This is a genomic window from Nitrosomonas eutropha (assembly GCF_003201195.1).
Lineage (GTDB): Bacteria > Pseudomonadota > Gammaproteobacteria > Burkholderiales > Nitrosomonadaceae > Nitrosomonas > Nitrosomonas eutropha.
In genome coordinates, this window is record NZ_QICQ01000006.1 from 57,672 (window position 1) to 101,829 (window position 44,158).

A 44,158-nucleotide genomic window follows, 5' to 3' on the forward strand; every position below is an offset into this window, starting at 1 on the left:
CTTTGTAACCACCCGAGAGATGGTGTTGAGTACAGTACTGGGTTCCTGTGTTTCTGCCTGTATCTATGACCAGCAGAGCAGGATAGGTGGCATGAATCATTTTATGCTGCCAAGCAGTGAAAATAGCAGCGGATTCCCAATTGAATGTGCACGTTTTGGCGGTTATGCAATGGGTATCCTGATTCGGGAATTGCTTAAAAATGGTGCGCGCAAACAAAATCTGGTTGCCAAGGTATTTGGTGGTGGCAATGTTCAACCGGCCATGGTTACTTCGGCGATTGGCTCACAAAACGCCAGATTTGTAAAAAAATATCTGGCCGAGTACGAGATTCCCATTCTGGCGGGAGATCTGGAGGGGTTTTATCCACGCAAACTGCATTTTTTTCCCAAAAGTGGCCGGGTATTACTAAAGAAACTGCACGTATCGCATAACGATACCATTGCCAAGCGTGAGAAACATTACAGCCGGTTACTGCTATCCACAGTAAAACCGGGAATATAGACGAATTCTCCTGAATATTGAGGGGTACCCATGAAAAAAATCAGTGTGCTTGTTATCGATGATTCTGCCTTGATTCGTAAATTACTGGCCGAGATCATCAATAGCCAATCGGATATGGAAGTAATCGGGGCAGCACCGGATCCACTGGTAGCGCGTGAAATGATCCGGACATTGAATCCGGATGTGCTGACATTGGATGTGGAAATGCCCAAAATGGACGGGCTGGAATTTCTGGAAAAACTGATGCGGTTGCGGCCCATGCCGGTAGTGATGGTTTCTACGCTGACCGAATGTGGCTCGGAAACGACTTTCCGCGCACTTGAACTAGGCGCAATCGATTTTGTTGCCAAGCCCAAAATGGATATTCGCCATGGCCTCGAAGCTTATGGTAGCGAGATTGCCAGCAAAATTCGCATTGCCAGCACAGCACGTATCCGTCGCCTGGAGCCTGGCGCTGCTGCGAGTGGTAGAGCTTTACAGATTCCGCGCCATCATAGTATCTCAACCGAAAAGCTGATTATTATCGGTGCATCTACGGGCGGTACCGAAGCCATCAAGGATGTGCTGATTCATTTTCCGCCGGATTGTCCAGGTATTCTGATTGCCCAGCACATGCCGGAAGGATTTACCCGTTCTTTCGCTGAACGGCTGGATCGGCTCTGCAGAATCCGGGTAACGGAATCCGAAGGAGGGGAGCGTGTTTTACCGGGCCATGCCTATATTGCGCCGGGCCATTCTCATCTCCTGCTGAAAAAGAGTGGAGCCAATTATATTACCGAGCTGAGTCAGGCAGATCCGGTCAACCGCCATCGCCCATCCGTGGATGTACTGTTTCAGTCTGCTGCACAGTGCGCTGGGAAGAATGCGGTTGGTGTGATTCTGACAGGCATGGGCAAGGATGGTGCAGTAGGAATGCTGGCAATGCATCATGCAGGTGCCTATAACCTGGCACAGGATGAAGCCAGTTGCGTGGTGTTCGGTATGCCCCGGGAAGCAATTGCTGTTGGTGCGACTGATGAAGTGGTGCCCTTGCAGGATATGGCCTCACACATCCTGGCAAAACTGACTGGTACAGTCAGGCAAGCTGTTCGTATCTGATGTTATTCAAGGTGTTTAGCTAAAAGAAAGTTTTTTATTTGTTTATACTAGCTCACCGAAACGTACATACAAGATAATCAATGGTAAGCCAATTATACTGCGCTCCGGCCCCTTACCAACGAGCGTTAGACCACTTCTTACAATACGCCGAAACTGGGAACCATAAATGCTTCAAACCCTGATAGCCCCTATGGCAGCACACGTCGCACTCGCAGCTACCCTCTACTTTCTTCTTACTATTGCGCGGGCTCCGGTCGTATGGGGAATCGGCCGTGGTGCTGATGGCAGCAACCCTTGGGCAGCCTTGGAGCCTCGTATCAGCGCCAATTTGTCCAGCCAGTTTGAGTGGCCTGTTTTCTTTCATGTTGCTTGCTTGATATTTTTTCAAATACAGCCGGACCTTATTGCTGTTGTACTTGCATGGATCTTTGTTGGTGGCAGAGTGTTACACAGTGCTGTCCAAATCTTCACCCGCAATATTCGGCTCAGAGGCATCGTATTTACGGTCAACTTCATTGCCGTTCTCGGCCTCTGGCTCGTTGCCGTTCTGACTATTGGCAACGGGTCGGTGATCTAACAACTCATTCCAGCCATGATGATCAGCGTAGTATTCCTTATACTTATTTTCAATAAATTCAGTGAACCCTTGCTCCAGTGACCAGTGGGGGAAAATGCATCCCCATGACTACCAGCTGAGTAGTGAGCAGAAAAGACAGAAATAATTTAACTCTGACTAACATGGAATGGTGCAGTGGCCGAAGTATCTGGCTATGCGTTTGCTGCTGCAAATTCCAGAATCTGTTTATCACGCCCGATCCCGGCAACGGCAATGGTTACTCCATTTTTCTGATAACGCACCAGACAGTCACGAGCGGCTATATCACCGTCGATTTCAATCGCATCCCATGATTGGGCATGGCCAGCGTAATTGATAGTCAGGTCGTAATGTACGCTCCAGAAAAATGGCACGTCCTGAAATTTTTTATTGGCACCCAGTAGATTTTCAGCCGCCACTTGCCCTTGTCGTTCTGCTACCACCCAATGTTCGATACGTAACGCCAGACCGCTTGCTTTATCGCGCCAGCGAGCCACATCACCTGCAGCATAAATTTCCGGCACGTTGGTTTGCAGATACTCGTCCACCAGGATACCTTTGTCAACGTTGAGGCCGGCTAATTCAGCTAGTGTGGTACGTGGTCGCACACCCACACCAAGAATAACGAGTTCGGCAGTCAGCTTGTCGCCATTACTTAATGTCACTGATTCAGGTTCAATGGTCGTCAAAGATGTTTCCGTGTGAAATGTTACACCGTGTGCTTCATGCAGGCTGCGGATGAAATTACCCAGCTCGGAACCCAGTACATTTTGCAGCGGACTCTGATCGAGTGACACGACATGCACGGCGAGCCCGCGTGCGCGCAAAGCGGCGGCCACTTCCAGACCAATGAATCCTGAGCCAAGTACTACGACTGTCCTGGCGTTTTTTGCATATTCAATGATGCGACGGCTATCGGAAAAAGAACGCAGGGTAAATACATGTGCGCCATCCTGACCGGGAATGGGTAGCCGGATGGGCTCCGCTCCGGTGGCCAGGACAAGACGATCGAATGAAATACTGCGATCATCTTTTGTAGTTATCTGATGGTTGGCGGTATCAATATGTTGCACTATGGTACCGAGTTGCAGATCAATGTGATTGTCTTTATAGAAGCCATCAGGTCGCAAAGGCATCCATTCTTCAGGCGCCGTACCGGCCAGATAATCTTTGGACAAATTAGGACGGTCACAAGGTGCGTCGGTATCCTCACTTAGTATAGTGAGGCGCCCTTGATAGCCGCGTCGTCGCAACATTTCAGCACAGGCAAATCCTGCTGCACCACCTCCCACAATGACAATGTTTTTAGGTTGATCAGCTGCTGCAATTATCGGTTCGGGTTGTGGTGCAGGAGAGATTATATTACGAACAAAAATACGCTCCCCATCGCGCTCGACTTTCCAGCAAGGCAGTGGATCAAAAGCAGGTGCACCGAGTGCCTCGCCGCTACGCAGTGAAAAACAAGCGTGATGCCAAGGGCAACGTATTGTTGCACCGACGACAACCAGACCTTCTTCCAAAGGGCCACCGTAATGCGTGCAATGGGCGCCAATTGCCATGATTTCATTACCAGTACGTACCAGTATTATGGATTCATCTCCGACCTGACCGCGCAATAGCTGTTGATCACCAAAATCAGCCAAGGTAATCCCTTGGGTCAGATCGAATCCCATGTTTTCTGTTGTATCTGAAGACATCACAAGCCTCCTTTTAAAAGTGTGGATGTAAAACAACTCAGACAAGTATGGCACATGAGATCTAACAGGTAAAAAGGCGGATCGGAAAAAATCGAAGAGTAGGGCTGAATATTGCTGGTAATTTAGGATTTCAGATCCCAGATCTTTACTGGTAAACAGTAATTTTAAAGAACGAGGATTGGTAACCATTTTTTCACACACTCGTCCATGTTGCCAAACCAGTATAATTAATGCTTTTTTAATTTCTCAAGAGGAATTCCGATGCATACCGGTACTACCCTTACCCAATTTATCATTGAAGATCAGCGCCACATTGCGGGTGCAAGCGGTGATTTCACCGCGCTACTGAACGATATCGTGACCGCCATCAAGACCATTTCCAACGCGGTAAACAAAGGTGCACTGATTGGTGTCATGGGGGCGCTGGATACGGAAAATGTCCAGGGTGAAACACAAAAGAAGCTGGATGTGATCACCAACGAAATTATGATTCGCCATAATGAATGGGCCGGTCATCTGGCAGGTATGGCTTCGGAAGAAATGGACGATGTTTATTTGATCCCGAACCGGTATCCACTTGGCAAGTATCTGCTGGTATTCGATCCGTTGGATGGCTCTAGCAACGTTGATATCAATATTTCGGTTGGGACCATTTTCTCGATTCTGCGCGCACCGGTACCCGGACAGGCTGCCAGTATGGAAGATTTTTTACAGCCTGGCACCAAGCAAGTCTGTGCCGGCTATGCCTTGTATGGTTCTTCCACCATGCTGGTGCTGACTACGGGTCATGGTGTCAACGGCTTTACACTGGATCGCGATATCGGTGAATTTGTGCTGACCCATCCAGGCATGAAGATTCCTGCTGACACCAGGGAATTTGCTATTAACGCATCTAATCAGCGCTTCTGGGAGGAACCGGTGCAGCGGTACGTATCAGAATGCCTGGCAGGCAGTACTGGCCCGCGCAATCGTGATTTTAATATGCGTTGGGTGGCTTCGATGGTGGCGGAAGTGCATCGTATTCTTACCCGTGGTGGCATTTTTATGTATCCGCGCGACACCAAGGATCCAAGCAAGCCTGGCCGATTACGCCTGATGTATGAAGCCAGCCCGATGAGTTTTATCGTTGAGCAGGCAGGTGGTTTGTCTACAACCGGCTACGAACGCATTCTGGATATCTCGCCAGAGAATTTGCACCAGCGCGTGCCCGTGATTCTGGGATCAAAGAACGAAGTTGAGGTGGTGCTGGGATATCACAAAGCCTGACAACACCTGATCGCCCGGGGGAAGCCTATATCTCGTCTTATCCCCGGTTGTGCGGCCGGGTATAATCGATCTCCGGCCCTTTCGGGACGATCCGGGTTGGATTGATCATCGAGTGACTGTAATAGTAGTGAGTTTTGATATGCCCGAAATTTGTGGTACTGGCGATACCTGGCATTTGGTATAACGCACGCAGGTAGTTGGATAAATTCGGATAATCCTCGATTCGCTGTTTGTTGAGTTTAAAATGGCTGTAATACACGCTGTCAAAGCGGATAAGGGTAGTAAATAGCCGCCAGTCGGCTTCGGTCAGCTGATCACCCGCGAGGTAGCGACATTTACTTAGTATGTTATCAATTTTATCCAGTCTGGCGAAAACCTGGTTGTAAGCCTTTTCATAAGCTGACTGCTCGGTGGCAAAACCGGCTCTGTAAACACCATTGTTGAAATCCCGGTACACCACTTCATTAATTGCATCAATTTCATTGCGTAACACCTCAGGATAAAAATCCAGATCATTGCCAGTTATTGCATCAAATGCGCTATTGAACATGCGGATGATTTCAGACGATTCATTGCTGACGATCATGTTGCGTTGCTTGTCCCATAATACCGGTACAGTAACCCGGCCGGTGTAATCCGGTTTGACGTGAATATAGAGCTGGTACAGATATTGAATATTTGCTATGGGATTGTCCTGGGAGACTTCACTGAATGTCCACCCATGTTTCAGCATCTTGGGGTCAACAACGGTAACGCCGATATGTTTTTCCAGATCTTTCAGGAGACGAAAAATCAGGGTGCGGTGCGCCCACGGGCAGGCCAACGATACGAATAAATGATAGCGTCCTGATTCAGCAGCAAAACCACCGTCTCCGGATAGGCCGGGTTGTCCATCTGCCGTGACCCAGTTGCGATATTGAGCATGCTCGCGCACAAATTCTCCATTTTCAGAGGTGTACCACTGGTCATGCCATGTGCCATCAATTAAAAGTCCCACTAATTATTTCTCCGGTTTGTTAGGAAACATTGCTTGCAGAGTGTGATCAAGTGAATACTTGCCTGCACCGTGCAGCAGGATACAAATGCTTATTACCATTAAGATAAGGGAGTATTCGTAGCCACTGTTTGTGATGAAGAAACCGTTTGTCCAATGTACAACAACCATCGCAACCAGCATGATCAGTGCGGTTCCCAACGCTGCCGGGCGAGTCAGCATACCCAGCAACAGTGCCAAGCCTCCAAAAAACTCGCCCGAACCTGCCAGCAATGCCATCAAATAACCCGGGCTGAGGCCGATTGAATCCATCCATTGGCCCGTGGCTTCCAGACCGTAACCACCAAACCAGCCAAACAATTTCTGCACACCGTGTGCCATAAACGTTCCGCCTGTTGTTACACGCAGCAGCAGTATTGCCAAATCAGTTTTATCATGTGTTTTCAAGATGGCTGAAATCTTCATTTGCGATCTCCTGTTAGTCGTCTTGCTGTTAACTACTTCGATGCATTGCGATGGGCCTTTTGCCATGTGCTGGGAGTATTGCTATCGGGGTTGAGATTTAGCGCAGTGATTTGTAATGATAACAAGATAAGTCTTTTCAAGCGAATTGGTTATTAAGTGGCTGGTATGACTGCAATATAGCCGGTTTATTCATGCGTCTTCTGGAAAATGCTGGAACGGTATTCGTTGTAGCATGGGTTTATGGTCATTCTCAGTAGCAGGCTTGATTGGATGTTGGGAATTCAAGATCTAACACAATTTCGCTGTTACCGAACGATTTTGCAGATTCAGCGACATATACAGTAATTTTGTACGCGGATTTTTCTTAACCGTAAACTCTAATGGCCAATCTCATCCGGCCGCCCTTCGAGCCTGTACGGAGTTTCCGTACAGGCCTTTTTCATGCTGTACCCTACCGGACACAGCCACTGATTGCGCTGCTATTCACAGTGAGGGACATTTACCATGGTATTCCTGCGGGTCTAGCTTTGCGTCACACAACCTGAATTTCCTGCTTCATGTTGCGAGTCATGCGTAGTACATAGAACAATTCACTTTTATCCCAGGGGGTGAAGCGTGGCAGCTGAAAGAGGTCGCTATTCTGCCGGGCAGCTCCCCATGCTGTTGAAACGGCAGCTTCAAACCCGGCTTCTTTAATCATTTTTATGTGTGCAGGCAGATAGTCTTTTCCCGGCTTGCCATTTGGGTAGGCAAACAGGCGTACTGGCGCGCCAATGATTGCTTCAAGCCTTACCTTGCCTTCCGTTATTTCCATACGAGCAGTCGTATCATCAATGCTCGCAAGTATCGGATGGGTGACGGTGTGGCCGCCTATTTCCATTCCTGCATCGTGTAACCGTTTGACTTGTGCCGAAGTCATCATGAGATTATCTGGTAATTCGGCTGAAATAATGGTGCTAAGTTTTTCTACCTGAGAAGCCCTTGTTTCATGAGACAGATATTTCAGCTTGCCTATCAGAAAAGTTAAAGCTTTCCTCTTTTGTTCAAGCGTGGTAATTACATGAATACCCAGATTGATTGAACTTAGGTCAAGTTTATCCCCTTTGGCAAGGCGTACTGATTCGATGACAGTATCGTTCCACATTCTTCCGCCATCAAGAAAACCAGAAGCAACGAAAAAAGTGGCGGATACTCCATATTGCTGGAGAAGAGGGAGTGCTATTTCAGCATTATCTGCGTAGCCGTCGTCAAATGTGATACAGGCGGCACAACTGGGCAGGGTGCCGCTGCGCAACCTGTTTACTGCCTCGGATAAGGGCAGAACATTGAAGTTATTAACCAGGTAGTTCAAGCCTGTTTCAAACGTCTTTATCCCGCCGCTGCCAAGCAGAAGATCAGGTTCGGGTAAAACACGATGATGAATAACAATAGATAACTTTGCGTTTTTGCCGGCAGGTGAAAACAGTGAGGGCAGTATTTTCATGGGAAACGTATTTGTATTTTGGTCCAACCTCTTTGATAAGGGATCTCGGAATAAGCAAGGATACAGGCAATTCTGCTGTATGAGGTCAGTGTCAGCAGTCATTTTCCATGCTATTTAAGGGATTTACAGTATCTCGGGGGTCATTACGGCTCGCAGGATAATACTTTCTCGCTCATCTTTTTGCTTGCAACTGAACCACCAGACAGAGCCCTTTCGTACACTAAAACCCGTTTCATCCCCTTTTAACAGGAGAGAGGCTATTTCTCCCAGCGTTGGTTGATGCCCCACTACCAGTACAGTGCCTTCTGCCTCAGGCCAGGCAATTGCATTAAGCACTTTGTACGGAGTGGCACCAGTTCCTACTTGATCGCTAGTTTCAAAACGGGTAGTCAGTGCCGAGGCGGTTTGCTGGGTGCGTTTGGCCGGGCTGACTATGATGTGTGTATCTGGTGGCAATTTAGATTTCAGCCATCCAGCCATTTTTTGTGCCTGTTTCAAACCTTTTTCAGTTAATTCACGTGCTGCATCAGGAATACGATCTTCTGCTTCAGCATGGCGCCATAAAATCAGATCCAAGGTTACACTCCTTTTGAATAAACCAGCTCGGGTATTGTGTTGATTGAAATGATGTAAAGCCGACGGTATTGCCGTTATTTAATCGCATTCAGGTGATTTTTTCAAAAAGTGTGCCAGTGAGTGCGGTAAATCCCATGGCAAGTGCCCCCCAGAAAACCACGCGTGTAGCACCTTTCAATATACTTGCTCTTCCAAGATAAGCAGCCAGTGTGCCCAGGGCAGTCAAGGAAAGAAGGGAGGTGGCTGTCACAACAGGGATAATCTGTGATGCAGGAGCAATGATGGTTGCCAGGAGCGGCATGGATGCCCCGAGAGTAAACATGCCTGCCGAGGTGAGAGCGGCGAGAACAGGATTTGCATTGATGTGCTCATGCAGGCCCAATTCATCTCTGAGGTGAGCGCCCAGCGCATCATGTGCCATCAGCTGTCTGGCCACCTCCTTGGCCAGCTCGGGCTTAACACCTCTCCCGATGTAAATATCTGTCAGCTCCTGGATCTCATAATTGATATCCCGGATAAGATGATACTGTTCAAGTGCGATATCTGCTTTTTCTGTGTCTGCCTGGGAGCTTACAGAAACGTATTCTCCTGCAGCCATGGACATGGCGCCGGCAACGAGACCTGCTACGCCTGCCAGCAGAATATCCTCAGTACCCGCATGCGCAGATGCTACACCAATAATCAGGCTAGCTGTGGAAACGATACCATCGTTGGCGCCCAGTACCGCCGCCCGTAGCCAGCCGGTTCGATGCGAGTAGTGAGTGTTATCGTACGTCATAGCTATCTGTTTTGGTGATCTGAAATTAAAGCTTCCTTCAGAATGTTTTTTAGCCAGCGGGAGATATCAATCAGTTCCTGGTCACATACAGCGTGCGCCATCGGATATTCATGCCAGTCAACAGAGTAATGGTAATCGCGCAGCAACTGTAGCGAAGATCGAGCTAATTTAACAGGGACAACAGGATCATAACTACCATGAGCCATGAATATGGGAGTCAATTGATTGGCTACATGTGCCTCCTGTCTGATCTCGTGAACAAGAGGAAGATATCCTGACAGAACCATAATGCCAGCCAGCTTGTCGGGGTGGCGCAAACCTACGTGCAGCGCCATAGCAGCGCCCTGCGAGAACCCGGCAAGGATAATGTGACTGGACGGAATACCTCTCTGGTTTTCATGTTCGATCAATGCTACGATTGCGCGTTGTGATCTGTACAACCCGGCTTTATCTTCCTGCTTAATAAAATCAGTGTGCTGGATGTCATACCACGCTCTCATTGTATGGCCACCATTGATGGTGACGGGTTGTAGAGGAGCATGCGGGAATAAAAAACGAATTGGGGTCGCTGGTAAATCAAGTGTTTGTACAACAGGTACAAAGTCATTGCCATCGGCCCCCAATCCGTGCATCCACAAGACGGTATATAAAGGATTCGATCCGGTTGCAATATCGATTGCGGAAAGCTGAAGCAGGCTGTCAGACATAGGGGTACGTGAAATTGACGTGGTTGGCTGGTAGCGATAAATTTATCGGGTTCAATATTATCATTGATGAGGAGGCGTATGAAACGCAGAGATTTTTTCAAGTTGGTTGGTACAGGCGCTGCAGCAGCTGTTTTGGCTCCGTCTGTTTCGCGAGCTTCCGCGTTACCGTTGAATCAGGCGAAATGGCGCGGCTATCAATTAACGTACCAGATTACTCTGCCCGCCGCAGGCAAGGTTGCAAAGCTATGGCTGCCGTTGCCGGATACAAATGATACGATTTATCAGTTTACACAAGGAAGTAATTGGAGCGGAAAAGCGACTGCTTCTGCATTTTATATGTTACCCGGTACCTCTTCCCCGGTATTTTTTGCAACCTGGCAAAAGGGTGAAGAACGGGCGGTCAAGGTGAGCAGTATTGTCAAAACAGCCTATCGCACTGCTGATCTGAGCTTTTACCAGGCTCCTGCCAAAGTTTCAATTCCCCAGAATATCAAACGCTATCTGCAGCCTACCAGCCAGATTCCATTGGATAATGCTGTAAAAAAAATGGCACATTCCGTGACTAGCCAGGCTAATGCCCATACTCCTTTGCAACAGGCGCGCGCCATTTATGACTGGATAATTAATAATGTTACCTATGACAACAGTGTGCGCGGGCAGGGCAGAGGGGATATACGGAGCATGCTATCCAGAGCAAGTCTTAGTGGAAAATGCGCGGACATCCATTCACTTTTTGTCGGGCTTGCACGCGCTTCCGGCATTCCAGCGAGAATCCAGTACGGGATCCGCATCGGTGAATCCTCTCTTAACAAAAATCTTGGGAAATCTGGTGATATCAGTACTTCCCAGCATTGTCAGGCAGAGTTTTATCTTTCCGGGTTTGGTTGGGTTCCAGTGGATCCGTCTGATGTGGCGAAAGTCATGGCACTGGAATCTCTACCGAACAACCATGACTCGATCAGTCAGCTAAGAGAAAAATTGTTTGGATCCTGGGAAATGAACTGGGTGGCGTTCAACGATGGTGAAAATGTGGATCTGGGCAAGGCATGTGCAGCCGGCAAGCTGCCATTCTTCCTCTATCCACATGCTGAAATTGACGGGCGACAACAAGATAGCCTGGAGCCGGAATCCTTTTCCTACAAAATTACTTCGGCAACGCTGGTGGGTACCGGCGCCAAACTGTAACTCGGTTATAGCCTGATAATTACCCTGCAAGGAGGGCGTTTATCAGGCATCGGTAAGCAATGGCTGTGCTACTGAACCTGGAAAAAGAACATGGCTGGCAGCTGTTTATACAGCAAGAGTAGCTTCTTCTGAGTCACTGCTGTACGCATAACCTCACTTTTGTGAGATTTTTACGCAATATGTAGAGTATCGCCGCATAGCATCAGTTAGTCATTTGAAAAACGTCCTTCTGTTACTTCACGAATAATTCCTGCGCGAATCGTAAAATCACCAAAATGCTCGTCAGGCAATCGTTCTGTCGCATAGTGACGAAGTACTTCATCAAGCGCTTCAAGAATTGCGGCCTCGCCGATATTTTCACGATAAAGGCGATTGAGGCGCTGGCCGTGAAAACCGCCACCCAGATAAAGATTGTATTTACCCGGTGCGCGGCCGGTAAGTCCAATTTCCGCAATGAAAGGGCGGCTGCACCCGTTAGGACATCCTGTCATTCTGAGCGTAATTGGCTCATCTTGCAGATTGTACCGAGTGAGAATTCCTTCAATCTTCGTAATCAAAGTAGGCAGATAACGTTCACTGTCTGCCATTGCCAAGCCACAGGTTGGAAAAGCGACACACGCCATCGAATTCAGACGCAGCACGCTGTGTTCATTAAAAGCAATCAGTCCCGATCCCACCAGTAATGCATCTATCTTCGGTTTGTCGGCAGTGGCAACGTTGGCAATCATGAGATTTTGATTGGGAGTCAGGCGAAAGTGCCCTTTGTGAACATGTGCAATCCGTGCAATTTTGTCGAGCGTATCGCGGTTGAGCCGGCCGTTCTCAACAAACAACGTGAAATGATGATAGCCATCATCCGATTCTACCCAACCATAGATATCTGCATTGGATGTGAAGTGGTAAGGGCGGGCGGGTTCGAGCAATCCGGCACGATCTTCAATTGCCAGTTTGATCCAGTCCAGTCCTTTATCATCGATTGTGTATTTAAAGCGTGCACGTGACCGGTCAGCGCGATTGCCATAGTCGCGCTGAACTCCCATGACAGCTTCGGTAACAGAAATAAGTCTGTCTGGCGTAATGAAGCCAATAACTGATGCGGTGCGCGGATAGGTATGCGGTACCTTGTCGGTACGCCCCATTCCACCGCCGATTGCTATATTGAATCCCGCTATTTTTCCATCTTTACCCGCGATTGCGATATAACCCAGATCCTGAGCATAAATATCAATATCATTATTGGGCGGGATCACAAATCCAATCTTGAACTTACGGGGCATATAGGTTCGCCCGTAGAATGGTTCTTCCGGTTCAGATGAAGCAATACGTTCTTCACCATACCAGATTTCATGATAGCCCCTGGTTTTGGGAATGACATGATCACTTACTGTTTTTGCCAGTGCTGCCAGTTCTGCCTGCAGAGCCGGAAATTGAGGATTAACCGTAGCCATTACACCGCGTGAATCATCTCCGCATGCAGCAACTGTATCGAGCAATACTTCATGAAGACCACGAATAACCGGAACAATATTGTGCTTGAGCACCCAATGAAACTGGAAAGTCTGTCTGGTGGTCATGCGTAACGTTTCATTACCGTGCGCACAGGCAAGCTCTGAAATCTTCAGCCAGCGTTCGGTTGTGCAGATACCCCCCGGCAAACGCACACGGATCATGAACTGAAAAGCGGGTTCCAGTTTTTGGCGACGGCGTTCATCACGAACATCCCGGTCATCTTGTTGATAAATACCGTGAAACTTCATCAGCTTGATATCGTCGCCTGGTACAGCAGATGTAATACGGTCAAGCAGTCCAAGTGCGATTGTGCCACGCAGGTATTCACTTCCAGCCTTCAGTGCCTCATCCGGGCTTAGGCGCTCAAGTGGTTGGGAAATATCGCAGCTGCGATCAGTGGGAGGGAGTGTGTCTGCCATTTCTATTCTCAATAAACGTCGCGCTGATAGCGCCCATCGCGTTGCAGGTTGCGAAGATACTCTTCTGCTTCTTCGCGCTGAACGCTTGCTTGTTCTTCGATTACGGTGACCAATGTATTGTGGACATCAGGCGCCAGGCGTAACGCATCTCCACATATATAAATATGTGCACCTTCTTCCAACCAAGCATAGACATCGTGTGCATGTTCATGAATACGGTGCTGAACATAAGTTTTCTCTGCGTTATCTCGTGAGAAAGCGACATCCATTTTTGTCAGAATGCTATTTTTTAACCAGTCCTGCCACTCGGTCTGATAAAGAAAATCCACACGGAAATTGCGTTCTCCAAAAAATAACCATGAACGGCCACCGCCATTTGCTTCGCGTTCTTGCATAAAGGCACGGTAAGGTGCCACACCGGTACCAGCGCCGATCATGATGATGGGTTCGCCATTGGGTGGCAGGCGAAAGTATGGATTACTCTGAATGTAGACCGGTAATATGGAATCAGCGTTTGCACGATCAGCAAGGTGGCTGGATGCAACACCTGAACGAATTTCTCCATGCAGCTTATAACGTACTGGTGCGACAGTGATATGTGCCTCATCAGGGCAAATCGCCAGGCTGGAGGAAATAGAGTAGAGGCGCGGTTGCAGAGGGCGCAACCCGTCGATAAAACGCTGTGGATCAAGACCTTTGAGCGGAAAAGCGCGAATAATATCAATAATATGATGCTCATGAAGGAATGCCGCACGTTCGACATTATCCATTGCAGTAAAAATATCGGTTGTGCCAGTCAATTCACCCCAGTGATCAAGAAAACGCAGTGTTGCTGTGGTAATTTCGAATAATTTGCTAAGCGCTTCAAAGAGTGTTGTTACCTGACCCTTTACGGTCAGCGATGTGCCTGGATTCATGTCGAGCGTGGTCAGTAGTGCCTCAACCATCACAGGATCGTTGTTCGCCACGATGCCCAACGCATCGCCCGGCTCATAGGTTAAAGCGGAATCAGCAAGTGATATTTCGATGTGGTGTGTTTCCCGGGTAGAGCCGCGACCCGAGAGAACAATGTTGTCAATGACAGTTGCAGGGAAGGGGTTTCGTTTACCGTAAGCTGAATTATCAGCTTGCTGAGTACTTCCTGTTGTCTCTAGTTGTGATGCGGCGGATGATGTCGCCGCTCTTTTCTCGGCGGTGAGTAGCGCCAGTATATTGCTACTCCATGCAGCAGCCAGTTCTTCATAATCCACATCACAGTCAATGCGTGGCTGCAGCCGTTTTGCGCCCAGTTCCTCGAAACGCTCATCAAGACGTTTGCCGGCGCCACAAAAATGTTCATAGCTCATGTCGCCCAGCGCAAGTATGGCGTAACGTAGTTCAGGTAGTGCTGGCGCCTTGCGGCTTTCGATTAATTCAAAAAACTCCATTCCAGACTGAGGTGGGTCTCCTTCTCCATGGGTGGAGGTGATGATCAGAAGATCCTGCTCTTCTTTGAGTTTGCGAACTTTGTAATCAGCTATGTCAACCAATGTCGGGTTGAGTCCTTGTTCAATAGCCAGTGCTGCCAAACGGATTGCCAGTTCGGTGCTGTTACCGGTTTCACTGATATGAAGGATTGTAAGTGAACGAGCTGCAACTGGTTCTGCTTGTACTACTGCTGTGGAAATGCGTGTATCTGGAGATTGAGCCGCAGTAGTACCCTTGTGTAACAAGGCTGACCCAATGCCAGCAAAGTAACCGCTGATCCAATACGCATGTTCAGGTGTAAGAGAAGAGCTTAGTGCTTCGACAAGACGCCACTGTTCTGCAGTCAGAGCGGCTCCTGAGAATTGTGATACCGTCATTTTATTTTATATTTTGGAAGTTTTTCACACGTAGAAATACGTAGAAATGAGATATCCAGCTGGTGGTTGAAATTTTGTAGATATGGCAAATCAATTAAAAACCCGTTTACGCCTGTTTCAGCTTTGCTGTTACAGCACTCTTTAAATAAAGAGTGCAAGCATAGCAACTATTTTTATAATTCAAAAGAATATTAAATTAATTATATATCGTATTTTGTTATATGAAGTATATCTGGATGGCCAAAGAAATTAATAATACTAATTAATTATAAAATAATAGGGAGCGTGAGCTATCCTGGCTCCCGGTCGGAAATTTATTCTTTTATGGTGCTAGTGCTCGCTTATTCAGCTTTATTGTTGCGGGTGTTGCAGGCTGTCAGGCGGAACGTGTATTTCAGCAATATTTATGTTGTGGTGCCGCCTCTAATTTCCGAAGAATATACTGAAATTTTAAGGGGCGGAGTCTACCAGAAAGCGTTCTAGTCATCAATCCGGACAGGGTGGGAGCCTTTTTGTCTATGCCAATTGTTACTACCAATAGCAGTTAGTTTTCAGGATTTCTGAGCAGCCTATTGATCGTTTCTGTATCAAGATGTGTCGCAAACATCTCAATAAAATCGTAAATGTAGTGGCGGATGTAGCTGTTGCGACAGATACCGATGCGAGTAGTACTGGGTTCAAACAGATGTGCGGCATCAATGGCCCGCAACTTTTTATCGCGAGCCGGATCAAAGGCCATCTTTGCCAGAATGCCTACGCCCAAACCGATTTCTACATAGGTTTTGATTACATCCGCGTCAAGTGCTGTCAGTACCACGTTGGGCTTTAATCCTCTGGATTCAAATGCCTGATTGATTTTGGATCGACCGGTAAAAGCAAAATCGTAGGTAATGATTGTGTATTGAGCGATGGATTCAAGCGTTAACTCCTTAAGTTGGAGTAGTGGATGCCGAGGCGGAACGACGACACAACGATTCCATTCATAACAAGGCAACATAACGAGTTCGTCGAATAATTCGATGGCTTCGGTTGCGATAGCCAAATCGGCTTCACCAGATGAAACCCAGGTGGATATTTCTATAGGGCTTCCCTGTCGCAAGGATAATCTGATTTTTGGGTGGCGTTCGATAAAGCGCTTGATTACAGGAGGGAGCACATACCGTGCTTGTGTGTGAGTAGTTGCAATAACAAATGTACCGCTCTCCTTATCATTAAATTCATTTCCAATTTTTTTCAGGTTATCTGCGTCCTGCAGCATTCGTTGGGCAGTTTCCAGGATCGCAAGCCCTGGCTGAGTGATACTGGTAAGACGTTTACCGTGGCGTGTAAAAATCTCGACCCCCAACTCTTGTTCCAATAGCTGGATTTGTCGACTGACCCCAGGTTGTGAAGTATGCAGAGCATTCGCAGCCTTGGATAAATTCAGCTTTTGTTTTGCAATTTCACGAAGGTATCTCAATTGCTGGAGTTTCATTTATATAACAAACTATAATATATAATTAATTTAATATTCTTTTATATTATAAATATTATTGTTATGCTTGCATATATGTTTAAAGTGCAATGTAAAAATGAGGTCATTTGTGTTGTGTATCATTCGAAGCTATGACAAGTAGCGTAGCGTAAGGATTCACATCGGGTTGGCGTGCTTATATAGATTTTTTATGGATATGTATTTGTCAGGTAAAATAACGCTTTATTAATATGGATGAGCAAACATTGCAACAGAAGGTTGAGCAGTTACACAGTTTGTTAGGTAATATCCAGCGGGATTATTCTCCCGCTGTATTTGCCAACAGTTTTGGTGCTGAAGATATGGTATTGACTGATGTAATCGCTCGCCATCATCCGGAAATTGGCATATTTACGCTTGATACCGGACGTCTTCCACAGGAAACTTATGATCTGATACAAAAGACGAAGGAGCGTTATGGTGTTTCCGTCCATGCTTATTTTCCTGATTCATCGTCTGTTGAGAACTATGTGACGCAATATGGCCCAAATGGGTTTTATGAAAGTATTGATCTGCGAAAACGTTGTTGCTATATACGAAAAGTTGAACCGCTAAAGCGTGCTTTGGCTGGAAAGCGTGCCTGGATTACAGGAATGCGTCGCGAGCAATCAACCACCCGGGAGGAGCTGAAGTTATCAGTATTTGATAACATTCACGGTATACATAAATTTAATCCCTTGTGCGACTGGACTGAGAAGGATGTATGGAACTATATAAAGCAGCACAATATTCCCTACAATGCGTTGCATGACCAATTTTATCCCAGCATCGGCTGTGCTCCATGTACTCGGGCAATAACTCCCGGGGAAGATATTCGATCCGGGCGTTGGTGGTGGGAAAACCCAGACTCTAAAGAATGTGGTTTACATACTACAAAAGCAGAAACATAAGTTAATGTTCTTAAATCAAAATAAAATGAATCAACAGTCATATTTTACACATTTGGATGCCTTGGAAAACGAGGCTATCCATATCATGCGAGAAGTTGCGGCAGAGTGTGCCAATCCGGTACTGTTGTTTTCAGGGGGCAAGGATTCGGTTGTTTTGCTGAGACTGGCTGAAAAAGCCTTTCGCCCGAGCCATTTTCCTTTTCCGTTGATGCATATCGATACGGGCCATAATTTTCCGGAAGTAATTGAATTTCGGGATTATCGGGCCAAACAATTGGGAGAACGCCTGATTGTACGCAGCATGGAGGATTCTATTCAGCGTGGCAGGGTCATATTGCGATCCAAGAACCAAAGCCGCAATCCTTTTCAGGCAGTTACTTTACTGGACGCCATTTCAGAATTCGGGTTTGATGCCTGCATTGGCGGTGCTCGCAGAGACGAGGAAAAAGCACGTGCGAAAGAACGTATTTTTTCGTTTCGGGATGAGTTCGGTCAATGGGATCCAAAGAATCAGCGCCCAGAATTATGGAGTCTCTATAATGCGCGAACTCACCCTGGAGAAAACATCAGGGTTTTTCCTATCAGTAACTGGACAGAATTGGATATATGGCAATATATCGGCCGGGAACAGCTGGAAATTCCATCTATCTATTATGCTCATGAGAGAGATGTAATTGTGCGAAATAGTAGTCTGCTGCCGGTGTCGTACCTGGTTCAGCCCGAGGCGGGGGAAAGTGTACAACATATGATGGTGCGATTCCGTACGGTTGGTGATATGAGCTGTACCTGTCCGGTCGCTTCTCAGGCCAGGGGTGTCGAGGAAATCATCGTGGAAACAGCATTAACACGAATTACTGAGCGCGGGGCAACACGTATGGATGATCGTACTTCTGAGGCATCAATGGAGTTGCGTAAACGGGAAGGTTATTTCTAGGACAGTGTTCTGAAATAACACCCGGTTTTAATTTCTTATCTTCATAGGTTTTTCTAGGACATGGCTGCTGTTGAAAATATTGAACCCGATCATGCCGAGCTGCTGCGATTTATTAGTGCAGGCAGTGTAGATGATGGTAAAAGCACGCTGATAGGTCGTTTGCTGCATGATTCAAAATCCATCTTCGAAGATCAGTTGAGTGCTGTTACCAGAACCTCTAACAAACGCGGGATGGAAAAAATTGATCTCTCGCTTTTTACTGACGGATTGCAAGCAGAGCGGGAGCAGGGAATCACTATTGATGTGGCGTATCGTTATTTCAATACACCCAAGCGCAAGTTTATTATTGCGGACACACCAGGCCATGAGCAATATACGCGTAATATGGTAACGGGTGCTTCTACTGCCAATCTTGCAATTGTTCTTATCGATGCGCGCAAGGGAGTTTTGACACAATCCCGGCGGCACGCCTACCTTGCCAGTCTGGTTGGCATTCCTCATCTGGTTGTGGCAATTAATAAAATGGATCTGGTTGGCTATTCCCAGGAAATCTTCAAGCAGATTTGTGCTGAATTTGCTGTGTTTTTACAAGGGCTGGGGTTTCGTTCCATTGAATATATACCAATATCTGCGCTACTTGGAGATATGGTCGTGGAACGTGGTGACAACCTTGACTGGTATTCGGGCAAGCCATTATTGGATTATCTGGAATCCATTAATATAGAACACGATATCAACGTACTGGATTTTCGCTTTCCGGTACAGTGGGTATGTCGTCCGCAAACGGAAGAAATGCATGATTTCCGTGGGTATACGGGTCGAATCGAATCCGGAACAATACGCGTGGGGGATGCAGTAACAGTATTACCATCCGGATTAACATCCCGCATCAAAGAAATTCTTTTATATAACGACAGTTTTGAAACCGCTTTTGCGCCACAATCCGTCATCTTGACCATTGAAGATCATCTGGATATCTCGCGCGGAGATATGCTAATCAATGGTGGAGAGCCGCCTCAAATTACCAGGGAGTTTGATGCCATGCTCTGCTGGTTATCCGAACAAGCATTTGACCCCAATCGTAAATATATTATCAAGCATACCACTCGTATCGTTAAAGGATTAATCACCCGAATTGACTATCGGGTTGATATAAATACAATGCATCAAGAGCCAGTTAACATTTTGACAATGAATGATATTGCTAGAATTGGAATGAAGGTACAGCAACCACTCGTCATTGATGCATATGCCAAAAATCGGGGAACTGGTTGTTTTATTCTGATTGATGAAGTCAGCAATAATACTGTGGCAGCCGGCATGATTTGTATCCGAGAAAGCTGATTACATTTTCCAAACCGAAAATTATTCCGATCAATAAATACCTGCCATCTGTTTATTCCTATTTTTGTATTAGAAAAATATCCTGGATATTTGACTAAAAATATATGATTGATTCTCAATCAATGCACAATTATTCCTCAATAATGCCTGACCCCAGGCTTGTCCTTGAATTTGGCATGTCCTTTCCGGAACTGTATGAACGAGCTGGCCTGGTTAAACTGGATCAGATATTCCTGAGTTTTCTTGGAGAAGGTGATCCCAGATTATGTGATCGGCTGATTCAGGCACGAAAGCATCCAGGGCAACTGTCACCCAAGGATGAATCCGCTTTGCTGATTGAAGTGGCTCCCTGGCTGGAAGACTTTGTTGCGATATTGTTTGGCATTAAAAGTGAGGTTAACACCTTAGCTGCGCGACATCATGAACTGGCCCCCCTTTATTTCTGTAAACGTCAGTTTGTACAGCGGCGTGCCAAAACCAAGGTGAGTGATGAGATATTGCAAACACTGAATGGCCTGGAGCTGGAACGAAAGTTGGTGGAAGAATTTGGCCAGCCTTTTTCGGAGCTTATTTTTGCATCTCATGTTGCTCACTGGATGACGGATGAAGCAAATTATTCGGTACAGCTTGAGCTTGCGTTGCATTATGCCGCTTGGGCGTTGCGTACATCTGCAGGGCAAGTGCATACTCATCAGGGTATTTTATTCAAATCTCCACGTAAACTGGATCCGAAACATCTGCTGTCATTGGAGAGTGATGATTGCAATGGATATATGATGCACCGTCTTGATCATGTTCGGTATCGTGAAGGTTTTTCACTGACAGATCATGGAACCGATTTGACAGGCGCTCTGGATGAGGCGAACTATTGTATCTGGTGTCACGAACAAGGCAAGGATTCCTGTTCAAAAGGATTCTTGCAAAAATCAAAAGAAATTCCAGAAGTAAAAACCTTTAAAAGAAATGATCTGGGGGTGTTACTTGCCGGCTGTCCGCTGGAAGAGCGTATTTCAGAATTTCACAAGCTTAAAACCCAGGGGGTTGCGATTGGCAGTTTGGCCATGATCGTGCTGGACAATCCGATGTGTGCAGGAACCGGGCACCGTATCTGTAACGATTGCATGAAATCATGCATTTATCAGAAACAGGATCCCGTCAATATTCCCCAGGCTGAAACACGCACACTTAAGGATGTACTCGAATTACCTTGGGGATTTGAGATTTACAGCTTGCTAACGCGCTGGAATCCGCTTAATTTGCACAGACCCTATCCCAAAGCGGCAACAGGCAAGAAAGTGCTGGTGGTTGGTATGGGGCCGGCAGGCTACACATTGTCACATCATCTTATGAATGATGGCCATACCGTAGTGGGTGTGGATGGATTAAAAATAGAGCCTTTATCAGCCAATATCTCTGGAATAGATATAAAAGGCGAGCGTAATTCTTTTATGCCGATTTACGATGTCAAGCAGTTAAGCGAAGATCTAGATGAACGATTGCCTGCCGGGTTTGGTGGTGTAGCTGAATATGGTATTACAGTACGTTGGGATAAGAATTTCCTTAAACTGATCCGTTTATTACTGGAACGTCGTTCGGAATTTGCTCTTTTCGGTGGTGTGCGCTTTGGAGGCACGCTGACTGTCGATGATGCATGGCAGCTAGGATTTGATCATATTGCACTAGCAGCAGGCGCTGGACGTCCAACTATTTTGAATATACCCAACGGATTAGCTCGAGGCGTGCGAGCTGCATCTGACTTCCTGATGGCGCTTCAGCTAACGGGAGCTGCCCAGAGCAATTCTATCGCCAACATGCAGTTGCGTTTACCGGTGGTCGTGATAGGGGGTGGATTGACAGCAATCGATGCTGCAACAGAAGCGCTGGCTTATTACCCCATTCAGGTAGAAAAATTCCTGAAGCGCTATGAAATATTGGCAGCAGTACAAGGAGAGGCTGTAATACGCGCTAGTTGGGACATTGAAGAGTGTGAAATTGCTGAAGAATTTATGAGTCACGCACGAGCTATCCGTAATGAGAAAGCTCAGGCGGGACAGGAAAATCGCGAACCTCGTGTTGCGGCATTGCTGCAATCCTGGGGTGGCGCTATAGTTGCTTATCGAAAACGATTGATCGACAGTCCTTCCTATACGCTGAATCATGAAGAAGTAGAGAAAGCGTTGGAGGAGGGTATCTATTTTGCCGAAGGCCTGACTCCATTGAGGATTGATATTGATCAATGGGAGCATGTTCAATCTATCTGTTTTGTTGTTCAGGCAGTGGATGAGGAGGGTAATTGGTATAAAGTGAGGGAGGTAGTTCAACCTGCTCGAACAATATTGGTGGCAGCTGGAACCCAGCCGAATACTGTTCTGGCACGTGAAGACTCACAGTATTTCAAACTGAATGGACACTATTTTGCTTCTTATGATGAACAAGGTCAGCCTGTAGATGTCATTAAAGGTAATCCCAAGCCTGAGACGCCCGCGGTATTATTGAGCCACTCTAGTGATGGACGTTTCATCAGTTTCTTTGGTGACCTGCATCCATCTTATTCAGGTAATGTGGTTAAAGCAATGTCCAGTGCCAAACAAGGGTATCCAGTGGTCAGCCGAGTGCTTGCTCAGATTGATCCCGTATCAGTACAAACCGCTTCTCAATTTTTCATTGAAATTGGAGATGAGTTGCGCGCTACCGTGCATAAGGTGGAACGCCTGACACCAAACATCATAGAAGTTGTCGTTCATGCACCTTTGGCTGCTCGTCATTTTCGCCCTGGGCAATTTTATCGTTTTCAAAATTATGCTTTATTTGCAAGAAGTTCTGAGCAAACCCGTTTGGCTATGGAAGGAATTGCCCTTACAGGCGCTTCAGTTGATACCTCGAAAGGTTTGGTATCATTGATCGCACTGGAAATGGGTGGATCTGCAAATTTGTGCTCGTTACTTCAACCTGGTGAGCCGGTTATTTTGATGGGTCCAACCGGAACACCAACGGAAATTGAATCCAATGAAACTGTTATATTGGTTGGTGGCGGGCTAGGTAATGCAGTATTGTTCTCGATTGGTGCTGCTGCCCGGGTTGCTGGTTGTAAAGTATTGTATTTTGCAGGCTACAAAAAATTGGCTGACCGCTACAAAGTGGCAGAAATAGAAGCGGCAGCCGATACCATTGTTTGGTGCAGCGACGAATCACCAGGATTCCAACCTTCTCGTCCAGGCGATTTGAGTTATGTGGGTAATATTGTGCAGGCAATGGTTGCTTATGCCAATGGTGAGCTGGGTCACACACCGATTTCCATGCAGGCTGCCGACCGTATTATAGCAATCGGCTCCGATCGCATGATGGCAGCAGTTGCTGCTGCACGGCATCAGCAACTGGCACCTTATCTTAAAGCCGGACACTTTGCAGTGGGATCGATTAATTCCCCGATGCAGTGCATGATGAAGGAAATCTGCGCGCAATGCCTGCAACCTCAAAAGAATCCCGAGACAGGCGAGATTTCATACGTTTTTTCCTGCTTTAATCAAGATCAGCCATTGGATCTGGTCGATTTCGGTGGATTAGCTTCACGTTTGCGCCTGAATAGTGTGCAGGAAAAACTGACAAGTCACTGGATTGGACATTGTTTGCAACACAGTAATAATCATGCATCTTAGTCAGATATCATGAATGTGAATGCTGCCAAAATAAATCTGTTTTAAATTGATTTAGAATTTGGTATTAAATTGAATGAGTGTGATGGATTTTGCTGTGGTTGTCAGTACGACAATTTTTGATTAATGAATTAATAAAATAACAAGGGAGAACATCCATGCACATAGGCATACCTGCCGAAACGCGTGCAGGAGAAACACGCGTGGCGGCTACGCCAGAAACCGTCAAGAAATTGGTTGCCAAGGGACTGCATACTGTTCTGGTGCAGGCAGGAGCGGGCATAAACGCCAGCATCCCTGATTCCGCATACCAGGAAGCAGGTGCAGTAATCGTCTCCGGTGCTTCGCAGTTATATGAGCAATCCCAGATCATACTGAAGGTTCGGGGCCCTGAAGCCAGCGAACTGGTTCATATGAAAAAAGATGCGATACTGATTGGTTTGCTTGCACCTCATCTTGCAGAAGAAATTGAGATAGTAGCCCGGCATGGTGTCACTGCATTCGCGATGGAAAAACTACCCCGTATATCACGGGCCCAAAGTATGGATGTGCTGTCTTCTCAGGCCAATATTGGTGGTTACAAAGCAGTTATTCTGGCTGCTAATGTATACCAGAGATTTTTTCCCATGCTGATGACGGCAGCCGGTACGGTTAAAGCCGCACGTATGTTGATTCTAGGAGCTGGTGTGGCTGGGTTGCAGGCGATTGCAACAGCCAAACGCTTGGGTGCAGTGATTGAAGCATTTGATGTGAGGCCAGCAGTCAAAGAGCAGGTAGAAAGCTTGGGAGCTAAGTTTGTGGAAGTTCCATTGACGGATGAGGAAAAAGCTAAAGCAGAGACTGCTGGCGGATACGCGGCTGAAATGTCGGAGGATTACAAGCGTCGGCAGAGCAATCTGATTCATGAACGTGCCGCTGCTGCAGATATTATCATTACAACTGCTTTGATTCCGGGTCGCCCGGCTCCCATCCTGATTAGTGAAGAAACAGTCAAGGCGATGAAGCCCGGCTCGGTAATAGTGGATATGGCCGTTGAAGCAGGTGGAAATTGTCCGTTATCAGAGCTTGGCAAAACTGTAGTTAAACACGGCGTGCATTTGGTTGGCATAGCAAATCTCCCAGGATTGGTGGCGACAGACGCCAGTGCGTTATATGCACGTAATCTGTTAAATTTCCTAAATCTAATATTGGATACACAGACTGGCGAGCTTAAAATAGATCGCGAAGACGAGATTGTCAAAGGAAGCCTGGTCTGTACGGCTGGAGAAATTATAGGTAAATCATAAAAGTCGGTTGTATTGTTTACACATAAAATTTATGAATCTCTATGAGGAAAACACATGATTGGAGAAATTGATCCAACGATCATTAACCTGACAGTATTTGTCCTGGCAGTTTTTGTTGGCTACCATGTGGTGTGGAATGTGACACCTGCTCTTCATACCCCCTTGATGTCAGTAACAAATGCAATTTCCAGTATCATTCTGGTCGGAGCAATGTTGGCAGCGGGCTCAGCTGAAGCGGACTGGGGGGCGTGGTTAGGGGCTGCAGCCGTGGTCTTGGCATCCATCAATGTATTCGGTGGATTTCTCGTTACCCAGCGTATGCTGGAAATGTTTAAGAAAAAAGATAAAAAAGGACAAGCCTAAATGTCTGTTAACTTCATCGCGCTGGCCTATCTGGTAGCGGCTGTATTTTTTATTCTTTCACTCAAGGGATTAAGTTCGCCCACTGCTGCACGTCGTGGCAATCTACTTGGTATGTTGGGGATGGGTATTGCTGTAAGTACAACCCTGACCATTACTGGAAACTGGGTGCTGATTTTAAGCTGTATTGCTGTGGGTGCAATCATCGGTTCAATTGTGGCGCAGCGTATTCAGATGACTGCAATGCCTGAACTCATTGCGTTCATGCATTCGCTTGTTGGACTTGCTGCGGTATTTATTGCAATTGCCGCTGTCAATAATCCGGTTTCATTCGGTTTGCCGGAAATATTACCTGCTGGTAATAAACTTGAGCTTTTTCTGGGGACTTTCATCGGTGCCATGACATGGTCTGGATCCGTTATTGCTTTCCTTAAGTTATCCGGGCGCATGAGTGGCGCACCGATTATCTTTAGTGGCCAGCATATGGTTAATTTGTTGCTGGCAATTGTCATGATCAGTTTTGGCTTATGGTTTTTCTTTAGCGAAACAACGAACTGGACTGCATTTTCTACAATGACAGCGGTTGCCTTCCTGTTGGGTTTTCTCATTATTATTCCAATCGGTGGTGCAGACATGCCGGTTGTGATTTCCATGTTGAACTCATATTCGGGATGGGCTGCAGCAGGAATTGGTTTTTCGCTTGGGAATCCGATGTTGATTATCGCCGGATCTCTGGTAGGTAGCTCTGGCGCAATTCTCTCTTACATTATGTGTAAGGCCATGAACCGACCATTTCTTTCTGTGATTCTTGGTGGTTTTGGCAGTGATGGAGGAAGCCAGAGTACTAGCGATGGGGCACAGAAAACCTACCGTAGCGGTAGTGCAGATGATGCTGCATTTTTGTTGGGGAATTCGGACAGTGTTATTATCATTCCCGGATATGGACTGGCCGTGGCACGTGCTCAGCATGCCGTTAAAGAATTAGCATTGGCACTGCATAAAAAAGGAATCAATATTCGTTTTGCCATTCATCCTGTCGCAGGTCGTATGCCTGGCCATATGAATGTACTGCTTGCAGAGGCTGAGATTCCCTATGAGATGGTTCAGGAAATGGAAGAGATCAACAGTGATTTTCCGAATACCGATGTCGTACTGGTATTAGGCGCAAATGACGTAGTCAATCCGGCAGCAAATGTTCCAGGAAGTCCTATTTACGGAATGCCAATCCTGGAGGCATATAAGGCACGTACAGTAATGGTTGTCAAACGCAGTATGGCTGCTGGCTATGCGGGCTTGGACAATGATCTCTTTTATATGGATAAGACCATGATGGTATTTGGTGATGCCAAGAAAGTCGTGGAAGATATGGTTAAAGCACTTTAATTAAGTCGTAGTGTTATTACTCTAATAGCCCGATAGCTGTTTCTCAGATTTATTTCTGGAATCCAGCCACTCTCGGGCTGTTTTTTGTGCTGATGTAAGTTGTACTCTACTGAGTGAACGCATGGCTTTATCGCGTGCCAATGCTGCCTGCTCTATACCAGCTGCAGCAGCCAGATTGAACCATACATAACTTTTTTCACTATCCATTTCTACGCCTTGGCCAATTTGATAAAGCAGGCCGAGTTCATACTGCGCAAGAGGATGATTTTGTTCGGCAGCCAATATGAACCATTTTGAAGCTTCAGAGAAGTCTTGAAGTGTTCCTTTACCAGTCAGATATAGTAAACCTAGTTGATATTGGGCGTCAGCGCTGCCTTTTCTGGCTTTTTCAAGGAAAAGGCTAATCGTATAGAATCGATTGTCACTGAGGTTTGGTACAGAATGAGATTCTTCACTTCTGATCGATTCAAGATTAATTTTCTCTCCGCGCGCAATTGCCTCAGATAGCGTTGGTTTCGTTGATGCAATAACTGATGGAGATTGAGGAGAACTTCGAAGTAATTCTGCAGAAGACGCTTGTGGTTGAGATTGCAGGTCATTTCTTATGGATTCGTCAGTAGAAAACCCAATCCAGATTAATGTTCCCAGCAAAAATATACTACCGACACTTATTGCAGCCACAAAACAAGTATCATTATTTCGACCCCAGAAGCGTGCCTTGCAGTCACGACAGCGATAGGGAGAAAGTAATAAGTTTGAAGGAGTACGCTCACCTGGCCTGAAACGGGATTTATGCGTCCGGTTACTACCACACTGAGTACAATTAATAGTCATAATACTAAGTACTAAGTTAGAAATACAGATATTAATAAAATAGCAAGTTAGACTTGTATTCTATCAGCACATTTCTAATTTTGATCAGTAATAGACAATATGCAGACGATTGCATACAGAAGCAGCACTGGCTGAATCTAACTGGTTAGATTGGATCCAGCCACATATTCTTACCCTGATACAGGAGGTGTGTTGCTTCCGACTCTCGATGCCTTGTTGTTCTCAGTTATAAAACAACCCTGCAGACGCATATTTGACGGCAGGCCAGATGACAAGCTATTAAATCTGGCTCTGCAGCCAGTTCTGAAGGCCAATATTTTGAATTACGTCTTGCTGTGTTTCCAGCCAGTCGATATGCTCTTCTGTATCTTCCAGAATTTCTTTAAAAATTTCACGTGAGACATAATCCTGTGCTGTTTCACAAGCGGCTATCGCACTTATGAGAGTTTCCCGACCTGCACGCTCCAGCTCAAGATCACAAGTGATACATTCTTGTGCATTTTCACCGATCATTAATTTCCCAAGTTCTTGTAAATTAGGCAAGCCCTCAAGAAAAAGAATGCGTTCAATTAATTGATCCGCATGCTTCATTTCTTCAATAGATTCTTGGTATTCATACTCACCGAGCTTGTTAAATCCCCAGTTTTTATACATGCGAGCATGAAGAAAATATTGATTGATAGCAGTCAATTCGAGCTGTAGCTGACGATTTAACCAGCGAATTATATCGGCATTACCTTTCATGATTTTCTCTCTCCGGATGATTAGCCTGCAAGCTTTAGTAAGTCAAAAGGACTTCAGGAGGGTCTTGCAGTAGTTTGTTGAGAAAGCTCCTGGTTCAATACCTTATCCAAGGTTACCTTGGCGTGGCAAGCACAAATACCACATTGACCGGTAACGCCCAAGCAGCTCCTTAGATCACGCATCCTTACGGCACCTTGTTTTACGGCCTCGTGAATGTCGCGTTCAGTTATTCCCTTACATACGCAAATATACATGAAAGATAACTTTTGTCGAATAATTTTCAGAAAACACGGGGTATACTCAATTGATTACAGTTGCAACAACCCTAATCAGTAATGAGAATAATTCTTAAAATTATATTCATCTTTGAAAATTTTGCAACTGGTAATTTTTAATCTCCCTGCATAACTGTTCCTATTGGTCAAAGAACCCTTAAAATGGAGAGATATAAATATCTGATCAAATTTGCAAGATGTGGATGAGTTTTGAGTTGATCGAGTTGGCACGTCGTTTGAAGCAAGATAGAGCATTGATGAAGATTGATAGGTTGGTTGACTGAAAACAGCTATGGTCGGGTTTAGGTGGTTTATATAAATGTAAATGGGATCAATCACCGCCAGTAGCGGGCAAGAATCATTTGATACCCTGATGATGCTTAAATGTTGGGCATGAGAAAAAGTTATCCAGGCGCACACTGTTGACCTTTTCGACTGTGGACTGTGGTGTACATGTTTAAAATGGGCTACCAATGGTGAGTGTTTCCCGGTGACTACCCGAAATAGGAAACGGTTTACGCGTATTCTCCAAATGGAAAAAACCTGACGTCGATGGCATCTGTGACAACCGCGGACATTACCGACCGCAAGGGCGCTATTGCTACATTGACGCCAGGCACACACTGACTGTCCAGCGTATTGAGCATCTTTGCGGATTCTGGCTACACAGCTCAACCACCTATCGAGGTAGTCAGGTTGTGTTTAGGTGAGGTGATCACGGTGCAGATTGCCAGGAGAAGTGAACCGCACACTTTTGCGGTCATTCTCAGGTGCTGGATTGTGGAATAAACTTTTTCAGGGCTGGAAAAATACCGGCGATTATGGAAGAACTGCGAGCGCAAACTCAACAGCCTGCAATTTATCCACTGGGCACTTTTAGCGCTATTGCCCCAGAAGAGCATCAACAGGTTCTCATGACGTTTCCATAACCACTGGTTGCCCAGGCTTACAAAAACAAATCACTTTCAGCCCGACAAAAACTGGCGAGCAAACGCATCAGCAAAAAACGCCAAATATCGTTGATCGGTGTGGCATTGCCAAACGCTTATCCGGAATGAAGCATGCCAGCTACTTCAGCACGATAAAAATCAACACCCATATCATCATGAAATGTATTGGTATGAATCTGAAAAAAGTAGCCAACAAAATTTTTATTAATGATCCATCAGCAGGAAAAACCTGTCCTGTTACAGCATAAAGGGGGGATCCCCTGAAAAATGAGGAAGACTTCTCTTTTTCCCAGAATCAATCGGCAAAAACCACTTCAGCCAAATCTCTTTCCCCGCTCTTCTGTAGAATTTCAGGGGTATGCAGGGATCTTTTATATATTTGTGTAAAAATGTTGGCTACTCTGTAACGGGGGTAGTAAAACTTTACTGCCAGGAGTGTGCGAGCAGCAAATAACATAGGGCGATGTGATTTTTATGATTTTTCATCGATAAATTGCTTTTGCTCAGTGAGCATAGCTTCAATGATGCTTTTATATTTATTTCTAATTTTGTATGAATCTACATTTATGTATTCCCGCCTTATTCTGGCCAGATAATTCGCAAGTAGATATTTACCGTCACCTGGAATTGCCGGCATTGGAAACAATGCTTGCAAAAAGCTTCTGTACTGAAGATCCAGGACACTCCGTAGAATCTTGGCTATGCGAGGTTTTTAATGTACAAAAACAGCATGACTGGCCCGTTGCTCCCATAGTGCTGCAGTTGGATAGAGGATGTGCTGAATTTAGAGATAATTATTGGTTACGCGTTGACCCAGTTCATCTCCGGATTAAAAACAACCATATACTTTTGGGCGATAACCACATTTTGAATATTTCCCTAAAGGAGGCAATTTCATTTACCGATAGTATTAATGAGCTAATTTCAGATGATGGTTTGACCCTGCTGCCCCTTCATTCTGACCGCTGGTATCTGCAGTGTAGTGAAATACCTGAGCTGCGAACATTTCTCTTGAGTGAGGTGGTTGGTCAAAATATAAATAATCTTCTACCTCACGGGAATGATAGTTCGATCTGGAACAGCAGAATCAATGAAATACAAATGCTTTTATATGAGCATCCGTTAAATCAGATAAGAGAAGCCCAGGGAGATCTGGTGGTCAATAGTGTATGGGCATGGGGAGGGGGCGTTATGCCCCAAAAAGTGCATACACCCTATACCAGAATTTGGAGCAATCACATCCTTGTTTCTGCTCTGGCAGAAATGGGAAAAATTGCGTGTCATAATTTGCCGGAAGATACCGGCGAGTTACTGCGATACTCTGATGATTCAGGTGAACAATTGGTATTTCTGGATAATCTCCATAAATACGCCAATTACAGGGATGCATTCAATTGGAGAAATGAATTGATGAAAATTGAGCAGAGCTGGTTCGCTCCATTACTTCAGGCACTGAAAAAAAAGCAAATAACACAGTTAAAGCTTACAGCTATCAGTGAACATTCAACCAGAAGTTTCACGTTGACACCTGGTAGCTTTTGGAAATTTTGGGCTTCAGTACGTCCGTTTGGATCTTATAGTTAGTTGTGGTCAGTTTGGGGAAATTAAATTTTTTTAACGAGACTTTCCTCATAGCTATGTATATCCACTCAAAAATCAATACGATTAAACCTTTTTTGCCGACGGCTGTAACAATGGTTGTTGCCGGTTTATTGATCGCGCTGGATTATTCCATGCTCTCTATCGAGCCACATATCATTGTAGGGCTATGGGTAATTCTGGTAACAGCAATCCTGATTACAATTATTCAGATTGTGCATGCTGAAAAAATATTTTCAATACAATTTGCACAGTTGACTGCTCAAAAAGAACGTCTTGCCAATGAAATAAAATATCGAATCTGGGCCGAAAAAACTTCTTCGGAGAATAAAGCCAAGCTACAAATTGTAGATGAGAATTTTCCGGTCATGCTAGCTTACTTTAATCCGGAGCAGCAATGCCGCTATCACAATCGGGCTTTTCGTCAATGGTTTGGATTAAGGTCTGAACAAATAGAAAATCGATTTTTGCATGAGTTTCTCAGTGGATCATTTTATACCCATATCAAGCATGAAGTCGGACGCGTATTATCTGGCGAAACGGTGCAAGGTCAACAAATTCAGAAACTTATAAATCAATCTGCCTGTTTGGTTACCGCCCATTTAATACCGCATTTCGATTCTGGCGGAAAGGTAATCGGGTTTTATACTCTTTATACGCCTCGGTTTATGAAGAAAGATGGGCTGTCTCTGGAGAGTTTTAAAGAAAAATCTGTATCTGAGAATGAGCAATCGTGGAAAAGAAAGCTTACCCAACACTCAGGTGGAGATGCAACACATCAACCGGCACGAGTATCTATAGACTCATCCAGCCGTATTATCCTGGCTATTGAGCAAGAGGAGTTCCGTCTTTTTTGTCAGAGAATACTGCCGGTTAAACCTGGTCAGAATGCTACAACCTACTACGAAATCCTTATTCGTATGGCAGAGGAAGAGTCTAATCTTATTCCCCCAGGCGCGTTTCTCCCGCTTGTCGAAAAACACAACCTGATGCCGCGTCTGGACGGATGGGTCGTGAAGAAAATTATCCAATACCTTTCAAAAAAGAATGTTAGTACTGAAATTTCATTTTGTATAAATTTATCTAACAGCACACTTAAGGATCCGGCGTTTGCTGATCACGTTCAAGATCTCCTGAAGAACGCCAAAGTACCGCCTGATAAATTATGTTTTGAAATAGAAGCATTTGATGTTATAGCTAATTTGCAAAATACAGTACTATTCGTAAAGAAAATGCAGCAATTAGGGTGCCTGGTTTCATTATGCAGCTTCAATCATGACCGTACATCATTTGATTTGCTGAAGCACATCAGGGCAGATTTTTTGAAGATAGATGGCAGCATAGTTTGCAACATTTTACGGGATGCGGAAGATCTGAAAAAAATTGAAAATATCAACAAATTTGCGCGTGCTCTGAAGATCGGGACAATAGGAGAGCTGGTAGAAACACAAGCTATTCTGGAAAAACTCGCAGAAATTGGGATCGATTATGCTCAAGGATTTGCTGTCGGGCAGCCGCATCCGATTGAAACCATAAGTCGCTCCACTATCAACTTACCATGAGTTGCAAGTATATTAATTACTGTGCCAACACTTGATATGCTTCCTGATATTTTTCTACTGTTTGCATGAGAATTTCAGCCGGGATAGCAGGAGCAGGTGGGGTTTTGTTCCAGCCAGTTTGTTCCAGCCAGTCGCGAATAAACTGTTTGTCATAACTGGGTGGGGTTTTACCAGGCTGATAGCCTTCAGCAGGCCAGAAACGAGAGGAGTCCGGGGTTAGTGCTTCATCGATCAGGTAAAGCTGATCGTTATCATCCAGGCCAAATTCAAACTTGGTATCAGCGATAATGATATTTCGTGTCAATGCATAGTCAGCTGCAGCACTGTAAAGCGCAATTGCATATTTGCTGACAACTGAAGCAAGCGGTGCTCCCAATATTTGTTCACAAGAAGCATATGAAATATTCTCATCATGTGATCCTGCTTCTGCCTTAGTTGATGGTGTAAAAATTGCACCATCAGGAATTTTGTCAGCCTCTCGTAACCCCTCAGGCAGGGTAACGCCACAAATGGTGCCGCTGTGCTGATAATCTCTCCAGCCAGAACCAGAAATATAACCGCGTACAATTGCCTCGACAGGGAGTGGCTTCAATTTTTTAACAACAAAAGCGCGGTCTGTAACCTGATCTCGCTCTCCAGGCAGAATAACGGATTCAGGTGGTATGTCGGTAAGGTGGTTGGGGATAATGTGAGCTAGTTTCTCGAACCAGAAACGGGAAATTTTTGTCAGAATCTTACCTTTTTCCGGGATCGGGGTTGGTAATATTACATCAAAAGCAGAAATGCGATCTGTCTGTATAATCAGTAGGTTATTTTCATCTACCACATAAATATCCCGTACCTTTCCCCGGTGTAGCAGGGGGAGGCTTGTTATATTGGTTTCAAACAGCGTCGCAGTTGTCATAGTTGATTGATGGGGAGCTTATTTCTGGTGTGTTGTATTAGGATTGAAGATCATGCCTGATATGCTGAGCTTGCAGAAAAGCTTCTTCAGTTGAGTCTGCTAGTACAGTGAAATGCCCCATTTTCCTGCCTGGTTTTGCTTCACGTTTACCGTACAAATGCAGCTTGGCTTGTGAGTGACGTAATATCTGGTCCCAGGCAGGTTCATCATTTTGCCATAGGTCCCCGAGTATATTAATCATTACAGCAGCCTGTACCTGTTTTGTGCTGCCGTGTGGAAGCCCACACAATACGCGAACTTGTTGCTCAAATTGTGAGGTGATACAGGCATCAAGCGAATAATGTCCGCTGTTGTGCGGACGTGGTGCAATTTCATTAACCAGAACCTGATCATTATTCAGAACAAAGAATTCTACACACAGAACGCCAATATAATTCAGCCTTATAGCCACTTGTCTGGCAATTTCACAAGCTTCTTCAATAATCTTGTCAGATAACCCGGCTGGTACAATGCTTGTATCAAGGATACCTTTCACATGCCTGTTTTCCGGGACAGGAAAGAAAGTAATGCGATTGTGATTATCGCGAGCAAGGATAACGGAAATTTCATGGGCAAGCGGTAATCGTTTTTCCAGTACGCAGGGCCTGCTTCCCAAATCAGCAAATCGTTCCGGCAAAATATCCGTGTTTTCAATTTGAATTTGTCCCTTACCATCATAACCAAATTGACTGATTTTAAGTATACAGGGGAATAAGGATGCATCAATTTTCCGGGATATATCTTTTTCGCTACGAATAGCGACGAAAGGCACAACTGGAAAACCGTTTTCCATAAGAAATTGTTTCTCAAGGATACGGTTTTGTGCGATTGAGACACTTTCGGCATTAGGGCTGACTATGCAGCGTTGCGCCAGATAGCGTAGTGCCTGAGCGGGGACATTTTCAAATTCGATGGTGACCGCGGCACAAGTCGATCCTAATTCATCCAGCGCCCGATAATCCAGATAATCTGCTTGCAGATGGCGTTCGGCAATGTTCGCGGCAGGACTTTCTGCGGCCGGATCAAGTACAGTTACCCGGTAACCCATTTGTTGTGCTGCCATGGTAAACATTCTTCCCAGTTGACCGCCACCCAGCATGCCCAGCATGGTGCCTGGTCTTATATACATGATTCAGGGAGAGTCATTGCAGCAACGGAATCCGCCTGATCCTTGCGAAACTGATCAAGTTTCTCGGCCAACACGGTATCTTTCCCGGCCAGCATGGCAACAGCAAACAGCGCAGCATTCACCGCCCCGGCTTCGCCGATAGCGAAAGTGGCAACCGGTATCCCTTTGGGCATTTGTACAATGGATAGGAGTGAATCAATACCCTGTAAGTGTTTTGAAGTGACTGGAACACCAAGAACGGGCAGTGTGGTTTTGGCAGCAATCATCCCTGGCAGGTGAGCTGCACCACCTGCACCGGCGATAATACATTTGATTCCACGGTCACGAGCCGTCTCGGCATAATCAAACATCCTGTCGGGTGTGCGGTGCGCTGAGACAATTATAGTTTCGTGCGGGATAGAGAATTTCTTCAAAATATTTGCAGCATGCTGCATGATATGCCAATCGCTGCTGCTGCCCATTACAACACTGATTACTGGACGATCCACTTGAAAGACCTTTACAAAAATCCGGAATAACTCGAAATACACCTAGGCATGGTGAAAGTGGCAATAATAAACTAGAATAGCTTGTCAGCCTGCAAGTTTTAAGAGCAAATCCCGTTTGCTGTATAAGCCCAGCAGGGCAGATTCAGCAGTTTTACTGGCTTAATACTCAAAGTCTAATGAATTTTCAGCGAGGACAGAAAAGAGAAGAACCTGAGATCAATCTCGTTCCTATGATTGATGTGCTAGTGGTAATCCTCATTTTTCTGGTAATTACTACTACCTATTCAAAATTTTCGGAGCTGGAAATAACGTTGCCACAAGCGGCTGTTGTTGAAGAAGATCACGTATCGGATGCTCCAAGGATGATAGATATATCGGTCAGTGTTGCGGGAGACTATACGATTAACCATAGTCCAATAAAATTTACCAGCATTGAAAGTTTGCGAGATGCTTTGCGATCAGCTGCCCATAACCAGGACAACCCGATCATCGTAATCAGTGCGGATGCAAAAGCTACCCATCAGTCAGTTATCACGATTATGGAGGCTGCAAGAACAGCTGGATACAACCAGGTGACTTTCGCTACAGAGGTTACAGGTGCCGGCCAATAATATTTTTATTAACAATATCAATCGTATGATTTCATTATTCAAATTTTTATTCAGAAATAAAGGAGAGAAAATGAGTACCAGTCTGGATAATTTTTCAAAAGCAGCACAATCGGGTGATACATATGTGTTGCCCCCTCTTCCTTATGCAGATAATGCGCTTGAACCAGTTATTTCTGCACATACATTAAGTTTTCATTACGGCAAGCACCATAAAGGCTATGTAGATAATCTGAATAAACTCGTTATGGGCACTCCATTTGCCGGACAATCACTGGAACAGATTATTATGGCCACAGCTGGCCATGCTGATAAAATCGGGATTTTCAATAATGCAGCTCAGGTCTGGAACCACATGTTTTACTGGAACAGCCTCAGCCCTAATGGAGGCGGTGAACCACCGGCGGCATTAAAACAAAAAATTGAAGAAGCGTTTGGCAGTGTGGAAGCCTTTAAACAGGAATTTGCCACGGCCGCAATTACACAATTTGGTAGTGGCTGGGCCTGGCTCGCGCAAGAGGGAACAAAGTTAACTATTATTAAGACAAGTAACGCTGACTCGCCTTTGACGCGTAGCATTCGCCCTCTGTTGACGATTGATGTATGGGAGCATGCTTACTATTTGGATTTCCAGAATCGTCGACCTGATTATGTCAATACAGTAATTGATAAATTGATTAATTGGGAATTTGCTGCGGCGAATCTCGCATAACGACTATTGATGCCGGATATCACCATAGCTCTTTCCAAGGGGCGAATCTTTGAGGATACTATTCCGTTTCTGGAAGCTGCCGGCATTATCCCGCAGGATGATCCGGATACTTCCCGTAAACTGATCATTGAGACCAACCGTCCCGATGTCAGACTCGTTATGGTGCGGGCTACAGATGTGCCAACCTATGTACAGTATGGCGCTGCTGATTTGGGCGTGGCCGGGAAAGATGTGCTGCTGGAGCATGATGGAGTCGGGTTGTATCAGCCCCTGGATCTAAAAATCGCCCGCTGTCATATGATGGTTGCAGTGCGAGACGGCTATGATTATGCTTCGGCAGTTTTTCAGGGCGCGCGCTTGCGTGTGGCTACCAAATATGTAAAAACCGCGCGCAGCCATTTTGCTGCAAAAGGGATGCATGTCGATCTGATCAAATTATATGGTTCAATGGAGCTTGCCCCGCTTGTTGACTTGGCGGATGCAATTGTTGATCTGGTTTCGACTGGCGGAACACTCAAAGCAAATCGTTTGCAAGCCGTCGAGGAAATTATGCCAATCTCAGCTCGCCTGATTGTAAATCAGGCGGCGCTGAAGCTGAAAAATCCCACAATACAACCTTTGTTAGAAGCGTTTAATGCAGCAATCCCCGCAAATGTGTAGTCCTCTCAACTCTTAATTACTATGATTCAAATCAGGCGGCTGTCGTCCTCAGATATTGATTTCCAAGAAGAACTTAGATCACTATTGAGTTTTGAGATATCTCTTGATGACGAGATTGATCGGACAGTGATTCATATCCTGAATCAGATCAGGAAATACGGAGATGAAGCGTTACTTGAGCTGACACGCCGGTTTGATAATCTAGATATAACTCGGATTGATCAGGTTGAATTACCTCGGAATCAATGGCAATCTGCTCTGGAAGCCTTGAGTCGTGATCAACGCGAGGCCCTGGAACAGGCTGCTTCCCATATACATCTCTACCATGAAAAACAGCTAGCCCAGTCATGGGATTATGTTGAGCCAGACGGCACACGACTGGGACAGAAAATTACTGCGCTGGATCGTGTCGGGCTCTATGTGCCCGGTGGTAAGGCAGCCTACCCATCATCAGTGCTGATGAACGCAATTCCTGCCCGGGTAGCCGGTGTCAATGAACTGATTATGGTAACCCCAACACCAGGAGGAGAAAAAAATCCGCTGGTACTGGCGGCAGCTGCAATCTGCGAAGTAGATCGTGTTTTCACTATTGGGGGGGCACAGGCAATTGCTGCCTTGGCTTATGGCACGGCAACCATTCCGAAAGTAGATAAAATTGTTGGTCCGGGCAATGCCTATGTGGCAACGGCAAAGCGGCATGTATTCGGGGAGGTTGGAATTGATATGCTGGCAGGGCCATCGGAAATTCTGGTTATTTGCGACGGAAAGACCGACCCTGACTGGATTGCGATGGATCTGTTTTCGCAGGCAGAACATGACGAGCAGGCACAATCAATTCTGCTTTGCCCAGATGAAACTTTTTTGGATACAGTAGCAAAAAGTATGGCCAGATTAATCAATACACTGCCACGCCGGGAGGTTATTCGTACCTCATTGGAAAATCGTGGTGCATTGATCAAAGTGCGTGATCTGGAGGAAGCCTGTCTGATTGCAAACCGGATTGCACCTGAACATTTGGAGTTATCCGTTGATCAGCCAGAACAATGGGTAGACAGTATTCGGCACGCTGGCGCAATTTTCCTTGGGCGATATACCTGTGAGGCACTGGGAGATTATTGTGCTGGCCCCAACCATGTACTTCCCACTTCCGGTACGGCTCGTTTTTCCTCTCCACTGGGTGTTTATGATTTCCAGAAGCGTACCAGCCTGATTCAAGTTTCAGCCGAGGGAGCATCCAGGTTAGGCAAGATTGCATCTATTCTGGCAAAGGGGGAGGGGCTTGAGGCACACGCCAGATCTGCTGAGTTCCGTTATCGATAGATCACAAGTCCAAATGTCTGTGATCAATCTGTCTGCATGATTCTATTGCTTATATGAACGGTCATGATTGATCAGCAATTCGATATTGTCATTGTTGGAGGCGGTCCGGTTGGAATGGCCCTGGCATTAGCATTGCGTGAACATAAGCTCTCGATTTTGCTGCTTGAAGCACGTGAGTTACCAGAAGAAGTGGACGATCCGCGACCGCTAGCTCTTTCATATGGTAGCCGTTTAATTCTGCAACACCTGGGTATTTGGAAAAATCTGACACAACCTACGCCAATTACCACAATTCATATTTCGAATTTCGGTCATTTTGGCCATACCGTGCTTACGCCTGATGATGCAGGAGTTCCAGCACTGGGCTATGTGGTCAATTATCATAACCTTTACCATACCATGGGTCGATCCGTGCGAGATTATGGTGTCGTATACCGAACAAATGCGCTGGTTACGACCATACAGACAGGTCAACAACAAGCCCGGATAACATACCGGCAAAATGAGACAGAAAAACAGATTCAAGCCAAATTACTGGTGCTGGCGGATGGTGGAAAACTTGCGGAGCAGATTGATGGCATCCGTTATCGTGTTCATGATTACCGGCATACGGCGATTGTGGCTAACGTCAAAACCGAATCGTCCCGACCAGGAACAGCTTTTGAACGTTTTACCCTGAACGGGCCATTGGCTCTGCTGCCATCTGGCGATAAATATGCGTTGGTATGGACAATGCCGACTGCCGAAGCAAAAAAAATACTGAGGCTTGATGACAGACTGTTTCTGCTGCATTTACACGAACAATTTGGAGATCGTCTGGGTAATTTTATTCACGCAGGTAAGCGATCAAGTTTCCCACTGATACTCAAACATGCGTCAACAATTATCGGCCATCGGTCAGTAATAATAGGCAATGCTGCACAAACACTCCATCCGGTTGCCGGGCAGGGTTTTAATCTTGGATTGAGAGACGCATGGGAGCTGGCCAGTGAAATTAGTCACATCCCTTCTGGTGCGCCTGGTGAGCCAGGATCAAGCAGAATGCTGTCTGTCTATAGCAAACGGCGCCAGCGTGACAAGCATATGGGCAGAGTGTTTACGGATTCCCTGATAAAACTGTTTACAGCCGATTTGCCACTGATACAAACTTGCAACGGAATAGGATTGACTGTTCTGGATTGTCTGCCGCCCGCAAAACGCCTGGTTGCACGGCAAATGATATTCGGTACAAAAAACTGATTACTAGAATAAGCGAAACACGCTGGTGTGCTATAAAAATCTGATAATCCAGTTCCGGATTAAAATTTGGATCTGATTTTTCAATAATTTTCATTAACAGCCAAAACCAGCTAGCAGCTATGGAATTTTTCTTCTGACGTTTTTAACCTGGTTTTACCTGTTTATGCAAATTGGTTCCTATACGCTTAAAAATAAATTGATTGTTGCCCCCATGGCAGGAGTGACAGATCGACCTTTCCGACAATTGTGCAAGCGGATGGGCGCTGCGATGGCGGTGTCTGAAATGATTTCCAGTAACTCCCTGTTATATGGCTCTGAAAAAACCCTGCGCCGTGCTCGTCATGAAGGAGAGGTGAAACCAGTTTCGGTACAGATTGCAGGCGCTGATCCAGCCATGATGGCACAAGCTGCGCGCCACAACGCGGATCATGGTGCCGAAATCATTGATATCAACATGGGGTGTCCAGCCAAAAAAATATGCAATGTCATGGCAGGATCAGCTCTGCTGAAAGATGAAGATCTGGTCAGCAAAATTCTTGGGGCAGTCGTGCAGGCTGTGGATATTCCAGTCACCCTGAAAATCAGAACCGGCTGGGATACGCAGCATAAAAATGCAGTTGCAGTTGCCCGAATTGCTGAAAGTGCAGGTATCCAAGCACTGGCTATACACGGGCGTACACGTGCTTGTGCCTATCGGGGGCAGGCTGAGTATGACACTATCGCGACCGTCAAAGCAGCCATCAATATTCCTGTGATTGCCAATGGCGATATCAATACACCGGAGAAAGCTAGAGAAGTACTTGAATACACGGGAGTGGATGCTGTCATGATAGGTCGTGCTGCCCAGGGTAGACCTTGGATTTTTCGGGAAATCAATCATTATCTGGCAACAGGCAATTTTTTACCTTTACCTGAAGTAGCTGAAATCCATCGTGTTTTGATTGACCATCTGCAAGAGCTTTATCAGTTCTACGGTGAATATTCAGGCGTGCGAATCGCCCGCAAACATATCTCCTGGTATACCCGTGGGTTGGCAGGTTCTGCTGTTTTTCGCCATGCCATGAACCGGCTTGCATCGGTTGAGGAACAATTGGCAGCCACCCATCAGTTTTTCCATGAGCAGGCTGATCGGAGCCAAACACTTACCTATATTGACGAAGAGATCCTTGAGGCATGACTGTTATTAATGAAAATGAAATTGCACTCTGTGTTCGTAAAGCAGTAGAGGCTTACTTTCGTGATCTGGAGGGTGAAAAACCATGCCCTATTTATGAAATAGTGATACGTAGTGTAGAAAAACCATTAATAGAAGTTGCCATGCATCATGCACAAGGCAATCAAAGCAAGGCGGCTGAACTACTTGGCATCAATCGTAATACCTTGCGTAACCGGCTAACCAAACATCAGATCGGATAATTTTTTCAAATGAGTATTAAACAAGCACTCATCAGTGTTTCAGACAAAACAGGCGTGGTTGAGCTGGCCTCGGCTCTGCATCAACTCGATATTATGATTCTTTCAACCGGCGGGACTGCAAAATTGCTGCAGGAAGCGAGTATTCCCGTCATAGAAGTGAGCGACTATACTGGCTTCCCTGAAATGCTGGATGGACGGGTTAAGACGCTGCATCCCAAGGTACACGCAGGGATCCTTGCCAGGATGGATTTGCCTGCACATCAGCAGGCAATGGCACAGGCACAGATTCCAGCGATTGATCTGATAGTGGTTAATCTGTATCCGTTTACCAGTACAATCGCCCGGCAAGACTGTACAGTTGAAGAGGCAATCGAGAACATTGATATCGGTGGTCCTACTATGATCCGGGCAGCTGCCAAGAATTTTCAGCGGGTTACCGTTGTGACCGACCCGCAGGATTATGAACCACTACTGGAACAAATACGATCAAATAATGGATCAGTTGATCATGATTATCGTTTCAAGTTAGCGCAAAAGGCTTTTTCGCATACTGCACGCTACGATGGGGCAATCAGCAATTATTTGACGGCACTGGAATCCTCAACCGGCCAGCGCAAACCATTTCCGGATCAATTCAATCTCAGTTTCACATTAACGCAATCTTTGCGTTATGGAGAAAATCCTCATCAGCAGGCAGCGTTTTATCGTGATGCAGCAGATATAACAGGCAGTCTGGCAGACTATAACCAGCTCCAGGGGAAGGCACTGTCCTATAACAATATTGCTGATACCGATGCGGCATTAGCATGTGTCAGAACTTTCGATAAACCCGCCTGCGTTATCATTAAGCATGCCAATCCTTGTGGCGTCGCCATTGCTGATAATCCGCTTGCTGCTTACAAGAAAGCATTTACTACCGACCCGGTATCAGCCTTTGGCGGCATTATCGCGATTAATCGCGCAGTCGAAGCTGATCTGGCTAAAGCAGTGTTGCAACAATTTGTGGAAGTGATTATTGCACCGGAATTCAGCATGGAAGCCAGACAACTTCTGGCAGGAAAATCCAATATTCGGGTACTGACCGTTTCATTGGGCGCGCATGGCAATCTGTATGATCTGAAGCGTGTGGATGGTGGTTTACTGGTTCAAACACCGGACGATCTTAATCTCACGGCTAATCAGTTACGAGTGGTGACACAAGTAAAGCCAACGGATGCACAAATTGAGGATTGCCTATTTGCATGGCGAGTGGCAAAGTTTGTCAAATCCAACACCATTGTATTTTGTAGCAATGGCCAAACACTTGGCATTGGTGCCGGACAGATGAGTCGGGTGGACAGTGCCCGTATTGCTTCAATTAAGGCAGAACAGGTTCATCTTGATTTGCATGGATCTGTCGTTGCATCGGATGCATTTTTTCCGTTTCGGGATGGCCTGGATGTGCTCGCCCAGGCAGGTGCCAAGGCTGTCATCCAACCAGGTGGCAGTATTCGCGATGAAGAGGTCATTGCTGCTGCCAACGAACAAGGGATAGCCATGATCTTTACTGGTGTCAGACATTTCAGACATTAGCAGATTACGTTTCTTTTTTGCTTCCCGTCAACTTGTACCCTTAAATTCTATTCAGATAGTCAGATGAAATTACTTGTGGTCGGCAGTGGCGGCAGAGAGCATGCTCTGGCATGGAAACTGGCTCAATCTCCATTGGTCAAGAAGGTTTTTGTCGCACCTGGCAATGCCGGAACAGCACTGGAAGCCAGATTGGAAAATGTTCCGGTAACTTCTATTTCTGATTTGCTGGCATTTGCCCGGCAGGAAAAAATTGATTTGACTATAGTAGGTCCAGAAGCGCCATTGACGGATGGTATCGTTGATATCTTTCAGGCTGCGGGGCTGAAAATATTCGGCCCAACCCAAAATGCCGCACAGCTGGAAGGCTCCAAAAGCTTTGCCAAAGCATTCATGCTTGGCCATGGTATTCCAACCGCTGCCGGTGAAACATTTAGCGATGCTGCTGCTGCCCATCACTATCTCGATCAGCATATTTTGCCTGTTGTCATCAAGGCTGACGGGTTGGCAGCCGGCAAGGGTGTGATTGTCGCGCAGACATGGGATGAAGCACATGCAGCTGTCGATTCCATGCTGGTAGATAATAAATTAGGGGCTGCAGGGGCACATATCTTGATCGAAGAATATCTGGAAGGGGAGGAAGCCAGCTTTATTGTCTTGTCGGATGGACAGAATGTTGTGCCTCTGGCTACCAGTCAGGACCACAAGCGTTTGTTGGATAATGATAAAGGGCCAAACACGGGTGGCATGGGTGCCTATTCTCCGGCATCGGTTATTACTCCTGGCCTGCATGAAAAAATAATGCGGGAAGTCATCATGCCCGTGATCGAAGGGATGGCACAACAATCACAACCTTATACCGGATTTCTTTATGCGGGATTGATGATTTCATCTCAGGGTGATATCAGAGTGCTAGAATTTAACTGTCGCTTAGGTGATCCGGAAACCCAAGCCATCATGCTGCGACTGAAAACTGATTTATTTTCTTTGCTGGATCATGCGATCAATGGCACACTGGATAAAGTCAATGTTGAGTGGGATCCTAGAGTTGCATTATGTGTCGTGATGGCGGCACAAGGCTATCCTGATAGCCCACGGAAAAATGATGTTATTCACGGCTTGGATGTAATGATGGCGAATCAGGATGCGGATGATAAATTTCATATTTTTCATGCCGGAACTACTGCAAGTAGCGGAAATCCAGAGAAAATCCTGACTGCCGGGGGACGGGTGCTGGGAGTGACTGCTTTAGGTGAAGACATCCAGCAGGCACGGGCGCGCGCTTATGCCATTGCAAAGAGCATTCATTTCGATGGCTGTCAGATGCGCCGGGATATTGGGTATAGGGGATTAAGAAATGAATGATACAACAACAAAATTGTTGCTGGCCGCATCGTTTGCGTTGCTGCTATCTGTTTAGTCCCACGGTGTGCCGGTGTAACATATAACCAGCTACGGAGGGATGATTTATGGGACAGATATTACACGGAAGCGCCCGCACGACAGTGGCGGTGCGTCGAGCGATACAAAATAGTCAAGAGAGTCTGAATGTTCTGGCCAAGCGGCATGGGATTAATCCAAAAACGGTAGCGAAGTGGCGGAAGCGGGAATTCACCCACGATGCACCGA

The 44,158-nt window shown here is 46.0% G+C and carries 40 protein-coding genes and 1 pseudogene (1 of these 41 running past the window's edge); 24 read left to right on the forward strand and 17 right to left on the reverse strand.

Going from position 1 to position 44,158, the window contains the following annotated elements; genetic code table 11:
- The 3 genes from cheD to C8R14_RS03515 form a co-directional block, all read left to right on the forward strand.
- Positions 1 to 502 carry the 3' portion of a chemoreceptor glutamine deamidase CheD gene (gene cheD / locus C8R14_RS03505; RefSeq protein WP_011634247.1) on the forward strand. The gene continues 83 nt to the left of window position 1, outside the view, so 502 of the gene's 585 nt are visible here — the last part of the coding sequence; its start codon lies off the left edge, out of view; its stop codon occupies positions 500 to 502.
- Between the two features lie 30 nt (positions 503 to 532).
- The gene (locus C8R14_RS03510; protein WP_011634248.1) at positions 533 to 1,600 is read left to right on the forward strand and encodes a protein-glutamate methylesterase/protein-glutamine glutaminase; all 1,068 of its coding nucleotides are present in this window, start codon (positions 533 to 535) and stop codon (positions 1,598 to 1,600) included.
- Positions 1,601 to 1,790: 190 nt separating this feature from the next.
- A complete protein-coding gene (locus tag C8R14_RS03515; RefSeq protein ID WP_207204486.1) occupies positions 1,791 to 2,177 on the forward strand; it encodes an MAPEG family protein in 387 nt (128 codons plus the stop codon).
- 191 nt (positions 2,178 to 2,368) lie between these two features.
- On the opposite strand, the gene C8R14_RS03520 is transcribed toward C8R14_RS03515, so the two are convergent.
- A complete protein-coding gene (locus C8R14_RS03520; RefSeq protein WP_011634250.1) occupies positions 2,369 to 3,892 on the reverse strand; it encodes an FAD-dependent oxidoreductase in 1,524 nt (507 codons plus the stop codon).
- Positions 3,893 to 4,153: 261 nt separating this feature from the next.
- On the opposite strand from C8R14_RS03520, the gene C8R14_RS03525 reads away from it, so the two are divergent.
- The gene (locus tag C8R14_RS03525; RefSeq protein WP_011634251.1) at positions 4,154 to 5,158 is read left to right on the forward strand and encodes a class 1 fructose-bisphosphatase; all 1,005 of its coding nucleotides are present in this window, start codon (positions 4,154 to 4,156) and stop codon (positions 5,156 to 5,158) included.
- 37 nt (positions 5,159 to 5,195) lie between these two features.
- Here the strand turns inward: C8R14_RS03525 and C8R14_RS03530 are convergent, their stop codons facing one another.
- The 6 genes from C8R14_RS03530 to C8R14_RS03555 form a co-directional block, all read right to left on the reverse strand.
- Positions 5,196 to 6,155 (reverse strand): glutathione S-transferase family protein, encoded by a 960-nt coding sequence (locus tag C8R14_RS03530; protein WP_011634252.1) that lies wholly within the window; start codon positions 6,153 to 6,155, stop codon positions 5,196 to 5,198.
- 3 nt (positions 6,156 to 6,158) lie between these two features.
- A complete protein-coding gene (locus C8R14_RS03535) occupies positions 6,159 to 6,617 on the reverse strand; it encodes a DoxX family protein (protein ID WP_011634253.1) in 459 nt (152 codons plus the stop codon).
- A 532-nt stretch (positions 6,618 to 7,149) separates the two neighbouring features.
- Positions 7,150 to 8,100, reverse strand: a complete 951-nt coding sequence (locus C8R14_RS03540) for a polysaccharide deacetylase family protein (RefSeq protein WP_011634254.1) — start codon at positions 8,098 to 8,100, stop codon at positions 7,150 to 7,152.
- A 123-nt stretch (positions 8,101 to 8,223) separates the two neighbouring features.
- Positions 8,224 to 8,676: a SixA phosphatase family protein gene (locus C8R14_RS03545; RefSeq protein WP_011634255.1), complete on the reverse strand. Its 453-nt coding sequence runs from the start codon at positions 8,674 to 8,676 to the stop codon at positions 8,224 to 8,226.
- A gap of 88 nt (positions 8,677 to 8,764) precedes the next feature.
- Positions 8,765 to 9,454 carry a VIT1/CCC1 transporter family protein gene (locus C8R14_RS03550; RefSeq protein WP_011634256.1) on the reverse strand — a complete coding sequence of 230 codons (690 nt, stop codon included), beginning with the start codon at positions 9,452 to 9,454 and terminating at the stop codon, positions 8,765 to 8,767.
- Between the two features lie 2 nt (positions 9,455 to 9,456).
- On the reverse strand, positions 9,457 to 10,161 hold the full coding sequence (locus C8R14_RS03555) for an alpha/beta hydrolase (RefSeq protein WP_011634257.1): 705 nt from the start codon (positions 10,159 to 10,161) through the stop codon (positions 9,457 to 9,459).
- A 78-nt stretch (positions 10,162 to 10,239) separates the two neighbouring features.
- On the opposite strand from C8R14_RS03555, the gene C8R14_RS03560 reads away from it, so the two are divergent.
- Positions 10,240 to 11,346: a transglutaminase family protein gene (locus C8R14_RS03560; protein ID WP_011634258.1), complete on the forward strand. Its 1,107-nt coding sequence runs from the start codon at positions 10,240 to 10,242 to the stop codon at positions 11,344 to 11,346.
- Positions 11,347 to 11,552: 206 nt separating this feature from the next.
- Here the strand turns inward: C8R14_RS03560 and C8R14_RS03565 are convergent, their stop codons facing one another.
- From C8R14_RS03565 to cysB, 3 genes are all read right to left on the reverse strand, one after another.
- Complete coding sequence (locus C8R14_RS03565; protein WP_011634259.1) at positions 11,553 to 13,274, reverse strand: NADPH-dependent assimilatory sulfite reductase hemoprotein subunit; 1,722 nt, start codon at positions 13,272 to 13,274, stop codon at positions 11,553 to 11,555.
- Between the two features lie 8 nt (positions 13,275 to 13,282).
- Positions 13,283 to 15,118 (reverse strand): assimilatory sulfite reductase (NADPH) flavoprotein subunit, encoded by a 1,836-nt coding sequence (locus tag C8R14_RS03570; protein ID WP_011634260.1) that lies wholly within the window; start codon positions 15,116 to 15,118, stop codon positions 13,283 to 13,285.
- Between the two features lie 544 nt (positions 15,119 to 15,662).
- Positions 15,663 to 16,592 carry an HTH-type transcriptional regulator CysB gene (gene cysB / locus C8R14_RS03575; RefSeq protein WP_011634261.1) on the reverse strand — a complete coding sequence of 310 codons (930 nt, stop codon included), beginning with the start codon at positions 16,590 to 16,592 and terminating at the stop codon, positions 15,663 to 15,665.
- Between the two features lie 230 nt (positions 16,593 to 16,822).
- Here cysB and C8R14_RS03580 point away from each other — a divergent pair, with 230 nt between their 5' ends.
- The 7 genes from C8R14_RS03580 (at position 16,823) to C8R14_RS03610 (ending at position 26,481) form a co-directional block, all read left to right on the forward strand.
- The gene (locus C8R14_RS03580) at positions 16,823 to 17,521 is read left to right on the forward strand and encodes a phosphoadenylyl-sulfate reductase (RefSeq protein ID WP_011634262.1); all 699 of its coding nucleotides are present in this window, start codon (positions 16,823 to 16,825) and stop codon (positions 17,519 to 17,521) included.
- A gap of 25 nt (positions 17,522 to 17,546) precedes the next feature.
- Positions 17,547 to 18,455, forward strand: coding sequence for a sulfate adenylyltransferase subunit CysD (gene cysD, locus C8R14_RS03585; RefSeq protein WP_049753156.1), 909 nt, complete (start codon positions 17,547 to 17,549; stop codon positions 18,453 to 18,455).
- 60 nt (positions 18,456 to 18,515) lie between these two features.
- Complete coding sequence (gene cysN, locus C8R14_RS03590; protein WP_011634264.1) at positions 18,516 to 19,799, forward strand: sulfate adenylyltransferase subunit CysN; 1,284 nt, start codon at positions 18,516 to 18,518, stop codon at positions 19,797 to 19,799.
- A gap of 104 nt (positions 19,800 to 19,903) precedes the next feature.
- The gene (locus C8R14_RS03595; protein ID WP_011634265.1) at positions 19,904 to 23,455 is read left to right on the forward strand and encodes an FAD-dependent oxidoreductase; all 3,552 of its coding nucleotides are present in this window, start codon (positions 19,904 to 19,906) and stop codon (positions 23,453 to 23,455) included.
- Positions 23,456 to 23,610: 155 nt separating this feature from the next.
- Positions 23,611 to 24,738, forward strand: coding sequence for a Re/Si-specific NAD(P)(+) transhydrogenase subunit alpha (locus C8R14_RS03600; protein ID WP_011634266.1), 1,128 nt, complete (start codon positions 23,611 to 23,613; stop codon positions 24,736 to 24,738).
- 54 nt (positions 24,739 to 24,792) lie between these two features.
- Positions 24,793 to 25,101: an NAD(P) transhydrogenase subunit alpha part 2 gene (locus C8R14_RS03605; protein WP_011634267.1), complete on the forward strand. Its 309-nt coding sequence runs from the start codon at positions 24,793 to 24,795 to the stop codon at positions 25,099 to 25,101.
- Positions 25,102 to 26,481 (forward strand): NAD(P)(+) transhydrogenase (Re/Si-specific) subunit beta, encoded by a 1,380-nt coding sequence (locus tag C8R14_RS03610; RefSeq protein ID WP_011634268.1) that lies wholly within the window; start codon positions 25,102 to 25,104, stop codon positions 26,479 to 26,481.
- A 21-nt stretch (positions 26,482 to 26,502) separates the two neighbouring features.
- On the opposite strand, the gene C8R14_RS03615 is transcribed toward C8R14_RS03610, so the two are convergent.
- The 4 genes from C8R14_RS03615 to C8R14_RS14000 all read right to left on the reverse strand — a co-directional run bounded on the left by C8R14_RS03615 (position 26,503) and on the right by C8R14_RS14000 (position 29,921).
- Positions 26,503 to 27,162 (reverse strand): tetratricopeptide repeat protein, encoded by a 660-nt coding sequence (locus C8R14_RS03615; protein ID WP_242500229.1) that lies wholly within the window; start codon positions 27,160 to 27,162, stop codon positions 26,503 to 26,505.
- 432 nt (positions 27,163 to 27,594) lie between these two features.
- On the reverse strand, positions 27,595 to 28,059 hold the full coding sequence (gene bfr / locus C8R14_RS03620; RefSeq protein WP_011634270.1) for a bacterioferritin: 465 nt from the start codon (positions 28,057 to 28,059) through the stop codon (positions 27,595 to 27,597).
- 53 nt (positions 28,060 to 28,112) lie between these two features.
- On the reverse strand, positions 28,113 to 28,313 hold the full coding sequence (locus tag C8R14_RS03625; protein WP_011634271.1) for a (2Fe-2S)-binding protein: 201 nt from the start codon (positions 28,311 to 28,313) through the stop codon (positions 28,113 to 28,115).
- A gap of 1,443 nt (positions 28,314 to 29,756) precedes the next feature.
- Complete coding sequence (locus C8R14_RS14000; protein ID WP_242500230.1) at positions 29,757 to 29,921, reverse strand: hypothetical protein; 165 nt, start codon at positions 29,919 to 29,921, stop codon at positions 29,757 to 29,759.
- Positions 29,922 to 29,929: 8 nt separating this feature from the next.
- On the opposite strand from C8R14_RS14000, the gene C8R14_RS03630 reads away from it, so the two are divergent.
- Together C8R14_RS03630 and C8R14_RS03635 are read left to right on the forward strand one after the other, a co-directional pair.
- Complete coding sequence (locus C8R14_RS03630) at positions 29,930 to 30,868, forward strand: hypothetical protein (RefSeq protein ID WP_242500246.1); 939 nt, start codon at positions 29,930 to 29,932, stop codon at positions 30,866 to 30,868.
- 11 nt (positions 30,869 to 30,879) lie between these two features.
- Positions 30,880 to 32,445, forward strand: a complete 1,566-nt coding sequence (locus C8R14_RS03635) for a sensor domain-containing phosphodiesterase (protein WP_242500231.1) — start codon at positions 30,880 to 30,882, stop codon at positions 32,443 to 32,445.
- Between the two features lie 16 nt (positions 32,446 to 32,461).
- Here the strand turns inward: C8R14_RS03635 and C8R14_RS03640 are convergent, their stop codons facing one another.
- Genes C8R14_RS03640 through purE form a run of 3 tightly spaced genes read right to left on the reverse strand, consistent with a single transcriptional unit; the run spans position 32,462 to position 35,005 of the window.
- Positions 32,462 to 33,349, reverse strand: coding sequence for a phosphoribosylaminoimidazolesuccinocarboxamide synthase (locus tag C8R14_RS03640; protein ID WP_011634275.1), 888 nt, complete (start codon positions 33,347 to 33,349; stop codon positions 32,462 to 32,464).
- Between the two features lie 37 nt (positions 33,350 to 33,386).
- Positions 33,387 to 34,517, reverse strand: a complete 1,131-nt coding sequence (locus C8R14_RS03645; RefSeq protein ID WP_011634276.1) for a 5-(carboxyamino)imidazole ribonucleotide synthase — start codon at positions 34,515 to 34,517, stop codon at positions 33,387 to 33,389.
- The gene (purE, locus tag C8R14_RS03650; protein WP_207204487.1) at positions 34,508 to 35,005 is read right to left on the reverse strand and encodes a 5-(carboxyamino)imidazole ribonucleotide mutase; all 498 of its coding nucleotides are present in this window, start codon (positions 35,003 to 35,005) and stop codon (positions 34,508 to 34,510) included. The genes C8R14_RS03645 and purE overlap by 10 nt, the downstream gene beginning before the upstream one ends.
- Positions 35,006 to 35,181: 176 nt before the next feature.
- Between purE and C8R14_RS03655 the strand changes: the two genes are divergently transcribed.
- The 10 genes and pseudogenes from C8R14_RS03655 to C8R14_RS03700 all read left to right on the forward strand — a co-directional run.
- Entirely contained in the window at positions 35,182 to 35,616 is a 435-nt protein-coding gene (locus tag C8R14_RS03655) for an ExbD/TolR family protein (RefSeq protein WP_011634278.1), read from the forward strand.
- A gap of 70 nt (positions 35,617 to 35,686) precedes the next feature.
- Positions 35,687 to 36,325, forward strand: coding sequence for a superoxide dismutase (locus tag C8R14_RS03660; RefSeq protein WP_011634279.1), 639 nt, complete (start codon positions 35,687 to 35,689; stop codon positions 36,323 to 36,325).
- A 9-nt stretch (positions 36,326 to 36,334) separates the two neighbouring features.
- Positions 36,335 to 36,985 carry an ATP phosphoribosyltransferase gene (hisG, locus tag C8R14_RS03665; protein ID WP_011634280.1) on the forward strand — a complete coding sequence of 217 codons (651 nt, stop codon included), beginning with the start codon at positions 36,335 to 36,337 and terminating at the stop codon, positions 36,983 to 36,985.
- 21 nt (positions 36,986 to 37,006) lie between these two features.
- A complete protein-coding gene (gene hisD / locus C8R14_RS03670; protein ID WP_011634281.1) occupies positions 37,007 to 38,305 on the forward strand; it encodes a histidinol dehydrogenase in 1,299 nt (432 codons plus the stop codon).
- Between the two features lie 63 nt (positions 38,306 to 38,368).
- The gene (locus C8R14_RS03675) at positions 38,369 to 39,544 is read left to right on the forward strand and encodes an FAD-dependent monooxygenase (protein ID WP_011634282.1); all 1,176 of its coding nucleotides are present in this window, start codon (positions 38,369 to 38,371) and stop codon (positions 39,542 to 39,544) included.
- A gap of 163 nt (positions 39,545 to 39,707) precedes the next feature.
- Positions 39,708 to 40,721 carry a tRNA dihydrouridine synthase DusB gene (gene dusB / locus C8R14_RS03680; RefSeq protein WP_011634283.1) on the forward strand — a complete coding sequence of 338 codons (1,014 nt, stop codon included), beginning with the start codon at positions 39,708 to 39,710 and terminating at the stop codon, positions 40,719 to 40,721.
- Entirely contained in the window at positions 40,718 to 40,960 is a 243-nt protein-coding gene (locus tag C8R14_RS03685) for a helix-turn-helix domain-containing protein (RefSeq protein WP_011634284.1), read from the forward strand. Before dusB ends, C8R14_RS03685 begins: the two co-directional genes overlap by 4 nt.
- A 9-nt stretch (positions 40,961 to 40,969) precedes the next feature.
- Positions 40,970 to 42,532 carry a bifunctional phosphoribosylaminoimidazolecarboxamide formyltransferase/IMP cyclohydrolase gene (gene purH, locus C8R14_RS03690; protein WP_011634285.1) on the forward strand — a complete coding sequence of 521 codons (1,563 nt, stop codon included), beginning with the start codon at positions 40,970 to 40,972 and terminating at the stop codon, positions 42,530 to 42,532.
- 63 nt (positions 42,533 to 42,595) lie between these two features.
- On the forward strand, positions 42,596 to 43,894 hold the full coding sequence (gene purD, locus C8R14_RS03695; protein WP_011634286.1) for a phosphoribosylamine--glycine ligase: 1,299 nt from the start codon (positions 42,596 to 42,598) through the stop codon (positions 43,892 to 43,894).
- A gap of 104 nt (positions 43,895 to 43,998) precedes the next feature.
- Positions 43,999 to 44,158, forward strand: a pseudogene (locus C8R14_RS03700) (IS481 family transposase); the annotation flags it as partial.

What these genes read in the sequence shown, in the direction of transcription:
- C8R14_RS03595 (WP_011634265.1), top strand. Translation starts at nt 19,904, where the DNA reads ATGATTGATTCTCAATCAATGCACAATTATTCCTCAATAATGCCTGAC.
- C8R14_RS14000 (WP_242500230.1), bottom strand. Translation starts at nt 29,921, where the DNA reads ATGCCGGCAATTCCAGGTGACGGTAAATATCTACTTGCGAATTATCTG.
- purH (WP_011634285.1), top strand. Translation starts at nt 40,970, where the DNA reads ATGAGTATTAAACAAGCACTCATCAGTGTTTCAGACAAAACAGGCGTG.
- C8R14_RS03685 (WP_011634284.1), top strand. Translation starts at nt 40,718, where the DNA reads ATGACTGTTATTAATGAAAATGAAATTGCACTCTGTGTTCGTAAAGCA.
- bfr (WP_011634270.1), bottom strand. Translation starts at nt 28,059, where the DNA reads ATGAAAGGTAATGCCGATATAATTCGCTGGTTAAATCGTCAGCTACAG.
- purD (WP_011634286.1), top strand. Translation starts at nt 42,596, where the DNA reads ATGAAATTACTTGTGGTCGGCAGTGGCGGCAGAGAGCATGCTCTGGCA.
- C8R14_RS03600 (WP_011634266.1), top strand. Translation starts at nt 23,611, where the DNA reads ATGCACATAGGCATACCTGCCGAAACGCGTGCAGGAGAAACACGCGTG.
- C8R14_RS03580 (WP_011634262.1), top strand. Translation starts at nt 16,823, where the DNA reads ATGGATGAGCAAACATTGCAACAGAAGGTTGAGCAGTTACACAGTTTG.
- cysD (WP_049753156.1), top strand. Translation starts at nt 17,547, where the DNA reads ATGAATCAACAGTCATATTTTACACATTTGGATGCCTTGGAAAACGAG.
- C8R14_RS03570 (WP_011634260.1), bottom strand. Translation starts at nt 15,118, where the DNA reads ATGACGGTATCACAATTCTCAGGAGCCGCTCTGACTGCAGAACAGTGG.
- C8R14_RS03605 (WP_011634267.1), top strand. Translation starts at nt 24,793, where the DNA reads ATGATTGGAGAAATTGATCCAACGATCATTAACCTGACAGTATTTGTC.
- C8R14_RS03535 (WP_011634253.1), bottom strand. Translation starts at nt 6,617, where the DNA reads ATGAAGATTTCAGCCATCTTGAAAACACATGATAAAACTGATTTGGCA.
- C8R14_RS03660 (WP_011634279.1), top strand. Translation starts at nt 35,687, where the DNA reads ATGAGTACCAGTCTGGATAATTTTTCAAAAGCAGCACAATCGGGTGAT.
- C8R14_RS03655 (WP_011634278.1), top strand. Translation starts at nt 35,182, where the DNA reads ATGAATTTTCAGCGAGGACAGAAAAGAGAAGAACCTGAGATCAATCTC.
- C8R14_RS03630 (WP_242500246.1), top strand. Translation starts at nt 29,930, where the DNA reads ATGCTTGCAAAAAGCTTCTGTACTGAAGATCCAGGACACTCCGTAGAA.
- C8R14_RS03645 (WP_011634276.1), bottom strand. Translation starts at nt 34,517, where the DNA reads ATGTATATAAGACCAGGCACCATGCTGGGCATGCTGGGTGGCGGTCAA.
- C8R14_RS03540 (WP_011634254.1), bottom strand. Translation starts at nt 8,100, where the DNA reads ATGAAAATACTGCCCTCACTGTTTTCACCTGCCGGCAAAAACGCAAAG.
- C8R14_RS03640 (WP_011634275.1), bottom strand. Translation starts at nt 33,349, where the DNA reads ATGACAACTGCGACGCTGTTTGAAACCAATATAACAAGCCTCCCCCTG.
- C8R14_RS03510 (WP_011634248.1), top strand. Translation starts at nt 533, where the DNA reads ATGAAAAAAATCAGTGTGCTTGTTATCGATGATTCTGCCTTGATTCGT.
- C8R14_RS03525 (WP_011634251.1), top strand. Translation starts at nt 4,154, where the DNA reads ATGCATACCGGTACTACCCTTACCCAATTTATCATTGAAGATCAGCGC.
- C8R14_RS03610 (WP_011634268.1), top strand. Translation starts at nt 25,102, where the DNA reads ATGTCTGTTAACTTCATCGCGCTGGCCTATCTGGTAGCGGCTGTATTT.
- C8R14_RS03560 (WP_011634258.1), top strand. Translation starts at nt 10,240, where the DNA reads ATGAAACGCAGAGATTTTTTCAAGTTGGTTGGTACAGGCGCTGCAGCA.
- cysB (WP_011634261.1), bottom strand. Translation starts at nt 16,592, where the DNA reads ATGAAACTCCAGCAATTGAGATACCTTCGTGAAATTGCAAAACAAAAG.
- C8R14_RS03515 (WP_207204486.1), top strand. Translation starts at nt 1,791, where the DNA reads ATGGCAGCACACGTCGCACTCGCAGCTACCCTCTACTTTCTTCTTACT.
- C8R14_RS03565 (WP_011634259.1), bottom strand. Translation starts at nt 13,274, where the DNA reads ATGGCAGACACACTCCCTCCCACTGATCGCAGCTGCGATATTTCCCAA.
- C8R14_RS03520 (WP_011634250.1), bottom strand. Translation starts at nt 3,892, where the DNA reads ATGTCTTCAGATACAACAGAAAACATGGGATTCGATCTGACCCAAGGG.
- cysN (WP_011634264.1), top strand. Translation starts at nt 18,516, where the DNA reads ATGGCTGCTGTTGAAAATATTGAACCCGATCATGCCGAGCTGCTGCGA.
- C8R14_RS03625 (WP_011634271.1), bottom strand. Translation starts at nt 28,313, where the DNA reads ATGTATATTTGCGTATGTAAGGGAATAACTGAACGCGACATTCACGAG.
- C8R14_RS03555 (WP_011634257.1), bottom strand. Translation starts at nt 10,161, where the DNA reads ATGTCTGACAGCCTGCTTCAGCTTTCCGCAATCGATATTGCAACCGGA.
- C8R14_RS03550 (WP_011634256.1), bottom strand. Translation starts at nt 9,454, where the DNA reads ATGACGTACGATAACACTCACTACTCGCATCGAACCGGCTGGCTACGG.
- hisD (WP_011634281.1), top strand. Translation starts at nt 37,007, where the DNA reads ATGATTCAAATCAGGCGGCTGTCGTCCTCAGATATTGATTTCCAAGAA.
- hisG (WP_011634280.1), top strand. Translation starts at nt 36,335, where the DNA reads ATGCCGGATATCACCATAGCTCTTTCCAAGGGGCGAATCTTTGAGGAT.
- dusB (WP_011634283.1), top strand. Translation starts at nt 39,708, where the DNA reads ATGCAAATTGGTTCCTATACGCTTAAAAATAAATTGATTGTTGCCCCC.
- C8R14_RS03675 (WP_011634282.1), top strand. Translation starts at nt 38,369, where the DNA reads ATGATTGATCAGCAATTCGATATTGTCATTGTTGGAGGCGGTCCGGTT.